The sequence below is a fragment of the Streptomyces sp. NPDC057287 genome (assembly GCF_042667905.1).
In the GTDB taxonomy this organism is placed as follows: Bacteria; Actinomycetota; Actinomycetes; order Streptomycetales; family Streptomycetaceae; genus Streptomyces.
The window spans coordinates 284649-340052 of record NZ_JBHUYV010000009.1 but is presented as its reverse complement, the minus strand read 5'-3'; the positions used below and the strand labels follow the sequence as shown (position 1 = coordinate 340052).

Genomic DNA, 55404 nt, shown 5'->3' with positions numbered 1-55404 from the left:
GTCCGGGGCCACCGGCCCCGGACCGCGCCGGTCCCGTCTCCGCCCCGCCCCGGCTACTGGGCGCCGGGACGCACCAGCCCGCTCTCGTACGCGTAGACGGCGGCCTGCACGCGGTCGCGCAGGCCCAGCTTCGTCAGCACATGGCCCACATGCGTCTTGACCGTCGTCTCGCTCACGAACAGGTCGGCCGCGACCTCCGCGTTGGACAGGCCGCGCGCCACCAGCTTCAGCACCTCCACCTCGCGTTCGGTGAGGGTGTGCAGGGCGTCCGGGACGGGGTCCTCGCCCGACGGCAGGTGGTCGGCGTACTTGTCGAGCAGCCGGCGCGTGATGCTCGGCGCCAGCATCGCCTCTCCCGCCGCCACCACCCGGATGGCCTGCACCAGCTCGTCGGCCGGAGCGTCCTTCAGCAGGAAGCCGCTGGCTCCGGCGCGCAGCGCCTCCACCACGTACTCGTCGAGGTCGAACGTCGTCAGGACCAGCACCTTCGCCGGGCCGTCCCGGCCGGGTCCCGTGATCTGGCGGGTCGCCTCGACCCCGTCCATCCGCGGCATGCGGATGTCCATGAGCACGACATCGGGCTGCAGCGCCCGCACCTGGTCGATGGCCTGAAGGCCGTCACCGGCCTCACCGACCACCGCGAGATCGCCTTCCGCCTCCAGGATCATCCGGAAGCCGGTGCGCAGCAGCGGTTGATCGTCGACGAGCAGGACGCGGATAGCCACGTGATCTCCTTAGGGGCCTTCGAGGGCCACCGGTCGGCCGGCCTCGAAACGGACCGGCTCCATTCTGCCCTGCACAGCCTCCGCCGATTCGGCCGGGCGCACGGACAGTGGATAGACCGGGGGAGTCCCGCCGAATTCCGGACAGACCGCCCGGTGGTCGCACCAGCCGCACAGCTTCGTCGGCCTGGGCCGCCACTCGCCGGTCTCGGTGGCCAGCCGGATCGCCTCCCACAGCGCGAGCAGCTTGCGCTCCACCCGCTCGAGGTCGGCGGGGACGGGGTCGTACGTCAGCACGTCCCCGCTGCCGAGGTAGACCAGCTGGAGCCGGCGCGGCACCACCTTCTTCAGACGCCACACCACCAGGGCGTAGAACTTCATCTGGAACAGCGCGCCCTCGGCGTACTCCGGGCGCGGGGCCTTGCCCGTCTTGTAGTCCACGATGCGGACCTCGCCCGTCGGGGCCACATCGACTCGGTCGATCACCCCGCGCAGCCGCAGCCCCGAATCCAGCTCCGTCTCGACGAACAGCTCCCGCTCGGCCGGCTCCAGGCGGGTCGGGTCCTCCAGCGAGAACCACCGCTCCACGAGGCGCTCCGCCTCGCCCAGCCACCCCGCGAGCCGTTCCCCCTCGGGATCCCCGTCGAACAGCTCCGTGAGCTCGGGCTTCGACTCGACCAGCCGGTCCCACTGGCCGGGAATCAGCGCCTTGGCCTTCGGCGCCGTACGGTCCGCCGCAGGGGCGTCGAAGAGCCGCTCCAGCACCGCATGCACCAGCGTGCCCCGGGTAGCAGCCTCACTGGGCTTCTCGGGCAGCTTGTCGATCACCCGGAAGCGGTACAACAGAGGGCACTGCATGAAATCGTTCGCGCGCGAGGGCGACAGGGACGAGGGTGGCTGAGGCGGGCGCGGTACGGACGTCATGCCGAAGACCCTACGGGCCGCCACCGACACCCAGCGGCATACCATCGACGACAGAGCTCGCACACCGCATGATCGTGGCAGAAGCCACCTACCGGAGGGACCCCGTGGACGAGAGCGGCGACAGCGGGCGCCCGCAGCCCGGCGCAGGGGGCACGGACCCCGGCACCGGACCGAAGAAGGGCAAACCGCGGCGGCCGGCAGAGCCCGGCGGCGGCCTCCTCATGGGCCGCCCCTTCGGCGTGCCCGTGTATGTGGCACCCAGCTGGTTCGTCGTCGCGGCTCTGATCACCTGGGTCTTCGGGGGCCAGCTCGACCGCGTCCTGCCGGAGCTCGGCGGCTTCCGCTACCTGGTCGCGCTCTTCTTCGCGATCGCCTTCTACGCGTCCGTGCTGGTCCACGAACTGGCCCACACCGTCGCCGCCCTGCGCTACAAGCTGCCCGTGCGGCGCATCCAGCTCCAGTTCTTCGGCGGTGTGTCCGAGATCGAGAAGGAGTCCGAGACCCCCGGCCGCGAGTTCATCCTCGCCTTCGTCGGGCCCCTGCTCTCCCTCGTGCTCGGTGGCGTCTTCTACGTCCCCCTCCAGTTCGTCGAAGCGGGCACCGTCCCCGGCGTGCTCCTCGCCGGACTGATGGTCTCCAACCTCATCGTCGCGGCCTTCAACCTGCTGCCGGGCCTCCCGCTGGACGGCGGGCGCATGCTCCGCGCCGTCGTCTGGAAGATCACGGGCAAGCCGATGAGCGGCACCGTCGCCGCCGCGTGGGTCGGCCGGGGCCTGGCCGTCACCGTCCTCATCGGGCTGCCCCTCCTCACCCACACCGGCGCACTCGGCAACGCCTCCAGCGAGATCGGCGGCGTGGAGACCGTCACCGACGCGCTGCTCGCGGCGATCCTCGCCGGAATCATCTGGACCGGCGCCGGCAACAGCCTGCGGATGGCCCGCCTCCGCGAGCACCTCCCCGACCTCCGGGCCCGCACCCTCACACGGCGTGCCGTTCCCGTCGAGTCCGCCACCCCGCTCTCCGAGGCGCTGCGCCGCGCCAACGAGGCGGGCGCCCGCGCCCTGGTCGTCGTCGACGGACAGGGCAGCCCCAAGGGCGTGGTGCGGGAGGCGGCCATCGTCGGCGTCCCGGAGCACCGCAGGCCCTGGGTGGCCGTCAGCGGCCTCGCCCAGGACCTCACCGAGGGCATGAAGGTCCCCGCCGAACTCGCGGGCGAGGCACTCCTGGACCGGCTGAAGGCGACCCCGGCCACCGAGTACCTGGTCGTCGAGGACACCGGCGAGATCTACGGAGTCCTCTCCACCGCCGACGTCGAGCGCGCCTTCGTCAAGGCCATGGCCCGCCCGTCGGCCTGACGCCCCGGAAAGCGGGCCCCGAAATACCGGTAGGCTGGTCACATGTCCGAACCGACCGGTGCCGCCCGCCGTCGCGGCCCATTCACAGTCGGGGACCAGGTCCAGCTCACCGACCCCAAGGGACGCCACTACACCTTCACGCTCGAAGCCGGAAAGAACTTCCACACCCACAAGGGTTCTTTCCCGCACGACGAGCTGATCGGTGCTCCCGAGGGCAGTGTTGTCCGTACCACGGGAAACGTCGCCTATCTCGCGCTGCGCCCCCTGCTCCCCGACTACGTCCTGTCCATGCCCCGCGGTGCCGCCGTGGTCTACCCGAAGGACGCGGGCCAGATCCTCGCCTTCGGTGACATCTTCCCCGGCGCCCGCGTCGTCGAAGCCGGCGTCGGCTCGGGTGCGCTCAGCACCTTCCTGCTGCGCGCCATCGGCGAGCAGGGCATGCTGCACTCCTACGAGCGCCGCGAGGACTTCGCCGAGATCGCCCAGCAGAACGTCGAGCGCTACTTCGGCTCGCCGCACCCCGCCTGGCAGCTCACCGTCGGCGACCTCCAGGACAACCTCTCGGACACCGACGTCGACCGTGTCGTCCTGGACATGCTCGCCCCGTGGGAATGCCTCGAGGCCGTGTCCAAGGCCCTGGTGCCCGGCGGCATCCTCTGCGCGTACGTCGCGACCACGACCCAGCTCTCGCGGACCGTCGAGTCCATCCGTGAGATCGGCTGCTTCGCGGAACCGCAGCCCTGGGAGTCGATGATCCGCAACTGGCACGTCGAAGGCCTGGCCGTCCGGCCGGACCACCGGATGATCGGCCACACCGGCTTCCTCGTCACCGCCCGCCGTCTCGCGGACGGCGTCGAGCCGCCGGTCCGCCGCCGCCGCCCCTCCAAGGGCGCCTACGGCGAGGACTACAAGGGTCCCGGCAGCCGGAGCGGATCCGACACCCGCGACTGACCCCGCACGACGCACAGGCGCCGCCGCCGAGTTCCCGGACCGACCCGGGAGCCCGGCGGCGGCGCCTTTCCGCTGCCCGTGCGGACCCCGGCGTTCCCCTCGGGTGTGAGGTGTGGCACGATGCTGGCCACCCCCGCCCGCCGACGTCCGCTCGGCACCGCCCATCCAGGCCTCCAGGAACCACAGGAGACATACCGCGTGCAGACCTCCGCGCTCCCGGACCTCGCGCACACCGACGCCAAGCCGGTGCACTGGCTCGCCACGGCGACGGCGATGGCCGCGGTCGTGGCCGTGGCGGGGCTGCTCCAGCCCGACGCCGCCACCGCCACGGCCTCGGCGTCCGAGCACCGCGTGGCCACGCAGCACGGCGCCGCGCCCGCCGCGGCGGCGCCCGATCCGGCCGCGGTCACCTATCCGCTCGACTGCGGCGCCGCGGGGCGGACCGTCGCCGACAGCGCCCACGGAGACCTCGACGGGGACGGCGGGCCCGAGACCGTGGCCGTCGTCCGCTGTGCCGCGGGGTCCGGCACCCCGCCCAGCGGCATCTACGTCGTCACACAGGCGAGCGGGGCCGCTCCCCGGGTCGTGGCGACCCTGGTGGACCCCGCTCAGAAACTCAACGTCACCGACTTCACCGTCCGTGACGGCAAGGTCTCGGCCACGCTGCTCGGCTACTCCTCGGCCGACGTACCGCGCTGCTGCCCCGACGAGCTGGAGAGCGCCGCCTGGCAGTGGAAGGGAAACGCGTTCATCAAGACCGCGGGCCCGGCCGGCGCCACCACGCGGGGCGCCTGACCCTCACGGCCTCACGCGCGGCCCCTACTCCGCGTCCGGCCCGAAGACTTCCACATTGTCCGAAACGCGACGTACATGGATGCAGTCGCCCGGGCACTCCTTGGCCGAGTCCACCACGTCCTGGAGGAGGGGCAGCGGCACCGGAGTGGTGGCGCCCTGCGCCTGGAGGAGCTCGTCGTCGGAGCTCTTCACGTAGGCGAGACCGTCGATGTCCAGCTCGAACACCTCAGGCGCGTACTGCACGCAGATGCCGTCGCCCGTACAGAGGTCCTGGTCGATCCAGACCTCGAGGTCCTGAGTGTCGCTGCCGCCCGGAGCGTCCTGCTGCACGGTCATGTGTCCTGCCGTTCCCTGCGTATCTGCACCAATTGAAGCCAGCCCTGACGGGTGTTGAACACTTCGACGATACAACCGGCTGCTTTCCGGTGCCGAAGGGTGGGTATTCCCTTGGCGTGAGGGGGAGCGCAAGGGTGAAGATCGGACACACTCCCGGGTCTTTGTGATCTAGGGGTTTCAATCATCACCCACCCAGGTAGGGTCAGGAAGCGTCCAGCTCCCCTTGGAGGAGGTGAGGACCGTGGCAGCCCACGACGACGACATCAACCGCGGCACCCGGCCCGCGCGCGGGTCAGAAGACCCGGCCGGCCAGGTCGCCTATCTCGAGCAGGAAATCGCCGTCCTGCGACGTAAGCTCGCCGACTCTCCGCGTCATACGAGGATTCTCGAAGAGCGGATCGTCGAGTTCCAGACCAATCTGGCAGGCGTGTCCGCGCAGAACGAGCGGCTCGCCAACACGCTCCGCGAGGCCCGTGACCAGATCGTGGCCCTCAAGGAGGAGGTCGACCGGCTCGCACAGCCGCCGGCCGGCTTCGGTGTCTTCCTGCAGGCCAACGAGGACGACACCTGCGACATCTTCACCGGGGGCCGCAAGCTCCGGGTGAACGTCAGCCCCAGCGTCGAGCTCGAAGGCCTCCGGCGAGGCCAGGAAGTCATGCTCAACGAGGCGCTCAACGTGGTCGAGGCCATGGAGTTCGAGCGGGCCGGGGACATCGTCACCCTCAAGGAGATCCTCGAGGACGGCGAGCGCGCCCTGGTCGTCGGGCACACCGACGAGGAGCGGGTGGTGAGGCTCGCCGAGCCCTTGCTGGACATCACCATCCGTCCCGGCGACGCCCTCCTGCTCGAACCCAGGTCCGGCTACGTCTACGAAGTGGTCCCCAAGAGCGAGGTCGAGGAGCTCGTTCTCGAAGAGGTCCCGGACATCGACTACAACAAGATCGGCGGTCTGGGCGACCAGATCGAGCTGATCCGCGACGCGGTCGAGCTCCCGTACCTCCATCCCGACCTCTTCAAGGAGCACGAACTGCGTCCGCCGAAGGGCATCCTGCTCTACGGCCCTCCGGGTTGCGGCAAGACACTCATTGCCAAGGCCGTCGCCAACTCGCTGGCCAAGAAGGTCGCCGAGGTCACCGGACAGCCCGCGGGGAAGAGCTACTTCCTCAATATCAAGGGCCCCGAGCTCCTCAACAAGTACGTCGGTGAGACCGAGCGCCACATCCGCCTGGTCTTCCAGCGTGCCCGGGAGAAGGCGAGCGAGGGTACCCCCGTCATCGTCTTCTTCGACGAGATGGAATCCCTCTTCCGCACCCGTGGTTCCGGTGTCAGCTCGGACGTGGAGAACACCATCGTCCCCCAGCTGCTCGCCGAGATCGACGGCGTGGAGGGCCTGGAGAACGTCATCGTCATCGGTGCCTCCAACCGTGAGGACATGATCGACCCCGCGATCCTGCGGCCCGGCCGTCTCGACGTGAAGATCAAGATCGAGCGTCCGGACGCGGAGGCGGCGAAGGACATCTTCGCGAAGTACCTCACGCCGTCGCTGCCGCTGCACTCGGACGACCTGGCCGAGCACACCGGCTCGAAGGAGGCCGCCGCCCACGCGATGATCCAGTCGGTCGTGGAGCGGATGTACACGGAATCCGAGGAGAACCGCTTCCTCGAGGTCACCTACGCCAACGGTGACAAGGAAGTCCTGTACTTCAAGGACTTCAACTCCGGAGCGATGATTCAGAACATCGTGGACCGGGCAAAGAAAATGGCCATCAAGGCATTCCTCGAGCAGGGCCAGAAGGGCCTGCGCGTCTCCCATCTCCTCCAGGCGTGCGTGGACGAGTTCAAGGAGAACGAGGACCTGCCCAACACCACCAACCCGGACGACTGGGCCAGGATTTCCGGAAAGAAGGGTGAGCGGATCGTCTTCATCCGCACACTCGTCACCGGAAAGCAGGGCGCGGACACCGGTCGTTCCATCGACACGGTGGCGAATACCGGACAGTACCTGTAAAACGCAGACCGGCTGCGGATGCCCGGCAGGGCATCCGCAGCCGGCCGTTTTCCCGGAAGGTCCGGCCATACCCGAACAATGACGTAATTGATCTCCCCACCGGCGCAGAGGCGCTCTAGGCTCTGCCGTACCGCCGAGTCGCGCAGTGCGGGGACGGGCACCGCGGACCAGCAGCGGTACTTGAGCGGCGCTCCCGGACGGGAGCGCCGCCGGGCAAGGAGGGCCGCATGACCGTACGGCGAGTAATGGGCATCGAGACGGAGTACGGGATCTCCGTTCCCGGTCAACCCAACGCCAATGCCATGCTCACCTCGTCCCAGATCGTCAACGCCTACGCGGCGGCGATGCACCGGGCGCGCCGCGCCCGCTGGGACTTCGAGGAGGAGAATCCGCTGCGCGACGCGCGAGGCTTCGACCTCGCCCGTGAGACCGCAGACTCCAGTCAGCTCACCGACGAGGACATCGGCCTGGCCAATGTCATCCTCACCAACGGTGCGCGACTGTACGTCGATCACGCGCACCCCGAATACAGCTCACCGGAGATCACCAACCCGCTGGACGCGGTGCTCTGGGACAAGGCCGGCGAGCGGGTGATGGCGGAAGCGGCCGAACGGGCCGCCGCGATCCCCGGCGCCCAGCCGATCCACCTGTACAAGAACAACACCGACAACAAGGGCGCGTCCTACGGCACGCACGAGAACTACCTGATGAAGCGGGAGACCCCCTTCTCGGACATCGTGCGCCATCTGACCCCGTTCTTCGTCTCCCGCCAGGTCGTCACCGGTGCGGGACGTGTCGGCATCGGCCAGGACGGCCATGAGCACGGCTTCCAGATCAGTCAGCGCGCCGACTACTTCGAGGTCGAGGTCGGCCTCGAGACCACGCTCAAGCGCCCGATCATCAACACCCGCGACGAACCGCACTCCGACGCCGAGAAGTACCGCAGGCTCCACGTGATCATCGGCGACGCGAACCTCTCCGAGATCTCGACCTACCTGAAGCTCGGCACCACCTCGCTGGTCCTGGCGATGATCGAGGACGGCTTCATCAAGGTCGACCTGGCGGTCGACCAGCCGGTCCGCACCCTTCACCAGGTCTCGCACGACCCGACGCTCAAGCAGCTGGTCACGCTCCGTAGCGGACGGACACTCACCGCGGTGCAGCTCCAGATGGAGTACTTCGAGCTGGCCCGCAAATACGTCGAGGAGCGGTACGGGGCGGACGCCGACGAGCAGACCAAGGACGTCCTGGCCCGCTGGGAGGACACCCTGAACCGCCTCGAGAACGACCCGATGAGCCTCTCGGGCGAGCTGGACTGGATCGCCAAGCGGGAGCTCATGGAGGGCTACAGGCGCCGTGACGGCCTGGACTGGGACGCCCCGCGCCTGCACCTCGTGGACCTCCAGTACGCCGACGTGCGCGCCGACAAGGGCCTGTACAACCGTCTGGCGGCCCGGGGGAAGATCAAGCGGCTGCTCGACGAGAGCGATGTCGAGCGGGCCCGTACGAAGCCGCCCGAGGACACCAGGGCCTATTTCCGGGGCCGCTGCCTGGAGCAGTACGCGGACGACGTCGCCGCGGCCTCCTGGGACTCGGTCATCTTCGACCTGCCCGACCGTGACTCGCTGCAGCGGGTGCCGACGATGGAACCGTTGCGTGGTACACGTGCTCACGTCAAGGATCTGCTGGACCGCTGCCGGACGGCGGAAGAGCTGGTCCGGACGCTCACGGGGGCCTGAAAGGCGTCCCGGCTGGGAATCAATCAGATGACCTCCGGACGTTGAGGAAAGTACCGGGCCAATGTCGGACCCCGTAGGTAGGGTCTGATCAAGTGCTTCGAACCGAGCGGGGTGAGCTAGATGGCGACCAAGGACACCGGCGGCGGACAGCAGAAGGCGACACGTTCCACCGAGGAGGCCGAGGAGCAGGCGCAGGAAGCGCAGGCGTCCGAGGACCTCGCGGAGCGGCAGGAGAAGCTCAGCGACGACGTGGACGACGTCCTGGACGAGATCGACGACGTACTCGAGTCCAATGCCGAGGATTTCGTTCGTTCGTTCGTTCAAAAGGGCGGCGAGTAACAGCCGGAGATCCGGTCCGGACCGCTCGCCGGCGAGCTCGCACAGCTGGCCGGCGTCTTCCGTGGGATGTCCCGCCCGTACAGGGGCATCCCACGGAAGCGCTTCTGCACCCGGGATCATGTTGATCACCGTCACGGTGCGGGTAGGGTCCGTGGCGTACTGCTTCAACTGCAATCCGGCCATCGGCAAGTTGGGGATGATCCTGACTCCTTGCGCAGGGCCATCGCATACCTGGAGGGAAACGCGTGGAAGCCAACACTCGTAGCACCGGGCGTCTACCAGCTGCCTTCCTGACGCCGGGATCGTCCTCGTTCATGGACTTCCTGTCCGACCACTCTCCCGAGATCCTTCCCGGCAACCGCTCCCTGCCGCCGCTGCAGGGCGCCATCGAGGCGCCGCACGGCACGACCATCGTCGCGGCCTCGTTCCCCGGTGGAGTGGTGCTCGCCGGTGACCGGCGGGCGACCATGGGCAACATGATCGCGCAGCGCGACATCGAGAAGGTGTTCCCGGCCGACGAGTACTCGGCGGTGGGTATCGCCGGGACCGCGGGTCTCGCCGTGGAGATGGTCAAGCTGTTCCAGCTGGAGCTGGAGCACTTCGAGAAGGTGGAGGGCGCCACGCTCTCCCTGGAGGGCAAGGCCAACCGCCTCTCCACGATGATCCGCAGCAATCTGGCGATGGCCATGCAGGGTCTGGCGGTCGTCCCCCTGTTCGCGGGGTACGACGTCGACCGTGAGAAGGGCCGGATCTTCTCCTACGACGTCACCGGTGGGCGTTCCGAGGAGCACGGCTACGCGTCCACCGGCTCCGGGTCCGTCTTCGCACGCGGTTCGATGAAGAAGCTGTACCGGAACGACCTGACGGAGGAGCAGACGCTCACCCTGGTCGTGCAGGCGCTGTACGACGCGGCCGACGACGACTCGGCCACTGGCGGCCCGGACGTGGCCCGCCGGATCTACCCGATCGTCACCGTCATCACCGACGAGGGCTTCCGCAAGCTCGACGACACGGAATCCTCGGAGATCGCGCGCGCGATCCTGGAGCGCCGGCTCGAGCAGCCCGACGGCCCCCGTGCCGCCCTGCTCTGACCGGCCCGATGCCTCTCCGATGCACTCGTCACTGACAGAAAGGGACGGATAGCCGGTGTCGACGCCGTTCTATGTCTCACCCCAGCAGGCCATGGCCGACCGGGCGGAATACGCCCGGAAGGGCATCGCCCGTGGTCGCAGCCTGGTTGTGCTGCAGTTCGCCGACGGCATTGTGTTCGTCGGCGAGAACCCGTCCCGCGCGCTGCACAAGTTCAGCGAGATCTACGACCGGATCGGCTTCGCCGCCGCCGGCAAGTACAACGAGTACGAGAACCTCCGTATCGGCGGGGTCCGTTACGCCGACCTGCGGGGATACACCTACGACCGCGACGACGTGACGGCCCGTGGGCTGGCCAACGTCTACGCGCAGACGCTGGGCACCATCTTCTCCAGTGCGGCCGAGAAGCCGTACGAGGTGGAGCTGGTGGTCGCCGAGGTCGGCGCCGGGCCCGAGGGCGACCAGATCTACCGGCTTCCGCACGACGGCTCGATCGTGGACGAGCACGGCTCGGTCGCGGTCGGCGGGAACGCCGAGCAGATCAGCAGCTTTCTCGACCAGCGCCACCGCGACGGGATGTCGCTCGCCGAGGCACTGAAGCTCGCCGTACAGGCACTCTCCCGTGAGGCCAACGGCAACGAGCGGGAGATCCCCGCCGAGCGGCTCGAGGTCGCGGTCCTGGACCGCACGAGGCCCCAGCAGCGCAAGTTCAAGCGGATCATCGGCCGGCAGCTGACCAGGCTGCTGGAGGCGGACGGCGCGGGGACGACCCCGACGGACGCCCCGTCCGACACCGAGGAGCCCGAAGGCGGCAGCGCTCCGGCTGCCGGCACCGACACCCCCGGGAAGGGCGCGGACGGTCCTGCCGAGGCATCGGGAGAGACCACGAAGGAGTAGCCCCGGACCATAGTCCTGGGCGAGTTCCTGACCGAGCCCTCCGGCCGCCTCGCGCGGCGGCCGGAGGGCTCCGTCATGCGGCGGGCCCCGTCATGCGCCTCGTCATGCGGCGGGCGGGGGAGCGGTGGAACCGCGTGTCACCAGGGCGACCGGGAGGTCGCGATGGGCCGCCGGGCGGCCCTCCAGGACGTCCAGCAGAGCTGTCATGCCCCGCTCGCCCACCTGTTCGGCGGGGAGGCGCACGGTGGTGAGTTCCGGTTCCACCGCCGTGGCGAGCGCCAGGTCGTCGAAGCCGGTCACGGAGATGTCGTCGGGCACCCGCAGTCCCCGTCTGCGCACCGCCTTGCAGGCACCGGCGGCCAGGATGTCGTCGTCGCAGACGACGGCCGTGGGCAGGGGGCCTGGAGAGGCCAGGGCCGCCTCGACGGCCTCGCGCCCCGACCTCACGTCCAACGGGGAGGTCACAGTGCGCAGGACCGCGCCCGGGACGCCGTCCACGGCCTCCCGCAGTGCCCGTGCGCGCACCGCGAAGGTCCAGGTGTCCACGGCGGACGCGAGGTGCACGATCCGGCGGTGCCCGAGACCCAGCAGATGGTCCGTCACCTGACGCATCCCGTCCGCGATGTCGAGATTCACCCGCGCCGCGGCGCTGTGGTCCCCGGGGTCGCTGTCCAGCATCACGAGCGGCAGCCCCGCGCCCCGCAGCGCCCCGAGGGCGTTCGCCGCCATCGACGAGGCGATCACCCCGTCGAGCGCCGCGCGGGCCGAGGCGAACGGGTCCCTGGCGGGGCCGGTGCCGTCGGGGGACGGATAGAGGACCACGCCGAAGTCGTGCTCCGCGGCGACGGCCGCGGCGCCCGTGTACACCCGTGCGAAGAATTCGTTGGTGAGCGCGGGGACGACGAGGAGGGCCGTGCGCGTGCGGCCCATGCGGAGGCTGCGGGCGGCGAGATTGGGCCGGTAGCCGAGGTCCCGGGCGCTGTCGCGGACCCGCTCGGCGGTGGCCGCCGACACGCGGCCCCGCCATTTCTCACCGAGCACGAGCGAGACCGTGGCCTGCGAGACGCCCGCGGCCCGTGCCACGTCACGGCTGGTGGGCCGGGGTGGGGCGGGCTGCTGCGCGCTGCTCACTCGTGCCTCCGTGCGGGACCTGTCGGATGCGGCGGGATGGACCCCCGGGCTGCCCACATGGTACGTATGAGCAGCGACGTTATACGTAAAACCCCGAGGTTGCGACACCGGTGAGGGAGAGGGGCGGAGATGGCCGCGGGATACATGGACATCCTCAGGGCGCGGCACGCCGCAAGGCTGCTGGCGGGAACGCTGGTGGGGCGGCTGCCGAACGGCACAGCGCCCATCGCGATCGTCCTGTTCACCCGGGCCGAGGGCGGCGGCTACGCCCTGGCGGGCGCCCTCGCGGCGGCCTACGGCCTCGCCACGGCGGTGGGGCAGCCCCTGCTGGGCCGGGCGGTGGACCTGTACGGCCAGCCGCGCGTGCAGCTCCCCGCGGCGGTCGTCTCCGCGCTCGGCATGGCCGTGCTGGCCCTGGTGGGCCTCGGCCCGCTCCCCGCCGCCTACGCGGCGGTCGCCGTGGCCGGCCTGTTCACGCCCCCGCTGGAGGGCGGCCTGCGCGCCCTGTGGCCGACGGTCCTCGGCCGGGAGGACCGGGTGCACCGGGCGTACGCCATGGACGCGGTGGCCCAGGAGGTCATGTTCACCGTCGGCCCGCTCCTCGTGACGGTCCTGGTGTCGCTCTGGTCGCCCGCCGCCGCCCTCCTCGCCATCAACGCCATAGGAGTCCTGGGAGCGCTGTCCGTCGTCCTGTCCGAGCCCTCCAGGACCTGGCGCTCGGCACCCCGCGAGGCCCACTGGCTCGGCGCCCTGCGCTCCCCGGGGCTGCTCGCCCTGCTGGGGTCCTTCTTCTTCGTCGGCCTCGCCCTCGGCTCGATCACGGTGGCAGCCGTCGCCTACGCCGACGACCGGGGCCAGGAGTCGGTGTACGGCTGGCTGATGGCCGCGCTCGGCCTCGGCGCGCTCGTCGGCGGTGTGGTGTACGGGGCGCGGCAGTGGGCGGGGGCTCCCGAACGCAGGCTGCGGGTCGTCGTCGCGCTGCTGGCGCTGGGCTACCTGCCGCTGATGCTGACGCCCGGCGTGCCGGCCATGACCGCGCTGGCGGCCCTCGCCGGGGTCTTCCTGGCCCCGGCCATCGCGTGCTCCTTCATCGTCGTGGACCGGCACGCGCCACGGGGCACGGTGACCGAGGCGTTCTCCTGGCTCGTGACGACCTTCGGGGTGGGCGCGGCGGCCGGGACCGCGGTGGCGGGGCCGGCGGTCGAGCTGGGTGACACGGCGTCGGGTTTCGCCGTCGCGGGGGCCGGTGGAGTGGCGGCGCTGCTGGTCCTCCTGGCCACCGGAAGGGTCCTCGCAGCTCCCGGGCGTACGCCCGCAGTTGTGGCCGGTTCGGAAAATGATCGAAACGGTGCTGCCGAACCCGGTTTCAGCTCAGGCCATAAGGCGTAATGTTCAGTCATGGACCGCCGCATTTTCGGGCTGGAGAACGAGTACGGCGTCACGTGCACGTTCAGGGGACAGCGCCGACTGTCACCTGACGAAGTGGCGCGCTACCTCTTCCGCCGTGTTGTGTCATGGGGCCGCAGCAGCAATGTCTTCCTGCGGAACGGCGCCCGCCTGTACCTCGACGTGGGATCGCATCCGGAATACGCGACACCCGAATGCGACAACGTGACCGAACTGGTCACGCACGACAAGGCGGGCGAGCGCATTCTCGAAGGTTTGCTCGTCGACGCCGAACGCCGCCTGCACGAGGAGGGAATCGCGGGCGACGTCTATCTCTTCAAGAACAACACCGACTCGGCTGGAAACTCCTACGGGTGCCACGAGAACTACCTCGTGGCCCGGCACGGAGAATTCTCCCGGCTCGCGGACATCCTCATTCCGTTCCTCGTCACCCGTCAGCTGATCTGCGGTGCCGGCAAGGTGCTGCAGACGCCGCGCGGAGCCGTCTACTGCGTGAGCCAGCGGGCCGAGCACATCTGGGAGGGCGTCAGCTCCGCCACGACGCGCTCCCGCCCGATCATCAACACCCGGGACGAGCCGCACGCCGACGCGGAGCGGTACCGCCGCCTCCACGTCATCGTCGGTGACTCCAACATGTCCGAGACGACCATGCTCCTCAAGGTCGGTGCCACGGACCTCGTGCTGCGCATGATCGAAGCGGGCACGGTGATGCGCGACCTGACCCTGGAGAACCCGATCCGGGCCATCCGCGAGGTCAGCCACGACATCACGGGACAGCGGAAGGTGCGCCTGGCCAGCGGCCGAGAGGCATCGGCCATCGAGGTCCAGCGCGAGTACTACGAGAAGGCCGTCGACTTCGTCGAACGCCGGGGCATCCGCACCGGCACCACCGACCAGGTCCTCGAGCTGTGGGGCCGCACGCTGGACGCCATCGAGGCCGAGGACCTCGACCGGATCGGCACCGAGATCGACTGGGTCATGAAGTACAAGCTCATCGAGCGGTACCGGGCCAAGCACAACATGACCATGTCGAATCCGAGGGTCGCTCAGATAGACCTCGCCTACCACGACATCCACCGGCGGCGCGGGCTCTACTACCTCCTGGAACGCAAGGGCCAGACCGCCCGAATCTGCAACGACCTGAAGATCTTCGAGGGCAAGTCGGTGCCCCCGCAGACGACCAGGGCGCGACTGCGCGGCGATTTCATCCGCCGCGCCCAGGAGCAGCGGCGGGACTTCACCGTCGACTGGGTCCACCTCAAGCTCAACGACCAGGCGCAGCGCACCGTGCTGTGCAAGGACCCCTTCCGTTCCGTCGACGAGCGGGTGGAGAAGCTGATCGCGGGCATGTGATCCGGACAGGAACGTCCTGCCCCGTATGCGACAGGGCCCCGTACGTTCCTCGTACGGGGCCCTTCGCTCCGCCTAGAGTGTCGGGGACCATTCACGTGCCGTCTGAGATCTGAGGAACCCGTGCGCCGACTTGCCGGCCTTCTCGTCGTCCCCCTTCTGCTGCTGTCCGCAGTGGCATGCGGCGACGACAAGGCCTCTGACTCCGCTTCACCCAAGGGCGACCCCGCGATCACCGCGGGTGCGAAATTCGGTGAGAAGCCCACCCTGGCCAAGGGGGAGGGCGATCCCCCCAAGGAACTGAAGACCGAAGTCATCAGCGAGGGTGACGGCGCGAAGCTCAAGACCGGTGACGCGATCCAGGTCAACTACCTCGGGCAGGCCTGGGACTCCACCAAGCCGTTCGACAACAGCTTCGACCGCAAGCAGCCCTTCGACCTGACGCTCGGGGCCGGCATGGTCATCCAGGGCTGGGACAAGGGCCTCGTCGGCCAGAAGGTCGGCAGCCGCGTCCAGCTGGTCATCCCGCCGGAGCTCGGCTACGGCGCGCAGGGCCAGGGCGACATCAAGCCCAACGCCACGCTCGTGTTCGTCATCGACGTCGTCAAGGCGACCCAGATCCCCGCGTCCGCCAAGGGGACGCCGGTCGCCCAGGACAACATCGACCTGCCGAAGGTCGGGACCAAGACCGACGGCAAGGCGCCCTCCGTCACGATCCCCAAGAGCGATCCGCCGAAGAAGCTGGTCTCCGACTACGTCCTGGAGTCCGACGGCGAGGTCATCAAGGAGACCGACAGCGTCGTCGTGAACTACGTGGGTCTGCTCTGGAAGGGCAGCAAGCCCTTCGACAGCACCTACCAGACGGGCAAGACGCAGACCTTCCCGCTGGCCCAGGTCACCCTGAAGGGTCTCAAGACCGGTCTGGTCGGCAAGAAGGTCGGCAGCCGCGTGCTGCTCGTCATCCCGCCGGACCAGGCCTTCGGCAACGAGGCACAGCAGTCCATCCCCGCCAAGTCCACGCTCGTCTTCGCGGTGGACCTCCTGGCAAAGATGTAAGACTGTCCCGGTTGCCCAGTTCACAGTCAAGAGGAGCAGTTCAGTGAGCATCGAGAAGCCCGAGATCGACTTCCCGGGTGGCGAGCCGCCGGCCGACCTGGAGATCAAGGAAATCTGGGAGGGCGACGGACCGGTGGCCCAGGCGGGCCAGACGGTCTCCGTGCACTACGTCGGTGTGGCCTTCTCCACCGGCGAGGAGTTCGACGCCTCCTGGAACCGCGGCACCCCGCTGCGCTTCCAGCTCGGTGCCGGCCAGGTCATCGCCGGCTGGGACCAGGGCGTCCAGGGCATGAAGGTCGGCGGCCGTCGCCAGCTGACCATCCCCGCGCACCTCGCCTACGGCGACCGCGGCGCGGGCGGCGGCAGCATCGCCCCGGGCGAGACGCTGATCTTCGTCTGCGACCTCGTCGGCGTCTGATCCGTCGGCGTACCGCAGTGGGGGCCCGTGCCGCAAGGCGCGGGCCCTCGCTTTGGTCCGGACACCCCGGGGCGGTACGGTCGACGGTCGAAGAGCACGTCGAGAAAGGGCGTCGATGGCGATTGCCAAGGCTGAACGGCTGATGAACCTGGCGCTGTGTCTGCTGGGTACCCGGCGCCCGCTCAGCAAGCGTGAGCTCCGCGGGTCCATCGAGGCCTATCTGGAGGCGGGCTCCGACGACTCCTTCAACCGGATGTTCGAGCGCGACAAGGACGATCTGCGCGAACTGGGCCTGGTCATCGAGACCGTGGAGAACCTGGACGGCGACACCGGCTACCTCGCCCGCCGCGACAGCAACCGGTTGCCCCCCATCACCCTGGACGCCGAGGAGGCCGCGGCCCTCGGGCTCGCCGCCAAGGTCTGGCAGCAGGCCCGGCTCGCCGGAGCCGCCAGCGGCGCCCTGCAGAAGCTGCGCGCCGCCGGCATGCCGGAGGCCGAGGACGCCTACGAGGTGCACAGCGCCCTCGAACCCCGCATCCCGGTCCACGAGGCCGCGTTCGAGCCCTTGATGCTCGCCTGCCGGGACCGCCGCCCGGTCACCTTCGACTACCGCAAGGGCAACGCCGCACACCCCGAGCAGCGCCAGGTCGAGCCCTGGACGCTCGAGTGCTGGCGGGGCCACTGGTATCTGGCCGGCTGGGACCGCGGCCGCGGCGCCGAGCGCGTCTTCCGGCTGTCCCGGATCTCGGGCCGGGTCCGCTCCCGCGCCGGGGCCTTCACCGCCGTCGTCCCCGACGCCGTGACCGTCCGCGAGACCGTGGAGAGCTGGGCCGGGGAGACCGCCACCAGGACCGCCCGCATCAGGCTGCGCGCCGGCTCCGGCTACCCGCTGCGCTCCCGCGCTATATCCGTACGGGAGCTCGGTGACGGCTGGGACGAGTTGGAGATCCCGTACGGACACGGCCTGGACGCCTGGCTCGTGGAGTTCGGGCCCGACGTGATCGTGAGCGAGCCCGCCGACCTGCGGGCCGACGTGATGGACCGGCTGCGCGCCGTGGCCAAGGACTGAGGAGACCCCTACTCATGGCCACGAACGCGATCGACCAGACCCGGCGGATGCTCTCCCTCGTCACCTACCTGCGGGAGCGCCCCGGCGCGCACGTGCAGGACGTGGCCCGGGCCTTCGGGATCACCGAGGACGAGCTGATCTCCGACCTCGACGTGCTCCCCATGTGCGGGACCAGTTTCCGCGGCGGGGACCTGCTCGACATCGACACCGACGGCGACCGGATCTGGTGGCACAACCCGGACGACGTCGCCGAGCCGCTGCGGCTCGCCGCCGACGAGGCGACCGCCCTGCTCGTCGCGGCCCGTGCGGTCGCCACGCTCCCCGGCCTGCGGGAGAGCGACCGGCAGGCGCTGGTGCGTGCGACCGCGAAGCTGGAGACGGCGGCCGGGGAGGTGGGGGCCGCGAGCTCGCGGCTCTCGGTCACCTTCGAGTCCGAGGGCGGGGTCTTCGCCGACGTGGACCGGGCGATCTCCGAGCGGCGCCGGCTCTGGCTGCGCTACTACTCTCCCGCCCGCGACGAGCTGACCGAGCGCGAGGTGGACCCGATCCGGCTGTTCGCCGTCGGCCACACCTACATGGAGGGCTGGTGCCGGCTCACCGAGGCGCGGCGCACCTTCCGGCTCGACCGGGTCGCCGAGATCAGGCTCCTCGACGCCCCGTCCGCTCCGCCGGAGCTGGAGCTCCGTGATCTCTCCGAGGGGCTGGTGCAGCCCGCGGCCGAGGACCCGGAGGTCGTGATCGAGGTCGGCCCCGGCGGCCGGTGGGTCGCCGAGTACTACCCGCACGACAGCGCGGAGGAGCTGCCCGACGGCGGTCTGCGGATCACCCTCCGCACTCCCGACCCGGCCTCCCTGCGCAGGCTCGCACTGCGGCTCGGAGGCGAAGGACGCATCACATCGCCGCCCGACCTGGCCGAGAGCGCCAGGGCGGCGGCGACCGAGGCACTGGCCGCCTACGGCGGCGCACTCTGAAGGGCGGCCACCGGTGCACCGAGGAGACAGAGGTCATATGACCGCGATATCGAGCACGCAGACCGGACCGGTTCCGGTCCCGGTGCCCGACGCCGTACGCTTCCGGGCCGCATGTCCGGACTGCCGTGAGCGGTTCGAGCTCGGGGCGGGAGCGCTGCGGCTGGCGATAGGGGCCAGCCGCCGAACGACCTTCTACTCCTTCACCTGCCCCGAGTGCGGCACCGCGGTCCGCAAGCCCGCCGGGGAGCGCATAGTCGAGCTCCTCAGTGGCGGCGGGGTGCGGACGCTGCGCCTGCACACCGCCCTGCGGTGACGAGACACATCGAGGATCCGTCCATGTTCTGGCCCATGCTCGCCATCGCTCTGGGATTCGCCGGCCTGGCCGTGCTCGGCGTACTGGCCGTCAAGGTCTTCGTCGAGGCACAGCGGCTCGCCGGACAGGTCGCCGCGACCACGCGGCGGATCAACCGAGCGGCCGAGGATCTCGAACGAGCGGCCACCACGCTCGCCGACACCGGAGAGGCCCTGCGATAGGAGGGCGCGGCCTCCTGATTCACCGTTTCGGGGGGTACGCTGCTGGAGCGGCCCAGGCAGGGAGGTGTGGGCCGCAAGCGGGAGTACGCACGGGCATTGCCTCACGTTTACCCCTGCGGGTTACGATCGCTGCCAGCGCGAAGGTCGGACATCTGTCCGGTCGAACGGGCGGCGAGCCCACCCTCCGGACGCCTCAGTGAGAAGGAAGTCGCACATGATCGGCAATCTGAAGCCCCTCGAGATCGTTCTGATCATCGCTGTCATCCTGCTGCTCTTCGGTGCCAAGAAGCTTCCCGACATGGCGCGCTCGCTCGGCAAGTCGGCCCGCATCCTCAAGAGCGAGGCCAAGGCCATGAAGAAGGACGACGCGGAGCCCGCGGCGCCCACGACGGAGACCGTCGCGGACACCACGCCGCCCGCGGCCACCGCGCGCACGATCCAGGCCGCCCCGGGAGACGTCACCAGCTCCCGCCCGGTCAGCGACGCCAAGCCCACCACCCAGAGCTGACAGCTGATCCGCGTCACCACCGGACGCTGCCGCACGAGATGAGGGAAGTGGGTTGCTCAAGTCTGCCCGCAAGCAGGAGAAGGACGACGAGGGGCGCATGCCTCTCCTCGATCACCTGCGTGAGCTGCGCAACCGTCTGCTGAAGTCGGTCCTGGCGATCCTGGTCGCCGTGGTCGTGGCGGCCTTCTTCCAGAAGGAAATCTTCGAGTTCCTGATGAAGCCGATCCTGGACTCGGTCGGCTGCAAGGACGGCGCCCTGACCATGATCAACGGTCGTCCGTGCGCGGAGATGACCACCAACGGTCTGCTGTCGCCGTTCACCATCGCTCTGAAGGTCGCCCTGATGACGGGCGTCCTGGTGGCCACTCCCGTGTGGCTCTACCAGCTGTGGGCGTTCGTCGCTCCGGGCCTGCACAAGCAGGAGAAGCGCTACTCCTTCGCCTTCGCGGCGGCGGGCGTCCCGCTCTTCGCCGCCGGCGCCTGGATCGCCTACTGGATCCTGCCGCAGACCGCCGAGATCATGCTGGGCTTCACGCCCGACAACGTGAAGAACCTGCTGCCGCTGGACGACTTCCTCGATCTGATCACCCGCATGGTGCTGGTCTTCGGGCTGGCCTTCGAGCTGCCGCTGCTGCTCATCCTGCTGAACATCACCGGCGTCCTCAGCGGTAAGCGCATGCTCGCCTGGTGGCGAGGGATGATCATCGGGCTGACCGGCTTCGGAGCCATCGCCACCCCGGGCGGTGACCCCCTGTCGATGCTCCTGCTCGCGGGCCCGCTGGCGGTGCTGTACTTCGTCGCGGTCGGGTTCTCACTGCTCAACGACAAGCGCAGGCGCCGCAACAACCCCGACGCGGAACTCGACGACGACGAGGCGTCGGAGCTGGACCTCACCCCCGAGCCCGTCGGCGCGATCGAGCCGGTGTCCTCCCGGGCCGCTCTGCCCGAGCAGGCCGGCGGCGAGGCGGACGGTGGCCGTTCCCCCCGGCTCAACGGTTACGACGACATCACCTGACCTTGTAAGGTCCCGCGGGTGACCAGCGAGATCACCCTCTTCGTCAATCCCACCGCGGGAAGCGGCCGGGGCGCGCGTGCCGCGCAGCCGGCCGCTTCCGCTCTGCGGGACGCAGGCTTCTCCGTACGGACGGTCCTCGGCGAGGACGCCGACGACGCCCTGCGCCGGGCGCGCGATGCCGTGGCGGGCGGGACCGGGGCACTGATAGCCGTGGGCGGGGACGGCATGATGTCCCTCGCCCTGCAGGCCGTCGCCGGCACCACGACGCCGCTCGGCGCCGTGGCCGTCGGCACCGGGAACGACTTCGCCCGTGCCCTCGGGCTGCCGATCCGCGATCCGGCCGCCGCCGGCCGGCTGGCCGCCGAGGCGCTCAAGGCCGGGACGGTTCGCGCGGTCGACCTCGGCCGGGTCGGGGAGCGCTGGTTCGGCTCCGTGCTCGCCTCCGGCTTCGACTCGCGGGTGAACGACCGCGGCAACCGGATGCGCTGGGTCGGCGGGCGCTTCAAGTACGACCTGGCGATCCTCGCCGAACTGGCCGCCTTCCGGCCGATCCCCTACCGCCTCCGGCTGGACGGCGGCCCGGTCACCGAGATCGAGGCGACCCTGATCGCGGTGGGCAACGGGTCCACGTACGGCGGCGGCATGCGGATCTGCGCGGACGCGGTCATGGACGACGGGCTCTTCGACGTGACCGTCGTGGGTGACTGCAGCCGGACCACCCTGCTCAAGGTGTTCCCGAAGGTGTACAGGGGGACGCACCTGGGGCACCCCGCGGTCACCGTGCACCGGGTCTCGTCCATAGAGCTGGCCGCCGCCGGTGTCACGGCGTACGCGGACGGCGAGCCACTGGGCGCGCTCCCGCTCAGCGCCACCTGTGTGCCCGGCGCCGTCCGGGTCCTCGTACCGTGAAAGAAAGATCGGGCTGACTGTCATACGAGGCGGGTAGGCTCGTATCAAGATGACAGAGGACCTCTCACCAGCTGAGCGATACCACGCGTCCCGGGTCCGTGCGGCCGAGCAGGCCACGGCTCTCTGGCCCTTCCGCGAGATGTACGAGTTCGGACTGGACCCGTTCCAGATCGAGGCCTGCCAGGCACTGGAGGCGGGCAAGGGAGTGCTGGTCGCGGCCCCCACAGGGTCGGGCAAGACGATCGTCGGTGAATTCGCCGTCCACCTGGCCCTGATGCAGGGCCGCAAGTGCTTCTACACCACGCCCATCAAGGCACTGTCCAACCAGAAGTTCACGGATCTCGTCCGGCGCTACGGCGCGGACAAGGTCGGGCTGCTGACCGGGGACAACAGCGTCAACGCGGACGCACCCGTGGTCGTCATGACGACCGAGGTCCTGCGCAACATGCTGTACGCGGGCTCCCAGTCCCTCACCGGTCTCGGCTACGTGGTCATGGACGAGGTGCACTACCTCTCCGACCGCTTCCGGGGCGCGGTGTGGGAGGAAGTGATCATCCACCTGCCGGAGTCCGTGACCCTGGTGTCGCTGTCGGCGACCGTGTCCAACGCCGAGGAGTTCGGCGACTGGCTGGACACGGTGCGCGGTGACACCCAGGTGATCGTCTCCGAGCACCGGCCCGTGCCGCTGTGGCAGCACGTCATGGCCGGGCGCAGGATGTACGACCTCTTCGAGGAGGAGACCGATCACGGAGGCCGGGGCACCGGCAGGCGTGAGGTCAACCCCGACCTCGTCCGGCTGGCCCGGATGGAGAACCAGCGGGGGTACAACCCGCGCGAGCGCCGGCGCGGCAAGATGGTGCGCGAGGCCGACCGTGAGCGCGAGCGCCGCCAGCGCAGCCGCATCTGGACCCCGTCCAGGCCCGAGGTCATCGACCGTCTCGATGCCGAAGGGCTGCTGCCCGCCATCACGTTCATCTTCAGCCGGGCGGGCTGCCAGGCGGCCGTCCAGCAGTGCCTCCAGGCCGGGCTCCGGCTGAACGACGACGACAAGCGCGCCCTGGTGCGGGAGATCGTCGAGGAGCGGACCGCGTCGATCCCCGGCGAGGACCTGCACGTCCTCGGCTACTACGAGTGGCTCGAAGGCCTGGAGCGGGGCATCGCCGCGCACCACGCCGGAATGCTGCCGACCTTCAAGGAGGTCGTCGAGGAGTTGTTCGTCCGCGGCCTGGTGAAGGCCGTGTTCGCGACGGAGACCCTGGCACTGGGCATCAACATGCCCGCACGCTCCGTCGTGCTCGAGAAGCTCGTCAAGTGGAACGGCGAGCAGCACGCCGACATCACGCCCGGCGAGTACACCCAGCTGACCGGGCGGGCGGGCCGCCGGGGCATCGACGTGGAGGGCCACGCGGTCGTCCTGTGGCAGCGAAGCATGGACCCCGGTGCGCTCGCCGGACTCGCGGGCACCCGGACCTATCCGCTGCGTTCCAGCTTCCGGCCGTCGTACAACATGGCCGTGAACCTCGTGCAGCAGTTCGGGCGTCACCGTTCGCGCGAGCTGCTCGAGACCTCTTTCGCGCAGTTCCAGGCCGACCGGTCCGTCGTCGGGATCTCCCGGCAGGTGCAGCGCAACGAGGAAGGACTCGAGGGATACAAGGAGGGCATGACCTGCCACCTCGGGGACTTCGAGGAGTACGCGCGGCTGCGCCGCGACCTCAAGGACCGCGAGACGGACCTGGCCAAGCAGGGCGCCGCCCAGCGGCGCGCGGCCGCCGCTTCGTCCCTGGAGAAGCTGAAGCCCGGTGACGTCATCCACGTCCCCACCGGCAAGTTCGCCGGGCTCGCCCTGGTCCTCGACCCGGGGCTGCCCGGCGGCCGGACGAACGGCCACCGCGGGCTGGAGTACCACGACGGACCGCGCCCCCTGGTGCTCACCGCCGAGCGGCAGGTCAAGCGACTGGCCCACATCGACTTCCCGGTGCCGGTCGAGGCGCTGGAGCGGATGCGGGTACCCAAGTCGTTCAACCCGCGCTCACCCCAGTCCCGCCGCGACCTGGCCTCCGCGCTCCGGAGCAAGGCGGGGCACATCGACCCGGGACGGCACCGCAAGCAGCGGGCCGCGGCGGCCGACGACCGCGAGATCGCCCGGCTGCGCGCCGAGCTGCGGGCCCATCCCTGCCACGGGTGCGACGAGCGTGAGGACCACGCCCGCTGGGCGGAGCGCTACCACCGGCTGCAGCGCGACACCCGGCAGCTGGAGCACCGCATCGAGGGCCGGACGAACACCATCGCCCGGACCTTCGACCGCATCGTCGCGCTCCTGACCGAGCTCGACTACCTGCGGGGCAGCGAGGTCACCGACAACGGGCGGCGGCTGGCGCGGCTCTACGGCGAGCTCGACCTGCTGGCCAGCGAGTGTCTGCGGGAGGGCGTCTGGGAGGGGCTCAACCCCGCCGAGCTCGCCGCCTGCGTCTCGGCGCTGGTCTACGAGGCGCGCCAGGCGGACGACGCCGTCGCGCCGAAGCTGCCCTCCGGACCGGCGAAGGCCGCGATGGGCGAGATGGTCCGCATCTGGGGCCGGCTCGACGCCCTGGAGGAGGACTTCAAGATCAGCCAGACGGAAGGGGTCGGCCAGCGGGAACCCGACCTCGGCTTCGCCTGGGCGGTCTACATGTGGGCCTCCGGACGGACGCTGGACGAGGTGCTCCGCGAGGCGGAGATGCCGGCCGGGGACTTCGTACGGTGGTGCAAGCAGGTCATCGACGTGCTCGGCCAGATCGCGGCCGCCGCGCCCCGGGACGGGAGTTCGGTCGCGAAGAATGCCCACAAGGCCGTCGACGCGGTGCTCCGGGGCGTGGTGGCGTACAGCTCCGTGGGGTGAGTCCGGCTGCGCCGGGCGAAGGTTCCGGGCGGTGACGGAGCTGAAAGCGCCCTGCCTCAGGGCGGTGACGTGAGCTGAAGAGCACACTGCTTCCGGGCGGTGACATGAGCGGTGAAGTGGCCACAGGCGGCCGATGTGCGTGCCTGTGGCCACTTTCGCGTGTTCTCCCGTCAGGTCGTCTTCTTGTTCTTCATCGAAAGTCCCGCGCAGGCGGCCCCCAGCACAATCGCCAGACCACCGACGATCACGTTGTTGAGGATGACGCCCATGTCGGGGCTCTGGCCCACGACCCAGGTCGACACGATCAGCCACGCGCCCAGGGCGACGATGGCCATGCTCATCCCGGTCATCCGCTCGGGCATGGCGGTGAAGCAGAGTGCCAGCACGGCTATCGCGATGCCGATGACGAGGTTGTGCGTCACCAGGGAGGGCTGGCTCGCGGTGAAGTGAAGCACCCACGGCGAGACGGCGCAGAACAGGCCGAGCAGGAACACCGGTGCGTCCGCCATGGCCGTGGTGCGGCCGCCGCTGATCACGCGATCGTGGCGCGCTCGCATCTCATCGGCGTCGGGGTGTCCGGAGATGTCCCTTCCGGTGTGTCCGGAGACGTCTCTGGTGTTCCCGGAAACGTCCCTTCCGGTGTGCGAGAGGTTACTCATGAGGATGGTCTCCTTCGGACTTGCTGGAGTGACCGTGCTGAGGAGGTACGGTCATCAGCTTTCGAGACCAGTGTGCTCTTATATGTCCCTTATGTGTACTTCTTCTGGTGGTCGGATCCTGCGGTTCCGTCGAGCCGACGGGCCAGATCCTCCAGGTCCGCGGCCCGAAGCACGCGGTCCCCGTATCCCGGCAGTGGTACGTGGAGGGGGCGCGTCCAGTGCTCCGGCACGGCGTCGATCCCGTACACCGCGCCCGCCAGGCCGCCCGTGACGGCGGCCACCGCGTCGGTGTCCCCGCCCACGTCGACCGCCGCGGACAGCGCGGCCTCGAAACCGTGAGTGGTGCGCAGCGCCGACCCGACGACCGCGCCCACGGCACGAGCCCCGCGGTCCGCGCCGCTCCGGTCAGGGCGGAGGGCGCGGTCCTCGGGGCTCGTCGGGGTCATGCCGTCAGCGCACTGACGGGACGCCGTGTCAGCTGGTCGGCATCAGGACGGTGTCGACGATGTAGACCGTGGCGTTGGCGGTCGGGACGTTGCCGCAGACGACCTTGGAGGAGTCGTTCACGGTGTAATCCTCACCCGAACCGGCGGTCGTCAGCTTGGTCTTGGCCAGGGTGTCGAAGGAGCCCTTCTCCAGCTGCTGCGGCGTCAGCTTCTGACCGACCACGTGCGCGGTGAGCACCTTGGTGAGCTCGGCCTTGTTCGCGAGCAGCTTGTCCAGGTCGGCCTTCGGGATCTTGGCGAAGGCGTCGTTGGTGGGCGCGAACACCGTGATGTTCTCTGCGCTGTTCAGGGTGTCGACGAGGCCGGCCTGCTTGACGGCGGCGACCAGCGTGGACAGCGCGGGGTTGTTCGACGCGGCCGTGGCGACCGGGTCCTGGGCCATGCCGTCGAACGAGCCCGCGCCCTCCTTCGGGACCGTCGCACAACCCGGGCCGAACGGCTTGTCCATCGACGCGGCCGACTCGGTCTCCTTGGCCGGCGCGCTCGACGCGGCCTTGTCCGCACCGGCGTCGGACGAGGTGTCGGAGTCGCCGGAGCAGGCGGTCAGCGCGAGCGGCAGCAGGGCCGCGGCGGAGACGGTGACGGCGATGCGACGGAGGTGACGGTTGTTCATGGTGTTCTCCTGAATGGATCGTTGTTCAACAGAGGGAAAGGAAAGAAGAGGTCGGGTGGAAGGGGCCGGTGGTCAGGTCACGTCGACCACCACCGAGTGCCACCCGGTCGCACCGTCGGGGACGGTGCCGACCCGCTTGTCGGTCTGCGTGGCGCCGGTGCGGTCCGTCGCGCGGACCTCGAGGGTGTGGTGGCCGGTGGTGGCGGGCCACTCCCACACCCACTGGCGCCAGGTGTCACGGCCGGCCTCGGCGGCCAGCCGCGCGGTGTGCCACTCGCCGCCGTCGACCCGGACCTCGACCCGGGCGATGCCCCGGTGCTGGGCCCAGGCGACACCCGCGACGGGCACGGTCCCCGCTCGCGGGGCGGCGAAGGGGCGAGGCGTGTCGATCCGTGACTGGGTCTTGATCGGAGCCTCACGGGACCAGTCGCGCTTGACCCAGTAGGCGTCGTACGCGTCGAACGTCGTGAGCTCGATGTCCTGGATCCACTTGCACGCCGAGACGTATCCGTACAGGCCGGGGACGACCATCCGGACCGGGAAGCCGTGGTCGAACGGCAGCGGTTCGCCGTTCATGCCGACCGCGAGCAGTGCGTCGCGGCCGTCCATGACGTCCTCGACCGGGGTTCCGATCGTCATCCCGTCCACGGAGCGCGACACGATCTGATCCGCGGTCCCACCCTTGGACGGGGGCTTCACCCCGGCCTCGCGCAGCAGGTCGGCCAGTCGTACGCCGATCCACCGGGCCGTGCCCACGTAGGGGCCGCCCACCTGGTTGGACACGCAGGTCAGTGTGATGTCGCGTTCGATCAGCTCGCGCCCCAGCAGGTCCTGGAAGTCCAGGGTGACGGGGCGCGCGACCCCCTTGCCGTGGATCCGCAGCCGCCACCGGTCGGCGTCGACGCGCGGAACCACCAGGGCGGTGTCCACCCGGTAGAAGTCCTTGTTCGGAGTGGTGAACGAACTCAGACCCCGGATGCCCAGGTCGGCCGCCCCCGGTATCGGCGGGGCGGGCGAGGCCGGTGACGGGAGCGCGATGTCACTCCGCGAGGCGGAGACCCCGGCCAGCTGGGACGCCTGGAGCCGTCGGCCCAGGAGCCCCGCGCCGGCCGAGGCCGCCGCCGCTGCGGTTGCCGCGATGACGAATCCGCGGCGGTCGAAGGTGCTCTGTTCCCCTGCGTCCGTCTCCCCAGCCGCGGGAGACGGGGCGTCGGCGGGGGCCAGCCGTCCGGCCAGGAGATACAGCACTCCTGCGGCCACCAGTGCGCCCACGACCGAAGGCAGTACGTCGCCCGGGCGGCCCTCGGGCCGCCCGGCCGCGGACACTGCCCCGACCACACCGAAGACCAGTACGGCCGCAGCGCCGGTCCGCCGGTGCCGCAGCGCGAGGATCCCCACGGCCATGGCGAACAGCGCCAGGAGCACGAGGATGCCGAGCTGCAGCACCAGCTTGTCGTCGGTGCCGAAGTTCCGTACGGCGAAGTCCTTGACGGCCGCGGGGGTGCGGTCGATGACCGCACCGCCCACGGCCGTGACCGGACCCGCCTCGGGACGGACGGCAGCCGCGACCAGTTCGGCGACGCACAGGGCGGTGAACCCGGCGATCAGACCGCTGAGCGCGGCGAGAGCGGCGCGTGCCCAGCGGGATCGCCGGGACCCGGGGGCCCCTTGCTTCTGCGAAACGTATCGGTCTGTTGTCACACCGGGAGTTCGGTGCCGACCGCCCGGCGGATTGGTCGTTCACTCGATCGAAGGAAGTCCGATCATCGGCCAATCCGCGGAGCCATCGGCCCCGAATGACCTCTGAGGGGCGCTGAAGCAGTGCCCCGGCCAGGCGCGGAACACCGGAGGGAACCGAATGACAAGGGAGCGGCGGCGCACAGCCGTGGTGGGGAGCGGGGTGGCCGGCCTCACCGCCGCCCACGTCCTGGGGAAGGCGTACGACGTGACGCTCTTCGAGGCCGACCAGCGCGTCGGCGGGCACGCGCACACCCACGACCTGACCTCGTCGGACGGCCGGACGCACCGCGTCGACTCGGGGTTCATCGTCCACAACCGGCGGACGTACCCGCATCTCCTCCGGCTCTTCGACGAACTCGGCGTGGCCACGCAGGAGTCGGAGATGAGCATGTCCGTGCGCTGCGAGGGCTGCGGGCTCGAGTACGCGGGTGCCCGGGGCGCAGCCGGACTGTTCGCGCGGCCCGGCTCCGTGTTCCGGGGGCCGTACCTGCGGATGCTGACCGAGGTGCCCCGGTTCCACCGTGCGGCCCGGGCGCTGCTCGCGCTGCCCGAAGGCACGGGCACGATGACCCTCGGCGAGTTCACGGCGCGCGGCCGGTTCTCCGCGTACTTCGCGGCGCACTTCCTGACGCCCATGGTCTCCGCGGTCTGGTCCTGCGATCCGGTGACCGCGTTGCGTTACCCGGCCCGCTACCTGTTCAGGTTCCTGGAGCACCACGGGATGCTCTCGATCGGTGACTCGCCGGTCTGGCGGACCGTCACCGGCGGATCGCGCGAGTACGTGGACCGCGTCGCCAAGCAGGTGCACTCCGTGCGCACGGCCACCCCGGTCAGGACGATCCGCCGGCACGCCGACGGTGTGGAGATCGTCACGGAGGACGGCACCAGCGAGGAGTACGCCGCGGTGGTCGTCGCCACCCACCCCGACCAGGCCCTCCGGCTGCTCGCCGATCCCACCGAGGAGGAGCGGCGGACCCTCGGCGCGTTCCGCTACTCCCACAACCCCACGCTGCTGCACACCGACACCACTCTCCTGCCGCGCAGCCGGGGGGCCTCGGCCTCCTGGAACTACCTGATGCCGTCCTGCGCGGCCGACGCCGAAACGGTCACCGTCAGCTACGACATGAACCGGCTCCAGCGCCTGGACGCGCCGGAACGGTTCGTCGTCACGCTGAACGGGTCCGACCGGGTGGACCAGGACCTCGTGCGGGCCCGCATGGTCTACGAACACCCCGTCTTCACACCGGAGTCGGTCGCCGCCCAGGCCCGGCTGCCCGCCCTCTCGGGGCCGGTCACCGCCTACGCGGGCGCCTACCACGGCTGGGGTTTCCACGAGGACGGCTGCCGCTCGGGGGCCGAGGCCGCCGCCGCGCTGGGAGTCGTGTGGTGAGCAGCGCCGCCCTCTACCCGTGCGCCATCACCCACGTACGGACCGCGCCCCGCAGGTACGCCCTGAGGCACCGCACCTACCTGTGGCTGATCGACCCGGACAGCCCGCCGCGGCTGCCTTCGCTGCTGCGCCCGCTGGCCCGCTTCGACGCCCGGGACCACTTCGGAGGCACGGCCCCGACCGTCCGGGCCGGACTCGAGAAGTTCCTCCGGACCCGCGGTGTCGAACTCGGCGACGGCACCGTCACCATGCTGACCCAGGCACGGGTCTTCGGCCACGTCTTCAATCCCCTGACCGTCTACTGGTGCCACCGCTCCGACGGCACTCCCCTCTGCGTCGTCGCCGAGGTGCACAACACCTACGGCGAACGCCACTGCTACCTGCTGCGCCCGGACGCCGCCGACCGCGCGGTGACCGGCAAGGACTTCTACGTGTCGCCGTTCTTCCCCGTGGACGGCGACTACCGGATGCGGCTTCCCGAGCCCGGCGGCCGGCTGAACCTGACGGTCCACCTGGAGCGTGAGGGCGCCCGCCCGTTCACGGCGACCGTGCGCGGTACCCGGCGACCCGGCACACCGGCCCAGCTGCTCCGGCTGTTCCTGCGCCACCCCTTCTCGACCGCGGTGGTGTCCGCCGCCATCCGGCTCCACGGCATCCGGCTCTTCCTGCGCCGGCTCCCCGTGCAGCCACGTCCCCGTCACCACACCCAGGAAGGCATGCAGTGAAGGTGCCCACCTCTCCCAACCCGCCCGTGGCTCCCGCCCGGAGCAGCACCATTCCGGCCCAGACCCGGCCCGCCACGATCCCCTTCGCGGGCGTGGACGCGGACCGCTGGCCGGATGTCGCCGCCCAGCCGGGGGCCTCCGGGATCAGAACCGCCGTGGCTGAACGGCTCGTGCGACGGGCCCTCTCCCGGCTCCCGCTGCGTGCCCGGCTGGCCGGCCGCGACAGCATCGGGCTCGGCGGGCCGCTCATGGAGATCCGCCGGCCCGACGCCTTCTTCCGGCGGATCGGCGCGGGCGGGCTCATCGGCTTCGGCGAGTCGTACATGGCCGGCGAGTGGGACTCGCCCGACCTCGTCGGCGTCCTGACCGTCCTCGCCGGGCACGCGGCCGACCTCGTGCCCGCGCCGCTGCAGAAGCTGCGGAGACTGTGGGCGCTGCGGCAGCCTGCCGCGCAGACCAACACACCGCAGGGCTCACGCGACAACATCAGCCACCACTACGACCTGTCGAACGACCTCTTCGCCCTTTTCCTCGACGACACGCTGACCTACTCCTCCGCAGTCTTCCGGGGGTTCCCGGCCGAGCACGACCTGCTGCCCGCCGCCCAGCACCGCAAGATCGACCGGCTGCTGGACCTGGCCGGGGTGGGCCGGGACACCGAGCTGCTGGAGATCGGCACCGGCTGGGGCGAACTCGCCCTCCGGGCAGCCGCGCGCGGGGCCCGCGTCACCACCCTCACGCTCTCCCGGGAACAGCAGGAGCTGGCCAGGGGCCGGATCCGCGAGGCCGGCCACGAGGACCGGATCGACGTGCGGCTCTGCGACTACCGCGACGTCACCGGCACGTACGACGCCGTCGTGAGCGTCGAGATGATCGAGGCCGTCGGCGAGGAGTTCTGGCCCGTGTACTTCAGGACGCTGGAGCGTTGCCTCGCCCCCGGCGGCCGGATCGCACTCCAGGCCATCACCATGCCGGACGACCGGATGCTCGCCAGCCGCAGCACCTACACCTGGATCCAGAAGTACATCTTCCCCGGCGGCCTGCTCCCCTCCACCGAGGCCGTCGAGCGCGTCACCACCATTCACACCGGCCTGCGGACGAGGCAGCGCAGCACCTACGGCATGCACTACGCCGAGACCCTGAGGCTCTGGCGCGAACGCTTCGAGGAGCGGTCCGCCCAGGTGGACGCGCTCGGCTTCGACGCGACCTTCCGCCGCATGTGGACCTTCTACCTCGCCTACTCGGAAGCCGGGTTCCGGTCCGGCTACCTCGATGTGCAGCAGATTCTCCTGACCCGTGAGGACACCGCGTGAACACCTTTGCCGACACCACGGGGACCGGAGCGGCGCAGCGGATCGCCCCGGTCATCGAGCAGTTCCTCGGCGGTCCGCCGCCGGTCCGGATCCGGATGTGGGACGGCAGCGAGACCGGCCCCGAGGACGCACCCACGGTCCATGTCCGGTCCCGCCGCGCGCTGCGCAGACTCCTCTGGCAGCCGGGCGAGCTGGGCCTCGCCGAGGCCTACATCACCGGTGACATCGACATCGCCGACAACCTCGCGGACGGGCTGCGCGCCATGCGCCGCGCGTCGCGGCAGCAGGGTCCGGACCTGCCCCGGCCCGGCGTCGCCGACCGCCTCCGCGCGGCCGGGACCGCTCTGCGCCTCGGCGCGCTCGGCCCGCGCCCGCCCGTCCCGGCGGCCAGGGCCGGGCTCAGCGGGGCACTGCACAGCAAGGCCCGTGACAGAGCCGCCATCAGCCACCACTACGACCTGTCGAACGCCTTCTACTCCCTGCTGCTGGACGAGACGATGGCGTACTCCTGCGGCTACTGGACCGGCACCGGACCGGAGTACGGCCCGGCCGACGCGCAGCGCGACAAGCTGGAACTGATCTGCCGCAAGCTCGGGCTGCGGCCCGGCGCGCGCCTCCTCGACATCGGGTGCGGCTGGGGCTCCCTGACGCTCCACGCGGCGAGCCGGCACGGGGTCCGCGTCACCGCGGTCACCCTGGCCGAGGAGCAGGCGGCGTACGTGCGCGGGCAGGTGGTGGAACGCGGCCTGGAAGAGCTCGTGGAGGTGCACTGCTGCGACTACCGCGACGTCACAGGTCTGACGGACTTCCGGGGCGGGTACGACGCCGTGTCCACCGTCGAGATGGGGGAGCACGTCGGGGACGCCGAGTACCCGGCCTTCACCGCGCTGCTCCACTCGGTGCTCCGTCCTCGGGGACGCGCGCTGGTCCAGCAGATGTCCCGCGGATCGACCGCCCCGGGCGGCGGGGCGTTCATCGAGTCGTACATCGCGCCCGACATGCACATGCGCCCGCTCGGCGAGACCGTGGGGCTGCTGGAGGGTGCGGGATTCGAGGTGCGTGACGTCGAGTCGATGCGTGAGCACTACGTGCTGACCGTCGAGGCCTGGCACCGCACCCTGGAGGAGCGCTGGCCCGAGTTCGTGGCTCTGGTCGGTGAGGAGACGGCCCGGGTGTGGCGTCTCTACCTGGTCGGCGGCGCCCTCGCGTTCGAGGAACGGCGCATGGGCGTCGACCAGATCCTCTCGGTGCGGCCCGACGCGACCGGCTCGGCGGGGCTGCCCGCCACCCGGCACGGCTGGTACGGGGAGAGCGCCCACGTTCCTCACCAGGCCGTGGCACCGGACCGGGCGGACGCCCCGTGAGCGCCTTCGGATGGGGGGAGTTCGCCCAGAACCTGGCGGCTGCGGCCGGAGCCGCCCTCGGCGTCATGCTCGTGACGTTCCTGGTCGCCCTGCGCAGGGGCGTGCACCGGATCGTCGACGTGGCCTGGGGTGTCGGCTTCGCGGCCGTCGCCCTCGCCTCGTACGCGATGTCGGCCGGTGAGGGGGACGACGGCCGCCGTCTCCTGGTGACCGCGCTCACCGTCGTCTGGGGCCTGCGGCTGGCCGTGCACATCGGCCGCCGGGGCCGGGGCCACGGCGAGGACCCGCGCTACGAGGCCATGCTGGCCAAGGCACCCGGGAACCCCGATCTCTACGCCCTGCGCAAGGTCTACCTCCTGCAGGGCGCCCTCGTCTGGCTGATCTCCCTCCCGGTGCAGGCCGCCTGCTACCTGACGGGGCCAATGACCTGGTGGGCCTGGGCCGGGACCGCGCTGTGGGCCCTGGGACTCGGCTTCGAAGCGGTCGGGGACGCGCAGCTGGCCCGCTTCAAGGCCGATCCCGCGCACAAGGGGCGGATCATGGACCGGGGCCTGTGGTCCTGGACCCGGCACCCCAACTACTTCGGCGACTTCTGCGTCTGGTGGGGACTGTTCCTCATCGTCTGCCAGGAACCCGCGGTCGCCGCCACGACGCTCGTGTCACCCGTCGTGATGAGCCTCCTGCTCACCCTGGGCAGCGGAAAGGCGCTGCTGGAGCGGCACATGGCCGGACGGCCGGGATACGAGGAGTACCGGGCCCGCACCAGCGGCTTCTTCCCGCGCCCGCCCCGCAGGAGCTGACGGGGGAGGGGCCGAACCCACCCGGCAGCGCGCCTCGCCCGGGCGGCACATGGTGCCCGGCCGGTGGGCGGCCTCGGCGATACCCTCCGACCCATGAGCATCTGGTCGCCGCTGGACGCCGTCCCCCGGCTCGTCCGTGCCGTGATGTTGGGCGTCGTGGTGGGCGTGGCCGTCGGATGGCCGACGCAGGCGCCACTGGGTGTGCTCGCCGGGATCGCCGCGACCCAGTTCGCCTTCGTCGTCGCGGGCTGGGCGGTGCTGTGGCCGATGGACGCCGACGCCACCCACCGCAACGCCCGCCGCGAGGACTTCAGACCCCTCATCGAGGAGCTCGTGGTGGTGGCGGTCGCCCTGTGCGGCCTGTTCGCCATCGTGCTGCTGCTCCTGCTCGGGGAGGCCGACACGGGCCACGCCGGGGCCGCGACCGCTCTCTTCGGCGTCTTCATGGCCTGGGCCGCACTGCACATGATGTACGCCACCCGCTACGCCTACGTCTACTACGACGAGGGCGGGGAGGGAGAGCGCGGCATCGACTTCAACTCCCACCGGCGGCCCGCGTACGTGGACTTCTTCTACTTCAGCTACAACCTGGGCATGACCTACCAGGTGTCCGACACCGACGTCTCCAGCTCGGCGATCCGGGCGATGGTGCTCCGCCACACGCTGCTGTCCTACGTGTTCGGGACCAGCATCCTCGCCACGGCCATCAACCTCGTCGCGAGCCTCGTCACCGGATGACGCCCGCGCCTTCCCCCGCGGGCTCCAGCCGGACGATCATGCCCTTGGCGGTCGGTTGGTTGCTGGAGTCGGCGACGCTGTCCAGCGGCAACAGGACGTTGGTCTCGGGGTAGTAGGCGGCGGCGCAGCCCGGGGCCGTCGGGTAGGGCACCACCGTGAAGTTCTCCGCGCGGCGGTCCGCGCCGCCCGCCCACACGCTCACCAGGTCGACGTTCTGCCCCGCCGTCAGTCCGAGCCGGGTCACGTCGTCCGGGTTCACCAGGACCACGCGGCGGCTTCCGTGGATGCCCCGGTAGCGGTCGTTGTCGGTGTAGGGGACGGTGTTCCACTGGTCGTGGGAACGCAGGCTCTGCAGCACCAGGTGCCCTTCGGGAGCGTGCAGCATCTCCCAGGCGTTGCAGGTGAACCTGGCCTTGCCCGTGGCGGTGGCGTAGACGCCCTCGTTGACGGGGTTGGGCAGTCTGATGCCACCGGGGCGGGCCACCCGGCGGTTGAAGTCGTGCAGCCCGGGCACGACGCGGGCGATCCGGTTCCGGATGGCGCCGTAGTCCGCCTCGAACTCCGCCCAGGGGATTCCGGCGCTGCCGTCGAGGGTCCGGGCGGCGAGCCGGCACAGGATGGCGACCTCGCTGAGCAGCACCTTGGACGCCGGCTCCAGGCGCCCGTGGGAGCTGTGCACCTCGCTCATGGAGTTCTCCACGGTGACGAACTGCTCGCCCGTCGCCTGGATGTCCCGTTCGGTGCGGCCCAGGGTCGGCAGGATCAGCGCGGTCCGGCCGCACACCGTGTGGGACCTGTTCAGCTTGGTCGAGACGTGCACAGTGAGACCGCACCGCCGCATGGCGGCCTCGGTGACGTCGCTGTCCGGAGCGGCCCGCACGAAGTTGCCCGCGACGCCGACGAACACCTTGACCCGGCCCTCGCCCATGGCCCTGATCGCGTTCACCGAGTCGAATCCGTGGGCGCGGGGAGGCTCGAAGCCGAACTCCTCCCGCAGGGAGTCGAGGAAGGAGTCGGGCATCTGCTCCCACACGCCCATGGTCCGGTCGCCCTGGACGTTGCTGTGCCCGCGCACCGGGCACGCTCCCGCTCCGGCCCTGCCGAGGTTGCCGCGCAGCAGCAGGAAGTTGACGATCTCCCTGATCGTGGGTACCCCGTGCTTGTGCTGCGTCACCCCCATGGCCCAGCAGACGACGACGCGCTCACTGCGCAGGACCTCGTCCCTGACCTTCTCGATCTCCGCGCGGGTCAGCCCCGTGGCGGCGAGGACGTCCTCCCACGCGACGGTCCGGGCGTGGCGGGAGAACTCCTCGAAACCACTGGTGTCGGAGCGGATGAACTCCTGGTCGAGGACGCTGCCGGGCCGCGCGTCCTCCGCCTCCAGCAGCAGCCGGTTCAGGCCCTGGAACAGAGCGAGGTCGCCACCGCTGCGGATCTGGAGGAACTGGTCGGCGATCCGGACACCGCGTCCGACGACCCCGTTCGGCTGCTGGGGGTTCTTGAACCGGAGGAGACCCGCCTCCGGCAGGGCGTTCACCGCGATGATGCGGGCGCCGTTGCCCTTGGCCTCCTCCAGCGCCGAGAGCTGACGCGGGTGGTTGGTTCCGGGGTTCTGGCCCACCACGAGGATCAGGTCGGCGTGGTGGATGTCCTCCAGGCTCACCGTGCCCTTGCCGGTGCCCAGGGTCTCGTGCAGGGCGAACCCGCTGGACTCGTGGCACATGTTGCTGCAGTCGGGCAGGTTGTTGGTGCCGAAGGCCCGGGCGAAGAGCTGAAGGAGGAAGGCGGCCTCGTTGCTGACCCGGCCCGACGTGTAGAAGACCGCCTCGTCCGGCGAGTCCAGCGCCTTCAGCTCGTCGGCCAGCAGCCCCAGGGCGTCGTGCCAGCTGATCGGCTCGTAGTGGTCCGAGTCCGGCCGCTTGACCATCGGCTCGGTGAGCCTGCCCTGCTGGTTGAGCCAGAGGTCGGACCGCCGGCCCAGCTCGGAGACGGTGTGGTCGCGGAAGAAGCCGGCCGTGACGCGCCGCGACGTCGCCTCGTCGTTGATGTGCTTGGCGCCGTTCTCGCAGTACTCGTTGAGGTGCCGGTGCCCGGGGGACGGGTCCGCCCAGGCGCACCCGGGGCAGTCGATCCCGCCCACCTGGTTCATGGACAGCAGCGTCAGCCCGGTCCGCCGGACCGAGGTCTCCCCGAGTGAGTACTCAAGTGCGTGGGTCACGGCGGGCACGCCCGCCGCCCACTCCTTGGGCGGAGTCACGGTCAGTCGTTCGTCCGGCTCTTCGCGCGGGGCCTTCTTCATCGGACGTGCCCTCTCGGTCTCTCGCTCGCGGACAGGCTGGTCAGCCGACGGGCCAGTGCGGGACCCGGCTTCTGACCGGTACCGCCTCCAGGGGTCTGACGTGGCCGTCGCGGATGGTCCCGCGCCAGGCCCCGCCCTCCTGTCCCAGGCCTTCGATGAACTCCTTGAAGTGGCCGAGTTCGGCCCGGACCGTACGGCGCGTGGGCCCGGGGGCGTACGCGAGGAGGTCCGTGACGCCGTGCGGCCTGACACCGATCCGTACGGAGACCGAGGTGCGGCCCGGAGCGGTCGCGTGGAACGACACCTCGCCCCGGTGGCTGAAACGCCGGCCGAGGCTCCGCCACGCCACGAGGGAGTCGGGCACCTGCTCCACGATCTCCGCGTCGAACTCGTACCGCAGCGGCCCCGAGCCGATCACCCAGCGAGTGAGGTTGGGACGGATCTGCTCGACGCTCTTCACGACGGTCATGAACCGGGGAAAGCTCTTGAACTGGGTCCACTGGTTGTAGGCGGTGCTCACCGGCACGGCTACGTCGATCGTCTCTTCAACGGTGCTCATGGCCCACCTGTCCTCGGGCGCTGCGGTGGTCGGTGTCGCCGCGCGCCCGGGCCCCCACCCCGCGGGACGCGTTCTGCCCACCCTGCACCGGCGCCGCGGGCGCCGCAACTCAGGACGACGGAGCCCGGCCACGCACCGTACGGGTCCGTACGGTGCGTGGCCGGGCTGCGGGGCGCGCGGACGGGCCGGGGCTCAGGCGTCCTGGAACGCCACCAGGGCCACCGGATCCGAGGTCGGCTCCTCGGATCCGCCCGCCGGCTCGACGGTGATGCCCATGCCGGAGGCGCGGCCCACAGGCCCGTCCAGCAGCACCGCGTCGTCGGTCGCCGACGGGTTCATGAGACCGGCCGAACGCATGGTGCCTTCGTCGTCGAACCACAGCTGGTACACCTTGCCGCCGGGCGGCGGCGCCAGGTCCGATGTCAGGAACACGGCCCGGTCCACGCTCTGCGAGACCACCACGGTGCCCCAGGCGCCGCTCCCGAGATCCGCGGCGCTGGTCGTGGCGTCCGGGGCCGTCAGCACGCGCGCCACCTGCTCGTTGTGCTGCTGAGCCCGTGCGGTCTCCTGCCGGGCGTCCTGCGCGACCTGGTTCTGCCAGACCGCGACCCCGCCGAAGGCGGCAGCGGCGGCGAGGCATGCGGCGAGCGCGTAGCGTGACCAGCGGCCGGTCCGGCCGGGGGAGCCCCCGGAGCGTGAGCCCCGGCCATGGGGCGGCGGCTCCTGCCGTACGGTCGTGATGTCCCGCAGCACCCGGTCCCGCAGCGCGGGCGGCGCGGTGGCGGACACGGCGAGCCCGAGCCGGGCGGCGGTGGCGGACAGCTCCCGCACCTCCTGCCCGCACGCCTCGCAGGCACCCAGATGCCGTTCGAAGGCGAGGCGCTCGTCCTCGGGCAGTGCGTGCAGGGCGTAGGCCCCGGTCAGCGTGTGAAGCTCGGCCGTGCTCATGCGCTCACCCCCAGGCAGTCGCGCAGCCGGATGAGTCCGTCACGCAGCCGTGTCTTGATGGTTCCCAGTGGTACGGACAGCAGCTCGCCGACCTCCCGGTAGGTCAGTCCGCGGTAGTACGCCAGCGTCACCGACTCCCGCTGGAGCTCGGAGAGCGTCCGCAGACAGCGCCGGACCTGCTCCCTCTCCAGCCGGCTCTCGACCTGCTCGGACACCTCGTCGAAGTCCGGGGTGCGGTCGAGCAGGGCGGCCCTGTGCTCCCGTGCCGCGGTCGCCTCGGCCGACCGGACCCGGTCGACCGCTCGGTGGTGGGCGAGCGTCAGCACCCAGTTCATGGCGCTGCCGCGGGTCGGCTGGAAGCGGGGGGCGGTTCGCCACACCTCGACCAGGACCTCCTGGGCCACCTCCTCGGACTGTGCCGGGTCGCGGAGCACGCTCCGCACCAGGCCGAGGACCGGCCCGCTGACATGGTCGTACACCTGGGTGAAGGCGTCCTGGTCGCCACGGGCGACCTGGACGAGCAGATCCTCCAGGCCGGGGCCCGGTGAACGGACCCCACTGATGTGTACGGCTTCTCTCACGCGGACGGTCCTCCCGGAGCACGCATCGGTTTCCTGTTTGATTCGGAGCCGGCGCGCCCGCGGATTGGTCGAAGGCCCCGCCGATCGCCCGGCGGCTACCGGTCCTTCGGCGGGCCGGAGCCCGCGTTCGCGGGCTCCGCCGTCCGGGACCTGGATCCTACGGCCGCGCGGATGACCAGCAGGACCAGCAGCCCGAGCGGGGAGAGCAGGATCGTCAGCACCAGCAGCGGGCCCGTCACCAGCGGGGAGAGCCCCAGCCTGCGGGCCTCCAGGAACATCCACTGCCCCAGCAGCAGATCCCACGCGATGATCTGTGCCCAGACCGCTCCCGCGCCGTTCGCCAGTGCCGTCAGCTCGCGGAAGGTGTCGATGTCCGGGCTGCTCACCGCCGCCCACAGCTCCGGGAACACCGGGGCGGCCATCACCGCCCAGAGGGTCAGCACCGGCAGGACGGTCAGAGGGGAGGCGGCGAGACGCAGCGTGGGGCGCCATCGCGGAGCGAAGATCATGAGCAGCCAGAACGGAGCGGCGGCCATGAACGTCATCTCGAAGAGTGCTCCGGTCATGACACGAGCTCCCTGCCGGGCGTACCGGCCGGCGAGCCGGGGGTGTCCTGCCGCAGTGCCACAAGGGCTCCGGCCGCTGTGGCGGCGGTGATCAGGCCCGCCGCGGTGAGCGTCGCTGCGTCGGGGTGGACCAGCGGCTGCCCGCGGAGCGCCTGCCAGGTCAGCAGGGCGAGGACCGCGGCGTACGCCCCGGAGGCGAGGACCACCAGGCGCAGACGCACGCGGGGGTCGCGCAGCCGGGTGATCCGTGGCGCGAGGAGGATCAGGGCGAGGAGGAACAGCGGAAGCAGCTGCAGGGCGTGCATGCCGACGAAGTGCGGGACGCGCAGGTCGCCGCCGGTCGTGGACCAGCCGGTCAGGGGCATCGAGGGCCCGCCGTCCGGTACGCCGACCGCATGGGCGCCGACCACGTCGGCCGTGTCGAGACCGCCTGCCGCCCGCTGGCCGGCGGAGGGCTGTGTCATCAGGAATCCGAATCCGGCGCCCACCAGGGCGATCAGCACCCCGGACCGTACGGCCCAGGCGGAGGCGCGGTCGGCGATCCGTGCCCTGAGCAGCAGGAGCGCGATCACGAGGGTGGCCGTCCAGAGGATCACGACGGTGACGGCCATCACGTCGTAGAGCATCGAGTCGAGGGGGGTCGCGTGGTTGAAGTGGCTCCGCCTCCCCCTGATCACCTGAGCGGTGATGACCGCCATCTCCCCGGCGCACGCGAGGGCCACGACGGTGCCGGCCCACCACCCGACGCGCCGGGCACGGGTCAGGAGCGTCAGCATCCACGCGAGGGCCAGGGCGTACGCCACGAACGAGACGGCGAACTTGAACGGCTTGGCCCAGATCGGCGAGCCCGCGAGGACCCGGTCGTCCACGAGGATCCCCACCGCTCCGACGACGGACATCACGATCATCGAGGCGGCGAAGAGAACTAACGGCCGGTGCCATGTGCGCCATGACTGCATGGAGACCCCCCAGATTTATGGATAGTGGAACTGTCCGCTATCCGATAGGGGAACTATCTATGATGGGGGTCGGCCTGGCAAGCTCCTGGAGGGTGAACGCACAGTGCGCATCGGCGAATTGAGCCGGAGGTCCGGGGTTCCGGTACCGACGATCAAGTACTACGTACGGGAGGGGCTGCTGCCCGCGGGCGAGCTGACCAGCCCGAACCAGGCGCGTTACGACGACGGACACGAGCGCAGGCTGAGGCTGATCCGGGCGCTGCTGGATGTCGGAGGGCTGTCACTGTCCGCCATCGCCGAGGTCCTGAGGTCGATCGACGACCCGGAGCAGCCGGTGCACGAGGTGCTCGGCGTGGCGGCCACGCGCATCACGTCCGCGGAGGCCGAGGAGACCGGCGAGGCGGGGCCCGAGCCGGCCGAGGCCCGTGAGGCGGTCGCCGCGCTGCTGGCGCGGCGCGGCTGGCGTGTGGACGAGGACAACGTGGCGGCACGGTCCCTGGCAGGGGTGCTGGCCGCTCTGCACAGGGCGGGGCACGGCGGATTCGCCGAGCTGCTCGACGTCTACGCGGACGCGGCGGAGCCCGTCGCGCACGCGGACCTCGACTACGTCCGGCGGCGGGTGGCACGCGAGGACCTGGTGGAGAGCGTCGTCGTCGGCACGGTCCTCGGGGAGGCCATGTTCGGCGCCCTGCGGCGGCTCGCCCATGTGGACGCCTCCGCACGCGTGTACGGGGACGGCCAGGAGGCGGAGGCGGCTCCGAAGGGCGCGTAGCCGAAGAGGCGCAGGGGGCGGGCGCCGGTGAGCCGGGGCCCGCCGGCGGTGGGACAGAGTGAAGCCCGGCCGCCGCCCAGGACGGAGGCCGGGCTTCACGGGGTGCTCAGGCGGCGTTCTCCTGCTCGCGCTCCACCTGCTCGTTCCACTCGCGCTTGACGGCGCGCCATGCGTCGTCGTTCTGGCCGAGGCGCCAGTAACCCGAGATCGACAGCTGCCGGAGGGGGATGCCGCGCTCCAGGCGGAGGTGGCGCCGGATCTCCTTCACGAAGCCCGCCTCGCCGTGGACGAAGGCCTGCACCTCGCCCTCGGGGAACTCGAGTCCGCTCACCGCCGCGACGAGCGCCTCGCCGACCGGCCGGTCACCGCGGTGCAGCCAGGTCACCGAGACGCCTGCCGGTGCCACGAGCTTCTGCTCCTCCGCGGGGTCCGGCACCTCCACGAAGGCGTGCACCAGCGCTCCCTCCGGCATCCGTTCGAGCGAGGCGGCGATCGCGGGCAGCGCGCTCTCGTCGCCCACCAGCAGGTGCCAGTCCGCCGAGGCCTCCGGGACGTAACCGCCGCCGGGTCCCAGGAACGTCACCTGGTCGCCGGGCAGGGCCCGCGCCGCCCAGGGGCCGGCCAGGCCCTCGTCGCCGTGCACCACGAAGTCGACCGCGAGCTCACCGGCGTCGGCGTCCCAGGAACGCACCGTGTACGTACGTGTGGTGGGCCAGAGCTCGCGCGGGTACTCCTCGCGGATCCCGGCCATGTCGAAGGGGTGCGGGTAGTCCGCCCCGTCCGGGGCGAAGCAGAGCTTGATGTAGTGGTCGGTGTATCCCGCGAGGGTGAAGCCGACCAGGCCGTCGCCGCCGAGGACCACGCGGACCATGTGCGGGGTGATCTGCTCGGTGCGCAGAACCCGCGCCCCCTGTGCCTTGGGTGCCTGGCGTTGCGGCCGCTCTGCCACGAGGTTCTCCCTGCTCTGGACATATATGAGGATCAGCGTACTTAGGATTACCTAAGCTAGCACTTTCATGCCTGGAGCGTGAGGAGCAGGCGCTGCAGGGCGTTCCCCAGGCCCCACTGCGTCGCGAGGGCCTCCAGGGCGGCGGGGTCACGGGGTTCGCGGGGGAGCGCGGGGTCGAATTCCGGCAGGGGGACGTCACCGGCGACACGGACGACTGTCGGCGCGACCGCGACGTAGTCCCGGGCCTCGTCCAGCCGCTTGCGCTGGGACGGCGTCAGCTTGGCTGCGGGGTCGTCCACCGCTGCCATGATCCCGGCCAGGTCGCCGAAGGCGTCCAGCAGCTTCGCCGCCGTCTTCTCGCCGATGCCGGGCACTCCGGGCAGTCCGTCGCTCGGGTCGCCGCGCAGCAGCGCCAGATCGACGTATCCGCCGCCGTCCACGCCGTACTTGCCGCGCAGCCAGGCCTCGTCGGTCACCTGGAGCGTGCCCACTCCCTTCAGCGGGTAGAGGACCCGCACCTCGCGGGCGTCGTCGACCAGCTGGTAGAGGTCGCGGTCCCCGGTGACGATGTCCACGGGGCCGGTGGCGCGCCCGGCCAGGGTGCCGATCACGTCGTCCGCCTCGTAGCGGTCGACGCCCACCCGGGCGATGCCCAGCGCGTCCAGCACGTCCTCGATCACCGGGACCTGGGGCGAGAGGGTGTCGGGGATCTCCTCCTCGTCGGGGGTCCCCCCGGCGGTCTCGACGGCCACCCGGTGCGCTTTGTAGGTCGGGATCAGATCGACCCGCCACTGCGGCCGCCAGTCGGCGTCCATGCAGGCCACCAGGTCGTCCGGTCTGTGGTCCTGCACGAGCCGGGCGATGAAGTCGAGCAGTCCGCGCACGGCGTTGACCGGGGTGCCGTCCGGTGCGCGGACCGAGTCCGGGACGCCGAAATAGGCGCGGAAGTAGAGGGAGGCGGTGTCGAGGAGCATCAGGCGTCGCGTCACACCCCGATGATGCCGTACCCCACCGACACCCACGTGGGGCGGAGCGCGCGGTTCCCGGAACAGCCGAACCATATAAGTGAACTGGGTCACACACGTGTTTGGGTTGCATAAGTGCGGGCAGGCGCGGCAACGGAGCGGATCACGTCCATTTTTCAACGATGCGCGTGCTCTGCGGGCCGAATCCGCGCCGCTCCACGGTCTGCCCACGGGGATGGCAGAGCGTTCTCGGTTCAACGCGTGAGGTGTATGTGTCAAGGCTGCAAGCGGAACACCTGTACAAGGTGTTCGGCAGACGACCCGATCAAGCCGTGCAGAAGCTCGAAGGCGGTACCCACCGCGACGAGCTGCGCGCCGACGGAACGACCGCAGCGGTGATCGACGCCTCGTTCACCGTGGAGCCGGGCCAGATCTTCGTCGTCATGGGGCTCTCCGGATCCGGAAAGTCCACATTGCTGCGGATGCTCAACGGCCTGCTGGAGCCCACCGCCGGCCGGGTGCTGTTCGACGGTCAGGACCTGACCGCGCTCAGCGCACGCGAGCTGCGCAGTGTCCGCGCGACGAAGATCAGCATGGTCTTCCAGCACTTCGCGCTCTTCCCCCACCGCAGTGTGCTCGAGAACGCCGCGTACGGCCTGGAGGTCCAGGGCGTCCCGCGGGCCGAGCGAGAGACGCGCGCCGCGGAGGCGCTGGAGATGACCGGCCTCGCCGGCTGGGAGAAGTCCTGGCCCGACGAGCTGTCCGGCGGCATGCAGCAGCGTGTGGGTCTGGCCCGCGCGCTCGCCACCGACGCCGACCTGCTCCTCATGGACGAGTCCTTCAGCGCGCTCGACCCGCTGATCCGCCGTGACATGCAGGACCAGCTCCTCGAACTGCAGAAGCGCCTGAAGAAGACGATCGTCTTCATCACCCACGACCTCAACGAGGCCATGCGCCTCGGCGACCGCATCGCCGTGATGCGCGACGGCGAGATCGTGCAGCAGGGCACCGCCGAGGACATCCTCGTCCGGCCGTCCAACGACTACGTCGCGTCGTTCATCCAGGACGTCGACCGCTCCCGGGTGCTCACCGCCGGCTCGATCATGGAGACGCCCGCAGCGGGCCTTTCCGACGACGACGTGCTGGCGGACGCCCCCGCGACCGTGACCTCGGAGACCCCCATCGCCGAGCTCTTCACCCCCTGCTCCACCAGCGGCGCGGACGTCGCCGTCACCGGCGAGGACGGCGGTGTCATCGGTGTCGTACCGCGGGACCGGCTCCTGGCCGCGCTCGGCGAGGAACCGCAGGTCCACCAACAGGTACCGGTACAGCGCGACGTCAAGAAGGTGATCGCCGGTGCCTAGGTTCACCTTCGGCGCGTGGGTCGAGGACGCGGTCGACTGGCTCCAGTCGAACCTCACCTGGATCTTCGACTTCATCAAGACCGTCCTCGGCGGCATGTACGACGGCGTCAACGCCGTGCTCGGCGGCGGTGAGCCGCTCCTGATGGCCGGGATCTTCGCCGTCATCGCGTTCTGGCTGCGTGGCGTGATCCCCGCCGTGGCCACCTTCGTGGGCTTCGCCCTCATCGACTCCCTCGCCCTCTGGGACGAGGCGATGGCCACGCTGTCGCTGGTCGTGGTGGCAGCGGTCATCACCATCGTGATAGCCGTGCCCACGGGCATCTGGGCGGCGCGCAACAACCGCGTCAGCTCCGCTCTGCGGCCGGTGCTCGACGTCATGCAGACGATGCCCGCCTTCGTCTACCTGATCCCCGGCGTCATGTTCTTCGGCGTCGGCGTCACCCCCGGTGTGATCGCCACGATCGTCTTCGCGATGCCGCCCGGCGTCCGGATGACCGAGCTCGGCATCCGCCAGGTGGACAGCGAGCTGGTCGAGGCCGCCGAGGCCTTCGGCACCACGCCGAAGCACACCCTCACCCGGGTGCAGCTGCCGCTGGCCCTGCCGACGATCATGGCCGGAATCAACCAGGTCATCATGCTGGCGCTCTCCATGGTCGTCATCGGCGGCATGGCCGGCGCCGGCGGTCTCGGTGAGAAGGTCTACGCCGCGATCACCCAGCTCCAGGTCGGCCTCGCCGCCGAGAGCGGGATCGCCGTCGTCATCCTCGCCATGTACCTGGACCGGATGACCGGCGCGCTGAACGAGCGGGTCTCCCCGCTCGGCCGCCGCGCGGCCGCCAAGGTCGCCGCCGGCGCGCGGAAGCTGAAGTTCGCGCACTACAAGCCGGGCACCGCCGTCGCCATGACCGGTGTCGTCGTCCTCGCGCTCGTCGCGGGCGGTCTCAACATCGCGGGTTCCTCGGACTCGGAGGCCTCGCAGGCCGGCGGCAGCACGGACGTCGGCAAGGGCGAGAAGATCAACATGGGGTACATCCCCTGGGACGAGGGCATCGCCTCCACCTACCTGTGGAAGGAGATCCTGGAGCAGCGCGGCTTCGAGACCGGGATGACCCAGCTCGACGCCGGACCGCTCTACTCCGGTGTCGCCCGCGGCGACATCGACTTCCAGACGGACTCCTGGCTGCCGACCACGCACAAGGACTACTGGGACAAGTACAGCGACCAGCTGGACGACCTCGGTTCCTGGTACGGCCCCACCTCCCTGGAGCTGACGGTCCCCTCGTACGTCAAGGGCATCGACTCGCTCGAGGACCTCAAGGGCCAGGGCAAGAAGTTCGACGGCAAGATCATCGGCATCGAGTCGAGCGCCGGGATGATGGGCACCCTCAACAAGAAGGTGCTCAAGGAGTACGGCCTGGAGGGCGAGTACAAGGTCGTCTCCTCCAGCACCTCCTCGATGCTGGCCGAGCTCAACGCCTCCATCAAGAAGAAGGAGCCGGTCGTGGTGACCCTGTGGTCGCCGCACTGGGCCTACGGCAAGCACGACCTGAAGAAGCTCAAGGACCCGAAGGGTGCCTGGGGCAAGGGCGAAGAGGTCCACACCGTCGCGCACAAGGGCTTCGCGAAGAAGTCGCCGACGGTCGCCAAGTGGCTGAAGGACTTCAAGCTCAGCGAGAAGCAGCTCACCAGCCTGGAGAACGAGATCCAGGGTGCCGGCCAGGGCCAGGAGCAGGACGGCGTCCGCAACTGGCTCAAGAAGAACCCGGGTCTCGTCGACAAGCTGGCACCGGTCCCGGGCGGCGGCGCCCAGCAGCAGGGCAAGGACGCGGGCAAGACCGTCAATATGGGGTACTTCCCGTGGGACGAGGCCATCGCCAGCACCTACCTCTGGCAGAACATGCTGGAGGACCGCGGCTACAAGACCTCGGTCAAGCAGCTCGACCCGGGCCCGCTCTACACCGGCCTCGCGCAGGGCCAGCTCGACGTGCAGTTCGACTCCTGGCTGCCGACGACGCACAAGGACTACTGGGACCGGTACAAGGAGAACCTCTCCGATCTCGGTTCCTGGTACGGGCCGACCTCGCTGGAGCTGACGGTTCCCTCGTACGTGAAGGGCATCGACTCGCTCGAGGACCTCAAGGGGCAGGGCAAGAAGTTCGACGGCAAGATCATCGGCATCGAGTCGAGCGCCGGGATGATGGGCACGTTGAACAAGAAGGTGCTCAAGGAGTACGGCCTCGAAGGTGAGTACGAGGTGGTCTCCTCCAGCACGTCCTCGATGCTGGCCGAGCTCAACCGGTCGATCAAGAAGAAGGAGCCGGTCGTGGTGACCCTGTGGTCGCCGCACTGGGCCTACGGCAAGTACGACCTGAAGAAGCTCAAGGACCCGAAGGGTGCCTGGGGCAAGGGCGAGCAGATCCACACGGTCGCCAAGAAGGACTTCGCCAAGGACTTCCCGGAGCTGACCGGCTGGCTGAAGGACTTCAAGCTCAGCGAGGCGCAGCTGGCCTCGCTGGAGGTGGAGCTCCAGAAGGGCGGCGCCGGGAACGAGAAGGAGTCCGCCCGTCACTGGATGGACGCCAACCCGGACGTCGTGGCGAAGCTGGCCCCTGTCGGCAGCTGATCCACGCCCTCCCGTCACGATGAAGGGGACGGCTCCGGTAGCGCACCGGAGCCGTCCCCTTCAGGCTTGTCCGAAGGAGTCCCCGAAGGTTCTCGTCCGTCCCCGGTCCGCCGCTTCCCCTCCGTCTCGCGAACGACATGCGTAGGGTGCTGGAAACCGGGAGGATGGCGATCCGGGGAGGGAGCCGGACATGGACGACAAGGAAGCCCTTCGAGTGGGCGCCGCGGTTCGCCGACGCCGCAGGACGCTCGGACTGACCCTGGCCGCGGTGGCCGGGCGCAGCGGACTTTCCGTACCGTTCCTCAGCCAGATCGAGAACGAACGGGCCAGGCCCAGCCCCCGCTCCCTGGACCGGGTGGCGGACGCGCTGGAGACCACGACCGAGCGGCTGCGGGCAGCGGCGGACTCGGCGCGCGCGGTGGACGTCGTGCGCGGGGACGACGAGGACGGCGTACGCAGGCTGGTGCGCGGGCGGCACCAGCTCAGCGCGCTGGAGTTCATCGGGGAGCAGGATCTCGGGCGAGAGTTCCAGCACCGCAACGACGAGGTGATGTACGTCGTGGAGGGCGCCGTCGAGGTGGAGGCCGAAGGGCAGGCCCACCGGCTGGGCAAGGGCGACACGCTCTTCCTCTCCGGCGGGGTCAGGCACCGCTGGCGTGCGACCGTCGCGGGCAGCCGGCTGCTGGTCGTCTCGGTCGCCGAGCACATCGACGCGACGTACGACTCGCGCCGCTGAGGGGAGTGCACGTGCGTGTCGTCTCGCTCGTCCCGTCGCTCACCGAGGCGGTCGCCGTCACCGCCCCCGGGCTGCTCGTCGGTGTCACCGACTGGTGCACCCACCCCGCCGGGCTGACCGCCGCCCGGATCGGGGGCACGAAGAACCCGGACACCGCCGCCGTGGCGGCCCTGCGCCCCGACCTCGTCCTCGCCAACGAGGAGGAGAACCGTGAGGCGGACCTGGCCGCCCTGCGGGACGCCGGGCTGGACGTCCTGGTCACCGAGGTCCGCACCCTCGGCCAGGCCTTCGCCGAGCTGGACCGGGTCCTCACGGCCTGCGGCCTGCGGGAGCCCGGCTGGCTGGAGGAGTCCCGGGCGGCCTGGGCGGCGCTGCCGCCCCCGTCCGCCCCGCGCCCCGCGATCGTGCCGGTCTGGCGCAGACCCTGGATGGTGCTGGGCCGCGACACCTTCGCCGGGGACCTGCTGGCCCGCCTCGGGGTACGGAACGTGTACGCCGGCCACTCCGACCGCTACCCGCGCGTGCCCCTGGCCGAACTGAACGCGTCCGGTGCCGGACTGGTCGTGCTGCCCGACGAGCCGTACCGCTTCACCGCCACCGACGGCCCCGAGGCCTTCCCCGGGCTGCCCGCCGTACACGTCGACGGCCGTCACCTCACGTGGTACGGACCCTCCCTGGCCGAAGCGGCAGGGGCCCTGCGAGCAGCGCTCCGCTGAACAGCCCGCCCAGCGTCCGTACACCGGCGACCGCCCAGGCGGTCACCAGCAGCGCGTAGAGCGCCACGGCCAGCCAGCTGAACGCGTCGAGACCGGTGTGCCGGGCGAGGCCGGCCGCGCCGGTGACGCACGTGCCGACCGGGAAGGTGAACCCCCACCACGTCATCGTGAACCCCATCCCGCGCCGCATCGCGCGCACCACCATCGCGGCGGACAGTGTCAGCCACAGCAGGGCGAACCCCATCACCGGCACGCCGTACAGGACGGCGAACACGCCGAAGGCGGACGCGTAGGGCGCCTCGATCGCGCCCGGCGCCACGTCGGCCAGCTGGTTGACGGCGGTCGTGGACTGGCCGAGCGGCCCGAGCACGAGGAACAGCGTCGGGGTCAGCGCGAGAGGCAGCGGGCCCTCGTGGACCAGCCGGGCGAAGACGAGCGGTACGACCACCAGGGTCGCCAGCAGGGACAGCCCGAACATCGCGTAGCAGGCGAGCAGGAGTGCCTCGCGCCCCTGTCCGGGCGACAGCTCGGGCACCAGCAGCGGGCCGACGGCCGCCGAGACCATCGGGGCCACCAGCGGCAGCAGCCAGACCGGCGACGCGGTGCCCGGGGCGAGACGGTGGCGGACCACCATCAGATACGGGACCACCACCGCGACGGCGAGGGCGGCGACCGTGCCGGCCGTGAAGAGCACCGCGTCCACGGCGACCGCCGTCGGACGCCCGACGACGTCCCGCCCCACCACGAGGGTGCCCGCGCCGACCGCGAGCAGCGCCATCGCCATGCAGCCGTGGAAGGGAGCGACGGCAGGATCCATGAGGTGGGCGCGGGCCTGGTCGCGGTGCAGGATCCAGTGCCCGGCCCGGGCCGTCAGCACGACGGCGAGCGCGACGGCGGACAGGGCCCACACCAGGACGCAGGCGGCCCGCAGGCCCGGCACGTCCACGGGCAGCGCGGCGCCCGCGGTGGCGACGACGGCGGTCCCCATGACCGTCGCGTACCAGTTGGGGCCGAGGTGCCGCAGGGACGGGAGCCGGAGGGCGGGCGGGGACAGGGCGGGACTCCCGGTCTTGGTCTGCGGAAAGATGGCCATGCCACGATTCTCCGGGGGCGGACCGTCACCCACCAGGAGGCACCGGGCTATGAGGTCATAAGCTGGGGTTATGTCCAGCCCCGTGCCACCACCCTCCTCGCTCTCCCACCGGGTCCCCGACCTGGGAGCCATGGTGCTCCTGCTCGCCGTCGCACGGCACGGGAGCCTGGGCAGGGCGGCACGGGACGTCGGCATCAGCCAGCCCGCCGCCTCCAGCCGCATCCGGTCGATGGAACGGCAGCTCGGCGTCGCGCTCCTGGACCGCTCGCCGCGCGGCTCCCGGCTGACCGACGCGGGTGCCCTCGTCACCGACTGGGCCCGCAGGGTCGTCGAGGCTGCCGAGGCCTTCGACGCCGGAGCCCAGGCGCTGCGGGACCGGCGCGACTCCCGGCTGCGGGTGGCCGCGAGCATGACCATCGCGGAGTACCTGCTGCCGGGCTGGCTGATCGCGCTGCGGGCCGACCGCCCAGGGACCGCCGTGTCCCTGGTCGCGGGCAACTCGGCGGCGGTCGCCCTGCGGCTGCTGGCGGGCGAGGCGGATCTGGGCTTCGTCGAGGGCCTCTCGATACCGGAGGGGCTCGACGGCACCGTCATCGCGCACGACCGGCTCGTCGTCGTCGTCGCCCCCTCCCACCCGTGGGCGCGCAGGGGCCGGCTGACCCCCGGGGAGCTCGCCGCGACATCCCTGATCCTGCGCGAACACGGCTCGGGCACCCGTCAGGTCCTGGACGCCGCGCTCGCCGTCCACGGCGGACTGGCGCGCCCCCTGCTCGAACTCTCCTCGACCACCGCGGTGAAGGGGGCCGCGGAGAGCGGCGCGGGACCCTGCGTGCTGAGCGAACTGGCGCTGGGGGAGGAGCTCTCCGCCCGGCGCCTCGTCAAGGTCCCGGTAGAGGGCGTACGGCTGCGCCGTCAGCTGCGCGCGGTCTGGCCGTCCGGGCACCGGCCCACCGGGCCCGCCCGCGACCTGCTCGCCCTGACGGCCCGTGAGGCCGCCGGGCCCTGAGGGTGCGGGGCGGGTCCGGACCGTCCGGCTCAGGCCGCGGGAACGCCCGCCCTCGCCTCGGCCGCCGCCACCAGGGCCCGCATGATCCGGAGGTCGTCGCCCATCTCCGGGTGCCACTGGACCCCGAGCACCCACTGCTCGCCGGGCAGCTCGATCGCCTCGACCGTGCCGTCCGCCGCGTGCGCGGAGGCCACCAGGCCCGGCGCGAGCCGGTCCACGGCCTGATGGTGGTACGTGGGTACGGACGCCTCCTCGGGCACCAGCGAGGCGTACAGGGTCCCCGCCACCGGCGTCACGGCGTGCTCGCCGAGGACTCCGGCCTTGCCGAACGGCCCCGCGTGCCCGTCCAGATGCTGGGTCAGGGTGCCGCCCAGCGCCACGTTCAGCAGCTGCATGCCCCGGCAGATCCCGAGCACCGGGGTGCCGGCCGCCCTTGCCGCGCGCAGCAGGGCCACCTCCCAGGTGTCGCGTTCGTGCGCCGGAGGGCCCGTCCTGAAGTCGCGCTCCGCGCCGTACAGCCCGGGGTCCACGTCGGCGCCTCCCGCGATCACGAGGCCGTCCAGCCGGGCCACGGCGGCCTCCGCCCTCGCCGGTTCGTCGGGCGGCAGCAGCGCGGCCAGTCCGCCGGAGCGCTGGACCAGCCGGGGATAGGCGGAGGGGAGCACCGCCGCCGGGAGTTCCCAGACGCCCCAGCGAGCCGCCGGCTCCAGGTAGGTCGTGATGCCGATGAGCGGTTCGTGCATGGTGCGGTCCCTCCGGCGGCCGGTCTGCGGGCCGGCCCGGTGCAATGGTGATGCGTCATACCTTTGTTCGTGCGGCGCCGTCGCGCAAGAGCGGTGATCCGGAAGAGCTGGATCAAGCCAGGAAGCCCCGGAGCAACGCGGCCGTCCCCGCGCAGTGCTCGCGCGCCACCGCGCGTGCCGCCTCCTCGTCGCCGTCGAGGACCGCCTCGACCAGGACCGTGTGCTGGTGCTGGGAGTGTTCGAGGTTCCGTACGAGCAGGGGAATGCAGTCCAGCAGGTCGTTGACGGTGGCCCGGACGGCCGCGTACCGGACGGCGAGGGAGTGTGATCCGGAGAGCTCGGCGAGCGTCAGGTGGAAGTGGGTGTCGAGTCTGCGGTAGTCGGGCAGAGGTGCCTCGTGCGTCGCTGCCAGAGCCCTCCGCAACCGGTCCGTGCCCTCCTCGTCGAGGCCGCGCGACGCGCAGAGCCCGGCCGCCCCCGCCTCCAGGACCTCGCGGAACAGCAGGACGTCCTCGATGTCGGTGTCCGCCGTCCGGCGGCGCAGCTCGTCCCCGTCGGCCGGTCCGGTGCGGGGGAGCACGAACGTGCCGCCGTACCGGCCGCGTCTGGCTTCGATCAGCCCCTGGTCCTGGAGCACCTTGAGGACCTCCCGCAGGGTGACACGGCTGATGCCCAGGAGCCCGGCCAGCTCACGCTCGGCCGGCAGCCGCCCTCCGCCGGGCACCAGGCCGAGCCTCACCACCTGGAGGATCTGCTCCAGCGCCTCCTCGAAGCCGTTGCCCGCGCGGACCGGCCGCAGCGCGGGCAGCAGCCGGTCACAGGACGCGGGCCCCCCGGTCTCTTCCGCCACGACCCGATTCCCTTCCCTCCAATGGTTTTCTCCCATACCTTAACGATCTCGGGAGAGGCCGCAGGCCTTCCGGCTGACCGAACGAGGAGTATCCCGTGGCAGACCGAACACCCCCGCTGGCGACCGACGAGCTGCGCGTGCTCGTGGAGCGCGGTGAGATCGACACCGTGGTCCTCGCCTTCCCCGACATGCAGGGCCGGCTGCAGGGCAAACGGTTCGCGGCGTCCTTCTTCCTCGACGAGGTGCTGGAGCACGGCACAGAGGGCTGCAACTACCTGCTCGCCGTCGACACGGACATGAACACCGTCGACGGATTCGCCATGTCCTCCTGGTCCGACGGCTACGGCGACTTCGCGATGCGCCCCGACCTCGCCACCCTGCGCCGCATCCCCTGGCACGAGGGATCGGCGCTGGTCATGGCCGATCTCGCCTGGGAGGACGGCTCACCGGTCGTCGCGGCGCCCCGTCAGATCCTCCGGCGGCAGCTGGAGCGGCTCGCCGCACACGGACTGACCGCCCACGTCGGCACCGAACTCGAGTTCATCGTCTTCAAGGACACCTACGAGGAGGCGTGGGACCGCAACTACCGCGGCCTCACCCCTGCCAACCAGTACAACATCGACTACTCCGTCCTCGGCACCGGCCGCGTCGAACCGCTGCTGCGGCGCATCCGCAACGAGATGGCGGCCGCCGGGCTCACCGTCGAGTCCGCCAAGGGCGAGTGCAACCCCGGTCAGCACGAGATCGTCTTCCGTTACGACGAGGCCCTGGTCACCTGCGACCAGCACGCCGTCTACAAGACCGGTTCCAAGGAGATCGCCGCGCAGGAAGGCGTCGCGCTCACCTTCATGGCCAAGTTCAACGAGCGCGAAGGCAACTCCTGCCACATCCACCTCTCGCTCCAGGACGCCGACGGACACAGCGTCATGGCCGGCGAGGACGGCTCGATGTCCCCCGTGATGCGGCACTTCCTCGCGGGCCAGCTGGCCGCCCTGCGCGACTTCTCCGTCCTGTACGCGCCGAACATCAACTCCTACAAGCGGTTCCAGCCCGGCTCCTTCGCCCCGACCGCCGTCGCCTGGGGGCACGACAACCGCACCTGCGCCCTGCGCGTCGTCGGACACGGCCGCTCGACGCGCTTCGAGAACCGCCTGCCCGGCGGCGACGTCAACCCGTACCTCGCCGTCGCCGGCCTCGTCGCCGCGGGACTCCACGGCATCGAGAACGAGCTGGAACTCCCCGACGCCTGCGAGGGCAACGCGTACACCGCGGGATACGACCGGGTGCCCACCACGCTCCGTGAGGCCGCCGGCCTCTGGGAGAGCAGCGAGGTGGCCCGGGAGGCCTTCGGCGACGACGTCGTCGCGCACTACCGCAACATGGCGCGCGTCGAACTGGAGGCCTTCGACGCCGCGGTGACCGACTGGGAGCTCCGCCGCTCCTTCGAACGTCTGTGAGGCACCACGTGACCACCGAACACCGTGTCCTGAACCCGGCGACCGAAGAGCTCGTCGCCACCGTCACCGCCACCACCGCCGACGAGGTGGACACCGCCGTCACCCGCGCCGCCGCCGCCCAGCGCGTCTGGGCCGGCCTCGCCCCCGCCGACCGGGCCCGGCTGCTGCGCCGCTTCGCCGTGCTCGTCGACGAACACGCCGAACGGCTGGCCCGGCTGGAGGTCACCGAGGCGGGCCACACCCTGGCCAACGCCCGCTGGGAGGCGGCGAACGTCCGGGACCTGCTGGACTACGCGGCCGGGGGAGTGGAACGCCTGACAGGGCGGCAGATCCCCGTGCCCGGCGGGGTCGACCTCACGTTCCTGGAGCCGGTGGGCGTCGTCGGCGTGATCGCCCCCTGGAACTTCCCCATGCCGATCGCCGCCTGGGGAGCCGCCCCCGCCCTCGCCGCCGGGAACGCCGTCCTCCTCAAACCGGCCGAGACCACCCCTCTCACCGCGCAGAGGCTGGCAGGACTGGCTCTCGAAGCGGGCCTCCCCGAACACCTCTTCCAGGTGCTGCCCGGCGCGGGGGACGTGGCGGGCAACGCCCTGGTCGAACACCCCGGGGTCGCCAAGATCGTCTTCACCGGCTCGGCCCGCGTCGGCAAGCAGATCATGGCCAGGTGCGCCGACCGGCTGAAGCGGCTGACCCTCGAACTCGGCGGCAAGAGCCCCAACATTGTGTTCGCCGACGCCGACATCGAGGCCGCCGCGGCCGCCGCGCCCATGTCCTTCCTGGACAACGCCGGCCAGGACTGCTGCGCCCGCACCCGCATCCTGGTCCAGCGGTCCGCGTACGACCGCTTCCTCGAACTGCTCGTCCCGGCCGTCGCCTCCGTCGTCGTGGGGGACCCGTCCGACGAGAAGACCCAGATGGGCCCTCTGATCTCCCGGACGCAGCTGGAGCGCGTCCGCGCCCTCGTCCCGTCGGACGCCGACGGCATCCGGGGCAACGCGCCCACCGGACCCGGCTTCTGGTTCCCCCCGACCGTCCTGACCGGCGTCGCCCCCGACGCCCCCGTCGCCACCGAGGAGGTCTTCGGCCCGGTGGCCGTGGTCCTGCCCTTCGAGGACGAGGACGACGCCGTCCGGCTGGCCAACGCCACCGAACACGGCCTCGCCGGATCGGTCTGGACGCGGGACGTGGGCCGTGCCCTGCGGGTCTCGCGGGCGGTCCGGGCCGGCAACCTGTCCGTCAACTCGCACTCCGCCGTCCGCTACTGGACCCCCTTCGGCGGGTACAAACAGTCCGGGCTCGGCCGTGAACTGGGGCCCGACGCCCTCACGGCCTTCACCGAAACCAAGAACGTCTTCATCGGCACGGAGGCCTGAGAACACATGACCACCGACTCCGGGAACATCTGCCGCCGCCTGACCGGCCGCACCGCCGTCATCACGGGGGCGGGCAGCGGCATCGGGCTCGCCACCGCCCGCCGGCTGGCGTCCGAGGGAGCCCACGTCGTCTGCGGCGACATCGACGAGAGCGCGGGCAGGGCCGCCGCCGAGGAGGCGGGCGGCACCTTCGTACGCGTCGACGTCACCGACCCCGGCCAGGTCGAGGCGCTCTTCGCGGCGGCGGACGACACCTACGGCTCCGTCGACATCGCCTTCAACAACGCGGGCATCTCGCCGCCCGAGGACGACTCCATCCTCACCACCGGCCTGGAGGCCTGGAAACGCGTCCAGGAGGTCAACCTCACCTCCGTCTACCTCTGCTGCAAGGCAGCCCTCCCCTACATGCGGCGCCAGGGCCGCGGCTCGATCATCAACACCGCGTCCTTCGTGGCACGGATGGGCGCCGCCACCTCCCAGATCTCGTACACCGCGTCCAAGGGAGGTGTCCTCGCCCTGTCCCGCGAACTCGGTGTGCAGTTCGCGCGGGAGGGGATCCGGGTCAACGCCCTCTGCCCGGGGCCGGTCGACACCCC

General features: G+C 70.8%; 54 protein-coding genes and 1 pseudogene (1 of these 55 cut by a window edge). 36 read left to right on the top strand and 19 right to left on the bottom strand.

All coding sequences use genetic code 11. From position 1 onward, the window contains the following. Positions 1-53 precede the first annotated feature (53 nt). Complete coding sequence (locus tag ACFUNE_RS20265) at positions 54-725, bottom strand: response regulator (RefSeq protein WP_383569477.1); 672 nt, start codon at positions 723-725, stop codon at positions 54-56. 9 nt (positions 726-734) lie between these two features. After that, entirely contained in the window at positions 735-1580 is an 846-nt protein-coding gene (locus ACFUNE_RS20260; protein WP_383569524.1) for a RecB family exonuclease, read from the bottom strand. A gap of 170 nt (positions 1581-1750) precedes the next feature. Here ACFUNE_RS20260 and ACFUNE_RS20255 point away from each other — a divergent pair, with 170 nt between their 5' ends. The 3 genes from ACFUNE_RS20255 (at position 1751) to ACFUNE_RS20245 (ending at position 4747) form a co-directional block, all read left to right on the top strand. Next, positions 1751-3001, top strand: coding sequence for a site-2 protease family protein (locus ACFUNE_RS20255; RefSeq protein WP_383569521.1), 1251 nt, complete (start codon positions 1751-1753; stop codon positions 2999-3001). 42 nt (positions 3002-3043) lie between these two features. Beyond that, positions 3044-3952 (top strand): tRNA (adenine-N1)-methyltransferase, encoded by a 909-nt coding sequence (locus tag ACFUNE_RS20250; protein WP_383569474.1) that lies wholly within the window; start codon positions 3044-3046, stop codon positions 3950-3952. Positions 3953-4150: 198 nt separating this feature from the next. Continuing rightward, complete coding sequence (locus ACFUNE_RS20245; RefSeq protein WP_383569519.1) at positions 4151-4747, top strand: hypothetical protein; 597 nt, start codon at positions 4151-4153, stop codon at positions 4745-4747. Between the two features lie 24 nt (positions 4748-4771). Here ACFUNE_RS20245 and ACFUNE_RS20240 read toward each other — a convergent pair whose 3' ends face one another. Next, positions 4772-5083, bottom strand: a complete 312-nt coding sequence (locus tag ACFUNE_RS20240) for a ferredoxin (RefSeq protein WP_383569471.1) — start codon at positions 5081-5083, stop codon at positions 4772-4774. A gap of 241 nt (positions 5084-5324) precedes the next feature. Between ACFUNE_RS20240 and arc the strand changes: the two genes are divergently transcribed. The 6 genes from arc (at position 5325) to prcA (ending at position 11155) form a co-directional block, all read left to right on the top strand. After that, positions 5325-7091, top strand: coding sequence for a proteasome ATPase (arc, locus tag ACFUNE_RS20235; protein WP_383569468.1), 1767 nt, complete (start codon positions 5325-5327; stop codon positions 7089-7091). A 227-nt stretch (positions 7092-7318) separates the two neighbouring features. After that, positions 7319-8830, top strand: coding sequence for a depupylase/deamidase Dop (gene dop, locus ACFUNE_RS20230; protein WP_383569465.1), 1512 nt, complete (start codon positions 7319-7321; stop codon positions 8828-8830). 120 nt (positions 8831-8950) lie between these two features. Next, on the top strand, positions 8951-9169 hold the full coding sequence (locus tag ACFUNE_RS20225; RefSeq protein WP_103517470.1) for a ubiquitin-like protein Pup: 219 nt from the start codon (positions 8951-8953) through the stop codon (positions 9167-9169). A gap of 66 nt (positions 9170-9235) precedes the next feature. Further along, on the top strand, positions 9236-9463 hold the full coding sequence (locus ACFUNE_RS20220) for an endonuclease domain-containing protein (RefSeq protein ID WP_383569462.1): 228 nt from the start codon (positions 9236-9238) through the stop codon (positions 9461-9463). After that, positions 9415-10260, top strand: coding sequence for a proteasome subunit beta (gene prcB / locus ACFUNE_RS20215; RefSeq protein WP_383569461.1), 846 nt, complete (start codon positions 9415-9417; stop codon positions 10258-10260). The genes ACFUNE_RS20220 and prcB overlap by 49 nt, the downstream gene beginning before the upstream one ends. 55 nt (positions 10261-10315) lie before the next feature. Beyond that, positions 10316-11155 carry a proteasome subunit alpha gene (gene prcA, locus ACFUNE_RS20210; protein ID WP_383569459.1) on the top strand — a complete coding sequence of 280 codons (840 nt, stop codon included), beginning with the start codon at positions 10316-10318 and terminating at the stop codon, positions 11153-11155. Between the two features lie 102 nt (positions 11156-11257). Here prcA and ACFUNE_RS20205 read toward each other — a convergent pair whose 3' ends face one another. Next, on the bottom strand, positions 11258-12286 hold the full coding sequence (locus ACFUNE_RS20205) for a LacI family DNA-binding transcriptional regulator (RefSeq protein WP_383569456.1): 1029 nt from the start codon (positions 12284-12286) through the stop codon (positions 11258-11260). Positions 12287-12415: 129 nt separating this feature from the next. Between ACFUNE_RS20205 and ACFUNE_RS20200 the strand changes: the two genes are divergently transcribed. The 12 genes from ACFUNE_RS20200 (at position 12416) to ACFUNE_RS20145 (ending at position 24401) form a co-directional block, all read left to right on the top strand. After that, positions 12416-13675 carry an MFS transporter gene (locus tag ACFUNE_RS20200; protein WP_383569453.1) on the top strand — a complete coding sequence of 420 codons (1260 nt, stop codon included), beginning with the start codon at positions 12416-12418 and terminating at the stop codon, positions 13673-13675. Between the two features lie 9 nt (positions 13676-13684). Further along, entirely contained in the window at positions 13685-15046 is a 1362-nt protein-coding gene (pafA, locus tag ACFUNE_RS20195) for a Pup--protein ligase (RefSeq protein ID WP_383569450.1), read from the top strand. A 120-nt stretch (positions 15047-15166) separates the two neighbouring features. Then, the gene (locus ACFUNE_RS20190; RefSeq protein ID WP_383569447.1) at positions 15167-16099 is read left to right on the top strand and encodes an FKBP-type peptidyl-prolyl cis-trans isomerase; all 933 of its coding nucleotides are present in this window, start codon (positions 15167-15169) and stop codon (positions 16097-16099) included. Between the two features lie 43 nt (positions 16100-16142). Continuing rightward, on the top strand, positions 16143-16517 hold the full coding sequence (locus ACFUNE_RS20185) for an FKBP-type peptidyl-prolyl cis-trans isomerase (RefSeq protein ID WP_383569444.1): 375 nt from the start codon (positions 16143-16145) through the stop codon (positions 16515-16517). Positions 16518-16632: 115 nt separating this feature from the next. Further along, complete coding sequence (locus ACFUNE_RS20180; protein ID WP_383569442.1) at positions 16633-17586, top strand: helix-turn-helix transcriptional regulator; 954 nt, start codon at positions 16633-16635, stop codon at positions 17584-17586. 14 nt (positions 17587-17600) lie between these two features. Next, positions 17601-18557, top strand: coding sequence for a helix-turn-helix transcriptional regulator (locus ACFUNE_RS20175; RefSeq protein WP_383569439.1), 957 nt, complete (start codon positions 17601-17603; stop codon positions 18555-18557). A gap of 37 nt (positions 18558-18594) precedes the next feature. Beyond that, positions 18595-18870: a hypothetical protein gene (locus tag ACFUNE_RS20170; protein WP_383569436.1), complete on the top strand. Its 276-nt coding sequence runs from the start codon at positions 18595-18597 to the stop codon at positions 18868-18870. A 23-nt stretch (positions 18871-18893) separates the two neighbouring features. After that, entirely contained in the window at positions 18894-19091 is a 198-nt protein-coding gene (locus tag ACFUNE_RS20165; RefSeq protein ID WP_129261536.1) for a hypothetical protein, read from the top strand. Between the two features lie 214 nt (positions 19092-19305). After that, positions 19306-19599 carry a Sec-independent protein translocase subunit TatA gene (gene tatA, locus ACFUNE_RS20160; RefSeq protein ID WP_383569433.1) on the top strand — a complete coding sequence of 98 codons (294 nt, stop codon included), beginning with the start codon at positions 19306-19308 and terminating at the stop codon, positions 19597-19599. A 52-nt stretch (positions 19600-19651) separates the two neighbouring features. Continuing rightward, a complete protein-coding gene (gene tatC / locus ACFUNE_RS20155) occupies positions 19652-20614 on the top strand; it encodes a twin-arginine translocase subunit TatC (protein ID WP_383569430.1) in 963 nt (320 codons plus the stop codon). An 18-nt stretch (positions 20615-20632) separates the two neighbouring features. Next, positions 20633-21523 carry a diacylglycerol kinase gene (locus ACFUNE_RS20150; protein WP_383569427.1) on the top strand — a complete coding sequence of 297 codons (891 nt, stop codon included), beginning with the start codon at positions 20633-20635 and terminating at the stop codon, positions 21521-21523. Positions 21524-21572: 49 nt separating this feature from the next. Beyond that, positions 21573-24401, top strand: coding sequence for a DEAD/DEAH box helicase (locus tag ACFUNE_RS20145; protein ID WP_383569424.1), 2829 nt, complete (start codon positions 21573-21575; stop codon positions 24399-24401). Positions 24402-24571: 170 nt separating this feature from the next. Here the strand turns inward: ACFUNE_RS20145 and ACFUNE_RS20140 are convergent, their stop codons facing one another. The 4 genes and pseudogenes from ACFUNE_RS20140 to ACFUNE_RS20125 form a co-directional block, all read right to left on the bottom strand. Then, positions 24572-25060, bottom strand: coding sequence for an SPW repeat protein (locus tag ACFUNE_RS20140; RefSeq protein ID WP_383569421.1), 489 nt, complete (start codon positions 25058-25060; stop codon positions 24572-24574). Positions 25061-25149: 89 nt separating this feature from the next. Then, positions 25150-25470 (bottom strand): annotated as a pseudogene (locus ACFUNE_RS20135) (ADP-ribosylglycohydrolase family protein); the annotation flags it as partial. Between the two features lie 64 nt (positions 25471-25534). Beyond that, positions 25535-26179, bottom strand: a complete 645-nt coding sequence (locus ACFUNE_RS20130) for a fasciclin domain-containing protein (protein ID WP_383569419.1) — start codon at positions 26177-26179, stop codon at positions 25535-25537. A gap of 72 nt (positions 26180-26251) precedes the next feature. Further along, the gene (locus ACFUNE_RS20125) at positions 26252-27787 is read right to left on the bottom strand and encodes a molybdopterin-dependent oxidoreductase (RefSeq protein WP_383569516.1); all 1536 of its coding nucleotides are present in this window, start codon (positions 27785-27787) and stop codon (positions 26252-26254) included. A gap of 250 nt (positions 27788-28037) precedes the next feature. Between ACFUNE_RS20125 and ACFUNE_RS20120 the strand changes: the two genes are divergently transcribed. The 6 genes from ACFUNE_RS20120 to ACFUNE_RS20095 all read left to right on the top strand — a co-directional run bounded on the left by ACFUNE_RS20120 (position 28038) and on the right by ACFUNE_RS20095 (position 34249). Beyond that, on the top strand, positions 28038-29309 hold the full coding sequence (locus ACFUNE_RS20120; RefSeq protein ID WP_383569416.1) for an NAD(P)/FAD-dependent oxidoreductase: 1272 nt from the start codon (positions 28038-28040) through the stop codon (positions 29307-29309). Then, positions 29306-30034 (top strand): DUF1365 domain-containing protein, encoded by a 729-nt coding sequence (locus ACFUNE_RS20115; RefSeq protein WP_383569413.1) that lies wholly within the window; start codon positions 29306-29308, stop codon positions 30032-30034. The genes ACFUNE_RS20120 and ACFUNE_RS20115 overlap by 4 nt, the downstream gene beginning before the upstream one ends. Continuing rightward, positions 30031-31347 carry a class I SAM-dependent methyltransferase gene (locus ACFUNE_RS20110; protein ID WP_383569410.1) on the top strand — a complete coding sequence of 439 codons (1317 nt, stop codon included), beginning with the start codon at positions 30031-30033 and terminating at the stop codon, positions 31345-31347. The genes ACFUNE_RS20115 and ACFUNE_RS20110 overlap by 4 nt, the downstream gene beginning before the upstream one ends. Further along, positions 31344-32711, top strand: a complete 1368-nt coding sequence (locus tag ACFUNE_RS20105) for a class I SAM-dependent methyltransferase (protein WP_383569407.1) — start codon at positions 31344-31346, stop codon at positions 32709-32711. The genes ACFUNE_RS20110 and ACFUNE_RS20105 overlap by 4 nt, the downstream gene beginning before the upstream one ends. Further along, positions 32708-33511: a DUF1295 domain-containing protein gene (locus tag ACFUNE_RS20100; protein WP_383569404.1), complete on the top strand. Its 804-nt coding sequence runs from the start codon at positions 32708-32710 to the stop codon at positions 33509-33511. Before ACFUNE_RS20105 ends, ACFUNE_RS20100 begins: the two co-directional genes overlap by 4 nt. 93 nt (positions 33512-33604) lie before the next feature. Then, a complete protein-coding gene (locus ACFUNE_RS20095) occupies positions 33605-34249 on the top strand; it encodes a DUF1345 domain-containing protein (protein ID WP_383569401.1) in 645 nt (214 codons plus the stop codon). Here the strand turns inward: ACFUNE_RS20095 and ACFUNE_RS20090 are convergent. From ACFUNE_RS20090 to ACFUNE_RS20065, 6 genes are all read right to left on the bottom strand, one after another. Continuing rightward, a complete protein-coding gene (locus tag ACFUNE_RS20090; RefSeq protein ID WP_383569398.1) occupies positions 34239-36548 on the bottom strand; it encodes an FdhF/YdeP family oxidoreductase in 2310 nt (769 codons plus the stop codon). The two genes, ACFUNE_RS20095 and ACFUNE_RS20090, sit on opposite strands and share 11 nt — an antisense overlap. 40 nt (positions 36549-36588) lie before the next feature. Next, positions 36589-37107: an SRPBCC family protein gene (locus ACFUNE_RS20085; RefSeq protein WP_383569395.1), complete on the bottom strand. Its 519-nt coding sequence runs from the start codon at positions 37105-37107 to the stop codon at positions 36589-36591. 192 nt (positions 37108-37299) lie between these two features. After that, positions 37300-38055: an anti-sigma factor domain-containing protein gene (locus ACFUNE_RS20080; RefSeq protein WP_383569392.1), complete on the bottom strand. Its 756-nt coding sequence runs from the start codon at positions 38053-38055 to the stop codon at positions 37300-37302. Further along, positions 38052-38636, bottom strand: coding sequence for a sigma-70 family RNA polymerase sigma factor (locus ACFUNE_RS20075; RefSeq protein WP_383569389.1), 585 nt, complete (start codon positions 38634-38636; stop codon positions 38052-38054). The genes ACFUNE_RS20080 and ACFUNE_RS20075 overlap by 4 nt, the downstream gene beginning before the upstream one ends. A 95-nt stretch (positions 38637-38731) precedes the next feature. After that, positions 38732-39202, bottom strand: a complete 471-nt coding sequence (locus ACFUNE_RS20070; RefSeq protein ID WP_383569386.1) for an ABA4-like family protein — start codon at positions 39200-39202, stop codon at positions 38732-38734. After that, on the bottom strand, positions 39199-40161 hold the full coding sequence (locus tag ACFUNE_RS20065) for a hypothetical protein (protein WP_383569383.1): 963 nt from the start codon (positions 40159-40161) through the stop codon (positions 39199-39201). The genes ACFUNE_RS20070 and ACFUNE_RS20065 overlap by 4 nt, the downstream gene beginning before the upstream one ends. Before the next feature lie 118 nt (positions 40162-40279). On the opposite strand from ACFUNE_RS20065, the gene ACFUNE_RS20060 reads away from it, so the two are divergent. Beyond that, on the top strand, positions 40280-40933 hold the full coding sequence (locus tag ACFUNE_RS20060; protein ID WP_383569380.1) for a MerR family transcriptional regulator: 654 nt from the start codon (positions 40280-40282) through the stop codon (positions 40931-40933). A 106-nt stretch (positions 40934-41039) separates the two neighbouring features. On the opposite strand, the gene ACFUNE_RS20055 is transcribed toward ACFUNE_RS20060, so the two are convergent. Both ACFUNE_RS20055 and ACFUNE_RS20050 read right to left on the bottom strand, forming a co-directional pair. Next, positions 41040-41882 (bottom strand): siderophore-interacting protein, encoded by an 843-nt coding sequence (locus tag ACFUNE_RS20055; protein WP_383569377.1) that lies wholly within the window; start codon positions 41880-41882, stop codon positions 41040-41042. A 65-nt stretch (positions 41883-41947) separates the two neighbouring features. Beyond that, on the bottom strand, positions 41948-42856 hold the full coding sequence (locus tag ACFUNE_RS20050; RefSeq protein WP_383569513.1) for a 5'-3' exonuclease H3TH domain-containing protein: 909 nt from the start codon (positions 42854-42856) through the stop codon (positions 41948-41950). 257 nt (positions 42857-43113) lie between these two features. On the opposite strand from ACFUNE_RS20050, the gene ACFUNE_RS20045 reads away from it, so the two are divergent. The 4 genes from ACFUNE_RS20045 (at position 43114) to ACFUNE_RS20030 (ending at position 48286) form a co-directional block, all read left to right on the top strand. After that, positions 43114-44211 (top strand): glycine betaine/L-proline ABC transporter ATP-binding protein, encoded by a 1098-nt coding sequence (locus tag ACFUNE_RS20045; protein WP_383569374.1) that lies wholly within the window; start codon positions 43114-43116, stop codon positions 44209-44211. Continuing rightward, the gene (locus ACFUNE_RS20040; protein WP_383569371.1) at positions 44204-46834 is read left to right on the top strand and encodes an ABC transporter permease/substrate binding protein; all 2631 of its coding nucleotides are present in this window, start codon (positions 44204-44206) and stop codon (positions 46832-46834) included. The genes ACFUNE_RS20045 and ACFUNE_RS20040 overlap by 8 nt, the downstream gene beginning before the upstream one ends. 190 nt (positions 46835-47024) lie before the next feature. Then, positions 47025-47570, top strand: a complete 546-nt coding sequence (locus ACFUNE_RS20035) for a helix-turn-helix domain-containing protein (protein ID WP_383569368.1) — start codon at positions 47025-47027, stop codon at positions 47568-47570. 11 nt (positions 47571-47581) lie between these two features. Further along, positions 47582-48286: a helical backbone metal receptor gene (locus ACFUNE_RS20030; RefSeq protein WP_383569365.1), complete on the top strand. Its 705-nt coding sequence runs from the start codon at positions 47582-47584 to the stop codon at positions 48284-48286. Here the strand turns inward: ACFUNE_RS20030 and ACFUNE_RS20025 are convergent. Further along, positions 48225-49379 carry a TDT family transporter gene (locus ACFUNE_RS20025; protein WP_383569362.1) on the bottom strand — a complete coding sequence of 385 codons (1155 nt, stop codon included), beginning with the start codon at positions 49377-49379 and terminating at the stop codon, positions 48225-48227. The genes ACFUNE_RS20030 and ACFUNE_RS20025 overlap by 62 nt on opposite strands. Before the next feature lie 70 nt (positions 49380-49449). Here ACFUNE_RS20025 and ACFUNE_RS20020 point away from each other — a divergent pair, with 70 nt between their 5' ends. After that, entirely contained in the window at positions 49450-50385 is a 936-nt protein-coding gene (locus tag ACFUNE_RS20020; protein WP_383569359.1) for a LysR family transcriptional regulator, read from the top strand. 29 nt (positions 50386-50414) lie between these two features. On the opposite strand, the gene ACFUNE_RS20015 is transcribed toward ACFUNE_RS20020, so the two are convergent. Both ACFUNE_RS20015 and ACFUNE_RS20010 read right to left on the bottom strand, forming a co-directional pair. Next, positions 50415-51128 (bottom strand): gamma-glutamyl-gamma-aminobutyrate hydrolase family protein, encoded by a 714-nt coding sequence (locus ACFUNE_RS20015; protein ID WP_383569356.1) that lies wholly within the window; start codon positions 51126-51128, stop codon positions 50415-50417. A 112-nt stretch (positions 51129-51240) separates the two neighbouring features. After that, the gene (locus tag ACFUNE_RS20010; RefSeq protein ID WP_383569353.1) at positions 51241-51978 is read right to left on the bottom strand and encodes a FadR/GntR family transcriptional regulator; all 738 of its coding nucleotides are present in this window, start codon (positions 51976-51978) and stop codon (positions 51241-51243) included. A gap of 95 nt (positions 51979-52073) precedes the next feature. On the opposite strand from ACFUNE_RS20010, the gene ACFUNE_RS20005 reads away from it, so the two are divergent. The 3 genes in view from ACFUNE_RS20005 to ACFUNE_RS19995 are tightly spaced (at most 8 nt apart) and all read left to right on the top strand, a layout consistent with a single transcriptional unit that may run on beyond the window. Next, complete coding sequence (locus tag ACFUNE_RS20005; RefSeq protein WP_383569350.1) at positions 52074-53435, top strand: glutamine synthetase family protein; 1362 nt, start codon at positions 52074-52076, stop codon at positions 53433-53435. An 8-nt stretch (positions 53436-53443) separates the two neighbouring features. Next, positions 53444-54808: an aldehyde dehydrogenase family protein gene (locus ACFUNE_RS20000; protein WP_383569347.1), complete on the top strand. Its 1365-nt coding sequence runs from the start codon at positions 53444-53446 to the stop codon at positions 54806-54808. Between the two features lie 6 nt (positions 54809-54814). Further along, a protein-coding gene (locus tag ACFUNE_RS19995) for a 3-oxoacyl-ACP reductase (protein ID WP_383569344.1) crosses the window boundary here: on the top strand, positions 54815-55404 show its 5' portion. 202 nt of this gene lie beyond the right edge of the window; the window shows 590 of its 792 coding nt (coding positions 1-590); its start codon is at positions 54815-54817; its stop codon lies off the right edge, out of view.

Bases quoted from the DNA above. Each gene is read 5' to 3' on its own strand.
- ACFUNE_RS20260 (WP_383569524.1), bottom strand. From the start codon at position 1,580: ATGCAGTGCCCTCTGTTGTACCGCTTCCGGGTGATCGACAAGCTGCCC.
- ACFUNE_RS20250 (WP_383569474.1), top strand. From the start codon at position 3,044: ATGTCCGAACCGACCGGTGCCGCCCGCCGTCGCGGCCCATTCACAGTC.
- ACFUNE_RS20240 (WP_383569471.1), bottom strand. From the start codon at position 5,083: ATGACCGTGCAGCAGGACGCTCCGGGCGGCAGCGACACTCAGGACCTC.
- dop (WP_383569465.1), top strand. From the start codon at position 7,319: ATGACCGTACGGCGAGTAATGGGCATCGAGACGGAGTACGGGATCTCC.
- ACFUNE_RS20225 (WP_103517470.1), top strand. From the start codon at position 8,951: ATGGCGACCAAGGACACCGGCGGCGGACAGCAGAAGGCGACACGTTCC.
- ACFUNE_RS20220 (WP_383569462.1), top strand. From the start codon at position 9,236: ATGTCCCGCCCGTACAGGGGCATCCCACGGAAGCGCTTCTGCACCCGG.
- ACFUNE_RS20200 (WP_383569453.1), top strand. From the start codon at position 12,416: ATGGCCGCGGGATACATGGACATCCTCAGGGCGCGGCACGCCGCAAGG.
- pafA (WP_383569450.1), top strand. From the start codon at position 13,685: ATGGACCGCCGCATTTTCGGGCTGGAGAACGAGTACGGCGTCACGTGC.
- ACFUNE_RS20180 (WP_383569442.1), top strand. From the start codon at position 16,633: ATGGCGATTGCCAAGGCTGAACGGCTGATGAACCTGGCGCTGTGTCTG.
- ACFUNE_RS20175 (WP_383569439.1), top strand. From the start codon at position 17,601: ATGGCCACGAACGCGATCGACCAGACCCGGCGGATGCTCTCCCTCGTC.
- ACFUNE_RS20170 (WP_383569436.1), top strand. From the start codon at position 18,595: ATGACCGCGATATCGAGCACGCAGACCGGACCGGTTCCGGTCCCGGTG.
- ACFUNE_RS20165 (WP_129261536.1), top strand. From the start codon at position 18,894: ATGTTCTGGCCCATGCTCGCCATCGCTCTGGGATTCGCCGGCCTGGCC.
- tatA (WP_383569433.1), top strand. From the start codon at position 19,306: ATGATCGGCAATCTGAAGCCCCTCGAGATCGTTCTGATCATCGCTGTC.
- ACFUNE_RS20145 (WP_383569424.1), top strand. From the start codon at position 21,573: ATGACAGAGGACCTCTCACCAGCTGAGCGATACCACGCGTCCCGGGTC.
- ACFUNE_RS20140 (WP_383569421.1), bottom strand. From the start codon at position 25,060: ATGAGTAACCTCTCGCACACCGGAAGGGACGTTTCCGGGAACACCAGA.
- ACFUNE_RS20130 (WP_383569419.1), bottom strand. From the start codon at position 26,179: ATGAACAACCGTCACCTCCGTCGCATCGCCGTCACCGTCTCCGCCGCG.
- ACFUNE_RS20120 (WP_383569416.1), top strand. From the start codon at position 28,038: ATGACAAGGGAGCGGCGGCGCACAGCCGTGGTGGGGAGCGGGGTGGCC.
- ACFUNE_RS20095 (WP_383569401.1), top strand. From the start codon at position 33,605: ATGAGCATCTGGTCGCCGCTGGACGCCGTCCCCCGGCTCGTCCGTGCC.
- ACFUNE_RS20090 (WP_383569398.1), bottom strand. From the start codon at position 36,548: ATGAAGAAGGCCCCGCGCGAAGAGCCGGACGAACGACTGACCGTGACT.
- ACFUNE_RS20085 (WP_383569395.1), bottom strand. From the start codon at position 37,107: ATGAGCACCGTTGAAGAGACGATCGACGTAGCCGTGCCGGTGAGCACC.
- ACFUNE_RS20080 (WP_383569392.1), bottom strand. From the start codon at position 38,055: ATGAGCACGGCCGAGCTTCACACGCTGACCGGGGCCTACGCCCTGCAC.
- ACFUNE_RS20070 (WP_383569386.1), bottom strand. From the start codon at position 39,202: ATGACCGGAGCACTCTTCGAGATGACGTTCATGGCCGCCGCTCCGTTC.
- ACFUNE_RS20065 (WP_383569383.1), bottom strand. From the start codon at position 40,161: ATGCAGTCATGGCGCACATGGCACCGGCCGTTAGTTCTCTTCGCCGCC.
- ACFUNE_RS20050 (WP_383569513.1), bottom strand. From the start codon at position 42,856: ATGCTCCTCGACACCGCCTCCCTCTACTTCCGCGCCTATTTCGGCGTC.
- ACFUNE_RS20035 (WP_383569368.1), top strand. From the start codon at position 47,025: ATGGACGACAAGGAAGCCCTTCGAGTGGGCGCCGCGGTTCGCCGACGC.
- ACFUNE_RS20025 (WP_383569362.1), bottom strand. From the start codon at position 49,379: ATGGCCATCTTTCCGCAGACCAAGACCGGGAGTCCCGCCCTGTCCCCG.
- ACFUNE_RS20020 (WP_383569359.1), top strand. From the start codon at position 49,450: ATGTCCAGCCCCGTGCCACCACCCTCCTCGCTCTCCCACCGGGTCCCC.
- ACFUNE_RS20015 (WP_383569356.1), bottom strand. From the start codon at position 51,128: ATGCACGAACCGCTCATCGGCATCACGACCTACCTGGAGCCGGCGGCT.